Annotated in this window: 51 protein-coding genes and 2 pseudogenes (2 of these 53 running past the window's edge); 25 read left to right on the forward strand and 28 right to left on the reverse strand. The window is 62.4% G+C overall.

Translation table 11 applies throughout. The features are described 5' to 3' along the window. From VDQ28_RS06535 to VDQ28_RS06550, 4 genes and pseudogenes are all read right to left on the reverse strand, one after another. A pseudogene (locus VDQ28_RS06535) lies at positions 1–260 on the reverse strand (MupA/Atu3671 family FMN-dependent luciferase-like monooxygenase) (it extends 4,273 nt beyond the left edge of the window). A 1-nt stretch (position 261) separates the two neighbouring features. Continuing rightward, a complete protein-coding gene (locus VDQ28_RS06540) occupies positions 262–1,206 on the reverse strand; it encodes a glycosyltransferase family 2 protein (protein ID WP_323035164.1) in 945 nt (314 codons plus the stop codon). Then, a complete protein-coding gene (locus tag VDQ28_RS06545) occupies positions 1,203–7,547 on the reverse strand; it encodes a type I polyketide synthase (protein WP_323035165.1) in 6,345 nt (2,114 codons plus the stop codon). The genes VDQ28_RS06540 and VDQ28_RS06545 overlap by 4 nt, the downstream gene beginning before the upstream one ends. A gap of 90 nt (positions 7,548–7,637) precedes the next feature. Next, positions 7,638–9,155 carry a hypothetical protein gene (locus VDQ28_RS06550; RefSeq protein ID WP_323035166.1) on the reverse strand — a complete coding sequence of 506 codons (1,518 nt, stop codon included), beginning with the start codon at positions 9,153–9,155 and terminating at the stop codon, positions 7,638–7,640. 184 nt (positions 9,156–9,339) lie between these two features. On the opposite strand from VDQ28_RS06550, the gene VDQ28_RS06555 reads away from it, so the two are divergent. Then, positions 9,340–10,086 (forward strand): WecB/TagA/CpsF family glycosyltransferase, encoded by a 747-nt coding sequence (locus tag VDQ28_RS06555; protein ID WP_323035167.1) that lies wholly within the window; start codon positions 9,340–9,342, stop codon positions 10,084–10,086. Positions 10,087–10,090: 4 nt separating this feature from the next. Here the strand turns inward: VDQ28_RS06555 and VDQ28_RS06560 are convergent, their stop codons facing one another. Beyond that, positions 10,091–11,056: a glycosyltransferase gene (locus VDQ28_RS06560; RefSeq protein WP_323035168.1), complete on the reverse strand. Its 966-nt coding sequence runs from the start codon at positions 11,054–11,056 to the stop codon at positions 10,091–10,093. A 130-nt stretch (positions 11,057–11,186) separates the two neighbouring features. Here VDQ28_RS06560 and VDQ28_RS06565 point away from each other — a divergent pair, with 130 nt between their 5' ends. From VDQ28_RS06565 to VDQ28_RS06575, 3 genes are read left to right on the forward strand one after another with little or no spacing between them, the layout of a single operon-like run. Then, positions 11,187–12,356, forward strand: a complete 1,170-nt coding sequence (locus tag VDQ28_RS06565) for an acetyl-CoA acetyltransferase (protein WP_323035169.1) — start codon at positions 11,187–11,189, stop codon at positions 12,354–12,356. After that, positions 12,353–13,954: an acyl-CoA synthetase gene (locus VDQ28_RS06570; RefSeq protein ID WP_323035170.1), complete on the forward strand. Its 1,602-nt coding sequence runs from the start codon at positions 12,353–12,355 to the stop codon at positions 13,952–13,954. Before VDQ28_RS06565 ends, VDQ28_RS06570 begins: the two co-directional genes overlap by 4 nt. Continuing rightward, positions 13,951–14,775 (forward strand): hypothetical protein, encoded by an 825-nt coding sequence (locus VDQ28_RS06575; protein ID WP_323035171.1) that lies wholly within the window; start codon positions 13,951–13,953, stop codon positions 14,773–14,775. The genes VDQ28_RS06570 and VDQ28_RS06575 overlap by 4 nt, the downstream gene beginning before the upstream one ends. Before the next feature lie 21 nt (positions 14,776–14,796). On the opposite strand, the gene idi is transcribed toward VDQ28_RS06575, so the two are convergent. The 4 genes from idi to VDQ28_RS06595 form a co-directional block, all read right to left on the reverse strand. Beyond that, on the reverse strand, positions 14,797–15,318 hold the full coding sequence (idi, locus tag VDQ28_RS06580) for an isopentenyl-diphosphate Delta-isomerase (protein WP_323035172.1): 522 nt from the start codon (positions 15,316–15,318) through the stop codon (positions 14,797–14,799). Between the two features lie 54 nt (positions 15,319–15,372). Further along, entirely contained in the window at positions 15,373–16,674 is a 1,302-nt protein-coding gene (locus VDQ28_RS06585) for a GumC family protein (RefSeq protein WP_323035173.1), read from the reverse strand. 12 nt (positions 16,675–16,686) lie between these two features. Then, positions 16,687–17,574, reverse strand: coding sequence for a CpsD/CapB family tyrosine-protein kinase (locus VDQ28_RS06590; RefSeq protein ID WP_323035174.1), 888 nt, complete (start codon positions 17,572–17,574; stop codon positions 16,687–16,689). Positions 17,575–17,695: 121 nt separating this feature from the next. Continuing rightward, positions 17,696–19,042 (reverse strand): oligosaccharide flippase family protein, encoded by a 1,347-nt coding sequence (locus tag VDQ28_RS06595; protein WP_323035175.1) that lies wholly within the window; start codon positions 19,040–19,042, stop codon positions 17,696–17,698. Positions 19,043–19,262: 220 nt separating this feature from the next. Between VDQ28_RS06595 and VDQ28_RS06600 the strand changes: the two genes are divergently transcribed. Next, complete coding sequence (locus VDQ28_RS06600; protein WP_323035176.1) at positions 19,263–20,483, forward strand: glycosyltransferase; 1,221 nt, start codon at positions 19,263–19,265, stop codon at positions 20,481–20,483. On the opposite strand, the gene VDQ28_RS06605 is transcribed toward VDQ28_RS06600, so the two are convergent. Genes VDQ28_RS06605 through VDQ28_RS06615 form a run of 3 tightly spaced genes read right to left on the reverse strand, consistent with a single transcriptional unit; the run spans position 20,456 to position 23,915 of the window. After that, positions 20,456–21,280, reverse strand: coding sequence for a glycosyltransferase (locus tag VDQ28_RS06605; protein ID WP_323035177.1), 825 nt, complete (start codon positions 21,278–21,280; stop codon positions 20,456–20,458). The two genes, VDQ28_RS06600 and VDQ28_RS06605, sit on opposite strands and share 28 nt — an antisense overlap. Beyond that, positions 21,277–22,959, reverse strand: a complete 1,683-nt coding sequence (locus VDQ28_RS06610) for a hypothetical protein (protein ID WP_323035178.1) — start codon at positions 22,957–22,959, stop codon at positions 21,277–21,279. The genes VDQ28_RS06605 and VDQ28_RS06610 overlap by 4 nt, the downstream gene beginning before the upstream one ends. Then, positions 22,956–23,915 (reverse strand): hypothetical protein, encoded by a 960-nt coding sequence (locus tag VDQ28_RS06615; RefSeq protein ID WP_323035179.1) that lies wholly within the window; start codon positions 23,913–23,915, stop codon positions 22,956–22,958. The genes VDQ28_RS06610 and VDQ28_RS06615 overlap by 4 nt, the downstream gene beginning before the upstream one ends. Positions 23,916–24,018: 103 nt before the next feature. Here VDQ28_RS06615 and VDQ28_RS06620 point away from each other — a divergent pair, with 103 nt between their 5' ends. Then, positions 24,019–25,197: a glycosyltransferase gene (locus VDQ28_RS06620; RefSeq protein ID WP_323035180.1), complete on the forward strand. Its 1,179-nt coding sequence runs from the start codon at positions 24,019–24,021 to the stop codon at positions 25,195–25,197. Here the strand turns inward: VDQ28_RS06620 and gph are convergent. From gph to VDQ28_RS06645, 5 genes are all read right to left on the reverse strand, one after another. Beyond that, entirely contained in the window at positions 25,194–25,844 is a 651-nt protein-coding gene (gph, locus tag VDQ28_RS06625; RefSeq protein WP_323035181.1) for a phosphoglycolate phosphatase, read from the reverse strand. The two genes, VDQ28_RS06620 and gph, sit on opposite strands and share 4 nt — an antisense overlap. Continuing rightward, positions 25,841–27,079: an MFS transporter gene (locus tag VDQ28_RS06630; RefSeq protein ID WP_323035182.1), complete on the reverse strand. Its 1,239-nt coding sequence runs from the start codon at positions 27,077–27,079 to the stop codon at positions 25,841–25,843. Before VDQ28_RS06630 ends, gph begins: the two co-directional genes overlap by 4 nt. Positions 27,080–27,162: 83 nt before the next feature. Beyond that, a complete protein-coding gene (locus VDQ28_RS06635) occupies positions 27,163–27,726 on the reverse strand; it encodes a peroxidase-related enzyme (RefSeq protein ID WP_323035183.1) in 564 nt (187 codons plus the stop codon). Further along, positions 27,723–28,439, reverse strand: coding sequence for a GNAT family N-acetyltransferase (locus VDQ28_RS06640; RefSeq protein ID WP_323035184.1), 717 nt, complete (start codon positions 28,437–28,439; stop codon positions 27,723–27,725). The genes VDQ28_RS06635 and VDQ28_RS06640 overlap by 4 nt, the downstream gene beginning before the upstream one ends. Then, positions 28,436–29,161, reverse strand: a complete 726-nt coding sequence (locus VDQ28_RS06645) for a competence/damage-inducible protein A (RefSeq protein ID WP_323035185.1) — start codon at positions 29,159–29,161, stop codon at positions 28,436–28,438. The genes VDQ28_RS06640 and VDQ28_RS06645 overlap by 4 nt, the downstream gene beginning before the upstream one ends. Positions 29,162–29,243: 82 nt before the next feature. Between VDQ28_RS06645 and sfsA the strand changes: the two genes are divergently transcribed. Together sfsA and map are read left to right on the forward strand one after the other, a co-directional pair. Further along, positions 29,244–29,969: a DNA/RNA nuclease SfsA gene (gene sfsA / locus VDQ28_RS06650; RefSeq protein ID WP_323035186.1), complete on the forward strand. Its 726-nt coding sequence runs from the start codon at positions 29,244–29,246 to the stop codon at positions 29,967–29,969. A gap of 20 nt (positions 29,970–29,989) precedes the next feature. After that, the gene (gene map, locus VDQ28_RS06655) at positions 29,990–30,799 is read left to right on the forward strand and encodes a type I methionyl aminopeptidase (protein WP_323035187.1); all 810 of its coding nucleotides are present in this window, start codon (positions 29,990–29,992) and stop codon (positions 30,797–30,799) included. Between the two features lie 74 nt (positions 30,800–30,873). On the opposite strand, the gene VDQ28_RS06660 is transcribed toward map, so the two are convergent. The 4 genes from VDQ28_RS06660 to VDQ28_RS06675 all read right to left on the reverse strand — a co-directional run bounded on the left by VDQ28_RS06660 (position 30,874) and on the right by VDQ28_RS06675 (position 33,340). Then, positions 30,874–31,185, reverse strand: a complete 312-nt coding sequence (locus tag VDQ28_RS06660) for an H-NS histone family protein (RefSeq protein ID WP_323035188.1) — start codon at positions 31,183–31,185, stop codon at positions 30,874–30,876. 143 nt (positions 31,186–31,328) lie between these two features. Further along, positions 31,329–31,781 carry a YaiI/YqxD family protein gene (locus VDQ28_RS06665; RefSeq protein WP_323035189.1) on the reverse strand — a complete coding sequence of 151 codons (453 nt, stop codon included), beginning with the start codon at positions 31,779–31,781 and terminating at the stop codon, positions 31,329–31,331. 27 nt (positions 31,782–31,808) lie between these two features. Then, on the reverse strand, positions 31,809–32,429 hold the full coding sequence (locus tag VDQ28_RS06670) for an SH3 domain-containing protein (protein ID WP_323035190.1): 621 nt from the start codon (positions 32,427–32,429) through the stop codon (positions 31,809–31,811). A gap of 89 nt (positions 32,430–32,518) precedes the next feature. Continuing rightward, the gene (locus tag VDQ28_RS06675; RefSeq protein WP_323035191.1) at positions 32,519–33,340 is read right to left on the reverse strand and encodes an ABC transporter permease; all 822 of its coding nucleotides are present in this window, start codon (positions 33,338–33,340) and stop codon (positions 32,519–32,521) included. Between the two features lie 108 nt (positions 33,341–33,448). On the opposite strand from VDQ28_RS06675, the gene cysQ reads away from it, so the two are divergent. From cysQ to VDQ28_RS06710, 7 genes and pseudogenes are all read left to right on the forward strand, one after another. Next, a complete protein-coding gene (cysQ, locus tag VDQ28_RS06680; RefSeq protein WP_323035192.1) occupies positions 33,449–34,246 on the forward strand; it encodes a 3'(2'),5'-bisphosphate nucleotidase CysQ in 798 nt (265 codons plus the stop codon). 154 nt (positions 34,247–34,400) lie between these two features. Beyond that, positions 34,401–35,294: a UTP--glucose-1-phosphate uridylyltransferase GalU gene (galU, locus tag VDQ28_RS06685; protein WP_323035193.1), complete on the forward strand. Its 894-nt coding sequence runs from the start codon at positions 34,401–34,403 to the stop codon at positions 35,292–35,294. A 115-nt stretch (positions 35,295–35,409) separates the two neighbouring features. Then, positions 35,410–36,432, forward strand: a complete 1,023-nt coding sequence (locus VDQ28_RS06690) for a glycosyltransferase family 2 protein (RefSeq protein ID WP_323035194.1) — start codon at positions 35,410–35,412, stop codon at positions 36,430–36,432. Continuing rightward, positions 36,429–37,043, forward strand: a complete 615-nt coding sequence (locus tag VDQ28_RS06695; protein ID WP_323035195.1) for a class I SAM-dependent methyltransferase — start codon at positions 36,429–36,431, stop codon at positions 37,041–37,043. The genes VDQ28_RS06690 and VDQ28_RS06695 overlap by 4 nt, the downstream gene beginning before the upstream one ends. A 129-nt stretch (positions 37,044–37,172) precedes the next feature. Further along, positions 37,173–38,152, forward strand: a pseudogene (locus tag VDQ28_RS06700) (glycosyltransferase family 2 protein). A gap of 20 nt (positions 38,153–38,172) precedes the next feature. Further along, complete coding sequence (locus tag VDQ28_RS06705; protein ID WP_323038078.1) at positions 38,173–39,846, forward strand: beta-1,6-N-acetylglucosaminyltransferase; 1,674 nt, start codon at positions 38,173–38,175, stop codon at positions 39,844–39,846. A 3-nt stretch (positions 39,847–39,849) separates the two neighbouring features. Further along, positions 39,850–41,253, forward strand: a complete 1,404-nt coding sequence (locus VDQ28_RS06710; protein ID WP_323035196.1) for a nodulation protein NodH — start codon at positions 39,850–39,852, stop codon at positions 41,251–41,253. A gap of 191 nt (positions 41,254–41,444) precedes the next feature. Here VDQ28_RS06710 and VDQ28_RS06715 read toward each other — a convergent pair whose 3' ends face one another. From VDQ28_RS06715 to VDQ28_RS06735, 5 genes are all read right to left on the reverse strand, one after another. Continuing rightward, on the reverse strand, positions 41,445–41,786 hold the full coding sequence (locus tag VDQ28_RS06715) for a DUF2853 family protein (RefSeq protein ID WP_323035197.1): 342 nt from the start codon (positions 41,784–41,786) through the stop codon (positions 41,445–41,447). 161 nt (positions 41,787–41,947) lie between these two features. After that, positions 41,948–43,126: a lytic murein transglycosylase gene (locus VDQ28_RS06720; RefSeq protein WP_323035198.1), complete on the reverse strand. Its 1,179-nt coding sequence runs from the start codon at positions 43,124–43,126 to the stop codon at positions 41,948–41,950. 187 nt (positions 43,127–43,313) lie between these two features. Next, positions 43,314–44,147, reverse strand: coding sequence for an S-formylglutathione hydrolase (fghA, locus tag VDQ28_RS06725; RefSeq protein ID WP_323035199.1), 834 nt, complete (start codon positions 44,145–44,147; stop codon positions 43,314–43,316). After that, positions 44,147–45,256, reverse strand: coding sequence for an S-(hydroxymethyl)glutathione dehydrogenase/class III alcohol dehydrogenase (locus VDQ28_RS06730; RefSeq protein WP_323035200.1), 1,110 nt, complete (start codon positions 45,254–45,256; stop codon positions 44,147–44,149). Before VDQ28_RS06730 ends, fghA begins: the two co-directional genes overlap by 1 nt. A 128-nt stretch (positions 45,257–45,384) precedes the next feature. Then, positions 45,385–46,863, reverse strand: a complete 1,479-nt coding sequence (locus VDQ28_RS06735) for a Hint domain-containing protein (RefSeq protein WP_323035201.1) — start codon at positions 46,861–46,863, stop codon at positions 45,385–45,387. 191 nt (positions 46,864–47,054) lie between these two features. Here VDQ28_RS06735 and VDQ28_RS06740 point away from each other — a divergent pair, with 191 nt between their 5' ends. From VDQ28_RS06740 to VDQ28_RS06760, 5 genes are all read left to right on the forward strand, one after another. Then, positions 47,055–47,990, forward strand: coding sequence for a histone deacetylase family protein (locus VDQ28_RS06740; protein WP_323035202.1), 936 nt, complete (start codon positions 47,055–47,057; stop codon positions 47,988–47,990). Then, entirely contained in the window at positions 47,987–48,223 is a 237-nt protein-coding gene (locus VDQ28_RS06745) for an exodeoxyribonuclease VII small subunit (RefSeq protein ID WP_323035203.1), read from the forward strand. The genes VDQ28_RS06740 and VDQ28_RS06745 overlap by 4 nt, the downstream gene beginning before the upstream one ends. Next, positions 48,220–49,080: a polyprenyl synthetase family protein gene (locus VDQ28_RS06750; protein WP_323035204.1), complete on the forward strand. Its 861-nt coding sequence runs from the start codon at positions 48,220–48,222 to the stop codon at positions 49,078–49,080. The genes VDQ28_RS06745 and VDQ28_RS06750 overlap by 4 nt, the downstream gene beginning before the upstream one ends. A gap of 40 nt (positions 49,081–49,120) precedes the next feature. Next, positions 49,121–51,052, forward strand: coding sequence for a 1-deoxy-D-xylulose-5-phosphate synthase (gene dxs / locus VDQ28_RS06755; RefSeq protein ID WP_323035205.1), 1,932 nt, complete (start codon positions 49,121–49,123; stop codon positions 51,050–51,052). Between the two features lie 79 nt (positions 51,053–51,131). After that, positions 51,132–51,518: a hypothetical protein gene (locus tag VDQ28_RS06760; protein WP_323035206.1), complete on the forward strand. Its 387-nt coding sequence runs from the start codon at positions 51,132–51,134 to the stop codon at positions 51,516–51,518. Positions 51,519–51,522: 4 nt separating this feature from the next. Here the strand turns inward: VDQ28_RS06760 and VDQ28_RS06765 are convergent, their stop codons facing one another. Continuing rightward, positions 51,523–52,401, reverse strand: a complete 879-nt coding sequence (locus tag VDQ28_RS06765; protein WP_323035207.1) for a LysR family transcriptional regulator — start codon at positions 52,399–52,401, stop codon at positions 51,523–51,525. Between the two features lie 95 nt (positions 52,402–52,496). Between VDQ28_RS06765 and VDQ28_RS06770 the strand changes: the two genes are divergently transcribed. Both VDQ28_RS06770 and VDQ28_RS06775 read left to right on the forward strand, forming a co-directional pair. After that, complete coding sequence (locus VDQ28_RS06770; protein WP_323035208.1) at positions 52,497–53,375, forward strand: NAD-dependent epimerase/dehydratase family protein; 879 nt, start codon at positions 52,497–52,499, stop codon at positions 53,373–53,375. A 57-nt stretch (positions 53,376–53,432) separates the two neighbouring features. Then, a complete protein-coding gene (locus tag VDQ28_RS06775; protein ID WP_323035209.1) occupies positions 53,433–53,615 on the forward strand; it encodes a hypothetical protein in 183 nt (60 codons plus the stop codon). Between the two features lie 2 nt (positions 53,616–53,617). Here the strand turns inward: VDQ28_RS06775 and zapE are convergent, their stop codons facing one another. After that, complete coding sequence (zapE, locus tag VDQ28_RS06780) at positions 53,618–54,706, reverse strand: cell division protein ZapE (protein ID WP_323035210.1); 1,089 nt, start codon at positions 54,704–54,706, stop codon at positions 53,618–53,620. Between the two features lie 112 nt (positions 54,707–54,818). Between zapE and sseA the strand changes: the two genes are divergently transcribed. The 3 genes in view from sseA to VDQ28_RS06795 are tightly spaced (at most 9 nt apart) and all read left to right on the forward strand, a layout consistent with a single transcriptional unit that may run on beyond the window. Continuing rightward, positions 54,819–55,670 carry a 3-mercaptopyruvate sulfurtransferase gene (gene sseA, locus VDQ28_RS06785; protein ID WP_323035211.1) on the forward strand — a complete coding sequence of 284 codons (852 nt, stop codon included), beginning with the start codon at positions 54,819–54,821 and terminating at the stop codon, positions 55,668–55,670. A gap of 1 nt (position 55,671) precedes the next feature. Further along, complete coding sequence (locus tag VDQ28_RS06790; RefSeq protein ID WP_323035212.1) at positions 55,672–56,238, forward strand: GNAT family N-acetyltransferase; 567 nt, start codon at positions 55,672–55,674, stop codon at positions 56,236–56,238. Between the two features lie 9 nt (positions 56,239–56,247). Further along, on the forward strand, positions 56,248–56,528 hold the 5' portion of the coding sequence (locus VDQ28_RS06795) for an amino acid aminotransferase (protein WP_323035213.1). Its footprint extends 898 nt past the window's final position; 281 of the gene's 1,179 nt are visible here — the first part of the coding sequence; its start codon is at positions 56,248–56,250; its stop codon lies off the right edge, out of view.

Raw genomic sequence — 56,528 nt, forward strand, 5'->3', positions numbered from 1 at the left:
TTGGTCGCGCGAGACAGCAGTGCATCCGGCAGGATTGTCAGGTTCGCGATCGACAAGAGCCAATCAAACGACCGCTCGATCCGGTCCTGCAACCCCTTGCCCGGCGCAACCACCCGGATCCCGGCGTTTTCCGCCCAGGCGATGACATCTGCATTCTGGCTGGCGACGGTTTGAATGATATGGCCGCGCCCCAACAGGACCTTTGCACACTGAATCAACAGCGATTCATTGCCAACCAAAACACATGAAAACGGGGTCATCTCAACTCTCCTGCGACAGACGCGTTCCCACACTGTGTCGCACGAGATCGCGGAGAAAATGTGGCGGCGTGTGGGGTTTCTTGCGTTGCAGCAACACCCGCACCCCGTAAACACCCAGGCCCGCGATATGCGCCAGCGTCGCGCCACAGGCGTAAATCCGACCGTGGTTCTTCTCGAAATAGTAGCGCCGCGAGGCAAACCAGTAGCTCGGGACGCGCTGCCATTCTTTCATGCCGGTGCTGACCGAGCCCAGGTGCATCACGCGGCTCTCGACCACGAAATCCGCGTGCCAGCCCGCCCGAGCGGCGCGGCGGAACAGGTCGGTTTCCTCGAAATACAAAAAGAACGTCTCGTCAAACAGGCCGATCTGATCCAGCACCGATTGCCGCATCAACACGCTGGCCCCGGCAAGCCACTCCACGCGCGCGGTTTCGGTCGGCAGATCCGGCGCGACAATCGCGTTTTTCAACAGTTTCGAAATCGGCCCGGTTTTCGCCGCGCCCTCGAATTCGCTGGCAATTGATGGAAAGCGGAACGCGGTCGAATGTGGCGCGCCGTCCTCGCCGTGAATGTAGCTTCCGGCAAAGGCGGTTTCCGGATGGGCCTCAAGATGATTGACCAATGCGCGAATGGCATCCGGGGCCGGGAACGCATCGGAATTCAGGATATAGACGAAATCGGGCTTCGAGCCATCTGGCAACCCGGCGCGAATGCCGACATTGTTGCCCGCACCATAGCCGCCGTTGCGCCCGGCTTGCAGCACCCGCACCCGTGGCCAACTCTGTGCCGCCTCGGAGATCGTCTCGAACGAACCATCCTGGCTGTCATTGTCGACAATCGTGATGGCACCCTCGATCCCTTCCATCGCGGTGCGTGCGAATTGCGCGGCGCGCAGGGTCATCTCGGCGGTGCGCCAGTTCAGGATGATACAGTTGACCGTGCTCATGCGTCGGCCTCCGAAATCAGGGTTTTCAGTTTCGCGGCCATAACCCGCACATTGGGCTCCAGCACCATGGAATCGTGATCACCCGGAACCTCATGCACCGTCAGGTGCGGCATCCAGGGCGACCACTCATTATCGTCGAAAACATATTCCTTGGCACGGCTCACCCAATGCCCGCCGGTCACTTTCCAGTGTTTATCCAGCGGCGGACGGAACAGGGCGACCGGCGCGTCATAGCGTTCAAGCATCACATACGGCAGTGACTCGCGAAATGCGCTCTCGATGGCCCGGTTCTGGAACCCGCTGCTGCATTCGCCATTGGCTTCGTCTGCCAGTCGCGCCAGCTCGTCTTTCCAATCGCGCCGCGCTTGCAACCACTCGACCACATAGCCCGGCCCTTTGCGGCGGAACTCGTGCAGCTTGATCATCGCCTTGTCAGCGCGGCTCAATTCTGGACGCAACGGCAGCGGCGTGTCCAGCAAGGTCAGCAGCGAAACCTCCTCGCCCGCCGCGCGCAACTGCTTGGCCATTTCCAGCGCGGTCAGGCCACCGCCCGAGAAGCCGCCCAGCAGATAAGGCCCTTGCGGCTGAATTTGCCGCACCTCGGTCAGATAATCGCGCGCCGCGTCATCGAGCCGCGCGTGTGGCACCGCATCACCCAACAGCCCGCGCGCCTGCAAACCATAGAATGGACGATCCTTGCCCAGCAGTTGCGCAAGGTGGCGCAGGTTCAGCACGTTGCCGAACATGCCCGCGACCAAGAAGAATGGCGTTTTCGGGCCACCTTCACCCTCGTGCATCGGCACCAGGAATTCATAGCGCCGCGTGGGTTTGGCCGGGGCCGGGGCGTTGCCGGTTTCCGTGATCCCCGCGATCTCGGCAACCCGCGCGGCGATCTTTTCCACGGTCGGGGCCTCGAACAGCACGGAAATGGGGAAATCGACGGCCCAGGTTTTCTTGACCCGCGCGAACAGGCGCACGGCAATCAGCGAATGCCCGCCGAGGTCAAAGAAACTGTCGCCGACGCCGACACCCTGAACGCCCAGCAATTCCTCCCACATCGCAACCAGCATCCGCTCGATGTCGTTGCGCGGCTCGACATAGTCGCTGTCCAGATCGGGGCGCTCGAATTTCTGGCCTTCCTCACTGTCGCGCCCAATCGGTTGCGCGGCTTCGGCAATCAATTCCGGCATGGTTAGAGACGAAATCACCACCTGACGCTGATCCACCGCCAGCGCGCGCAGGAACGCTGCGGCACCCTCGGCAGGGGTGATCCCCATCGCCAGATTGCGCGCCAAACGCTCTTCGCTGGGGTTCAGCGCATGGCTTTCGTCGCCCGATTGCGCGAACGCGACCTCGGATGGCAGCAGCGGGGCAGGGGCGCCAAAGCCGTCGTCCATCCGCTTGATCGTGAAGCGCGAGATTTCGGCGCAGACGTCGCCCTGAGGTGTGGCCAAAGTGATGTCGAAACTGGCGAAACCGGATTCGGTTGGGTTGATCCGCAGATGGCTGACGATTTCGGCGGGCAGGGCGCGATACACACGCACGCGCCCGTAAGACAGGGGCACCCAAAGCGCGCGGCCTTGATAGCCGGGGATCAGCTCCATCGCCCAGCCGGTTGCGATGTCGGTCAGGGCCGGGTGCAAGACATAACCCTCATCCAGATCGGCATGAAAAGAGGCGGGCAGCGACAGATGCGCAAGCCCCTCGTGCGCGCCGAACGCACGCCGGTTCAAAACCCGCCAGCGCGGACCGAAGGCCAGATGCGCCTCTTGGCTGGTTGGCATTCCGCCCGCATCCTCGGCAATATTGTCTTGGCACCGGGCGGAAATGGCGGCCACGTCCAGCGGTGCGGGGTGGGTCATGGCGCTCATCTCGACGCGCGCCTGCGCGTTCAGCGCAAAGCCCTTGCGACCGTGCAGCGTCACGGCCGAGCGCAGTTCAAACTCATAGCCCGCGTCGGTACGGGCCAGCGTGACGCGAATTTCTCGCGGTTGATCGACCTCCAAGGCGCGGAAAAACGTCAGATCGGCGATCTTGAACGGTTCCACCTCGCCTTGCCCATGCAGGGATTGCACCGCGATTTCCAGCATCCCGGTGCCCGGAACCAGCGCTTTGCCGTCCTTGGTGCGGTGCTCATCGAGCAGCCACATCTCGGGTGAATAAGTCGCCTTGAACTGCCGATTCATCCCGGCATCAAAGCCCGAGGTTTCCAGCAGCGGCACCGCCGTTGGCGTGTCGGGCAGCACCGGGCCAAGGCCCAGGCGCGCCGCCATCGCCTCGGCAGCCATGCCAACCTCGGCCCAAATGCCCCAGTTCAGCGACAGTACCTTTGTCTTGCCGTGACGCGCGCGCGCCCAAGCGTTCAGATATTCGTTTGCCGCGACATAATCGACCTGCCCGGCCGGAGCGGTCAACGTCGAGGTAGAGGAAAACACCACGATCTGCGCCACCGCACCATCCGGCAGCAAGGCATCGAGCACTCGCAACCCGTGAACCTTGGGGGCAAACACGCTTTCCACGCTGCCCACGGTTTTCGCCAACATCGGCGCGTCGTCAATCGCGCCCGCGGCATGGACAACCCCGTGAATCGTGCCGAACCTTGCCTGAATCGCGTCTAGGGCACCGCGCATCTCGTCGATGTTGCACACGTCCGCGGCGGTGACCATCACCTCGGCGCCCAGCGATTCCAGCCGTTCAACCGCCAGAATACGGCGTGCGATAGGGTCGGCGGGATTGTCGCGCAGGCTTGCCCAGGCACTGCGATCGGGCAGAGCGGTGCGGGCAATCAGGGCAATCCTTGCGCCAGAGGCGGTGATCAGCGCCTCGGCCACGGTTTGTCCGATACCGCCAAAACCTCCGGTAATCACCCAAGCCGCGCCTTGCGGCAGGTTCGGGGTTTCGGTCAGCGGTTGCGGGCGCAGACGCTGTTCATACCGCTTGCCGCCACGAATGGCAGCCACAGTATTTGCAGGTTCGGCAAACAACTCTTCCAGCAGCGCGGACGCCAGATCAGGGTTCCCGCCCCGTTTGCGGGTGCGCCCGTCAATATCCAGTGTTGACACCGTGACACCCGGCATTTCATGCGGCATGACCCGCGCCGGCCCGGCGATCATCGCCTTTTCCGGCCAGATCAGCGCTTCATCTTTGACCTTGGCTGCCCCGGCGGTGACCACGGTCATATGTATCGGGCCAGTCAGCCCCTCGGCAGCAATCGCCTGGCCGAGGAACATCAGCGAATAGAACCCCTGTTCCAGATGCGCCTGAAACGCGTTCGAGCCCGGGCGGAACCGCTCTTCACCGCTTGCCAGCCAGAAATGCGCGATCCGGGTGGGCACAGTGCCACGATGCACGAGGTCCTGGATCAAATGATCATACCCCTCGCGCCCACGTTCGGTCGGCAGGCTGTAAACGCTGTCTGTGCGGCGGCGGAACGTGTCGCCCGCCTGAACCTCGATCACCTTTTGCCCGGCGGCTCGCATCCGTGCAATGACAGGCGCGGCAATGCCGTCTTGATCGGTGAAGATCAGCCATGTTTCACGGGAAACAACGTCCAATTCGCTGTCGATATCAAACGCGATATCCGCCGAGCGCGGCACCCACGACAGGCGCGTGCCCATGTCGGCGACGTCTTCGATCCGCGCAGGGATCGCGCTGACGGTTTCTGCCGTGGCCGTCGCCGGAGCGATGAAGTATTCGCGCCGGTCAAAAGCATAGGTCGGCAGCGGCACCGTGTTGCGCCGCGCTTCTCCCCAGATTTGCGACCAGTCGAATGTACCGCCCAACGCCCAGATCCGCCCCAAGAGCCCCATGTGATAGAGGTCATCCGAGATTTCCTCATCCGGGTGGCGCAGAGCCGCCAAAACCTGCTGCGGCGGAACCGCGCCGTGCATCCGCGTCAACGACGAAAGCCCCTTGCCCGGCCCCACCTCCAACCAGATGCGATTGGGCTTTTCAGCAAGGTTAGAGACACAATCGGCAAACATCACCGTGCCGCGCAGGTGCTGAGTCCAGTAGTCAGGGCTGGTGGCTTGTTCAGCAGTCAGCGGCACGCCTGTGGTATTCGAGATTATCGGCAGGTTCGGCGCATGAAGAGGGATCGACGCCAGATAGGCGCGGAATCGGCCCAGAATAGGCTCTAACATACGCGAATGCGCGGCAATGTTGATGGCGATGCGCTGGGTTTCCACGCCATCCGCCAACAGCCGCGCTGCCAGATCATCCAGTCCGGCATCCGAGCCCGAGATCACCGTCAGCTCTTGCGCATTCACGCTGGCAAGGTCCAGATCGCCCAGGTATGGCCGCAACGCCTCAACCGACATCGGCACCGACAGCATCCCGCCCGCAGGCACCGTATCGAACAACGTACCGCGCAGATGCACGAGGCCGATGCAATCCTCAAAGCTCAGAACCCCGGCCAGACAGGCCGCCGTATTTTCACCCATCGAATGCCCGACCAGCGCGCTGGGCTGAATGCCCCAGGCCCTGAACATCTGCGCCAGCGCGTATTCGGTGATCATGATCAGCGGCAACTGCACCGAGGGCTTTTTCAGCGTCTCATTCGCGGCATCCTCGGCGCCGGGCTCGGGCAGCCAAAGCGCGCGCAGATCGTAGTCCAGACGCGGCTGCAAGATCTCCAACCCGCGATCCATCCATTCGGCAAACACCGGCTCGGTTTCATAGAGATCGCGCGCCATGCCCGCGTATTGCGCGCCGCCGCCGGGGAACAGGAACACCACATCGGGACATTCCAGCGCGGTATGGTTGAACACCCGCAAGGGGTTGTCGGCCTCCAACAATGCGGCGGCCTCCTCATGCGTTTCGGCCACAACGACGCGGCGCTTGTCAAAGGCGCGGCGGCCGTTATGTAGGGTCCAGGCCACGTCGGCCAAGTCTTGATCCGGCCTCGCGCGCAGATGGGTGGCCATGTTGCGGGCCTGCGCATCCAGAGCGGTCTTGTTGCGCGCCGACAGCGTGAGCATCTGGAACGGCCAGTCGCTTTCCTCGGACGCCGGGCGCTCTGGCGCTTCCTGCAAGATCGCATGCGCATTGGTGCCGCCGACGCCCAGCGAATTGACCGCCGAGCGCCTTGGGTGGCCGCGCCGCGCCCATGGCGTCAGAACCGCGTTCACGGCAAACGGCGAGGTCTCGAAATCTATCGTCGGATTCGGCACCTCGAACCCCAGCGAGGCCGGGATTTCCTTGTGATGCAGCGACAGCGCAACCTTGATCAGCGAGGCCACGCCCGCCGCCGAATCCAGATGCCCGATGTTGGTTTTCACCGAGCCGATACGGCAAAACCCCGTCGCGTCGGTGGTTTCGCGAAACGCCTCGGTCATCGCCGCCACCTCGATCGGGTCGCCCAGATAGGTGCCGGTGCCGTGGCATTCGACGTAGTCAATCGTCTCGGCCGGGGTGTCGGCGACGGCATGCGCCTCGGCGATGCAGCGTGCCTGACCCTCGACGGATGGGGCCAGATAGCCGGCCTTTTGCGCGCCATCGTTGTTGATCGCACTGCCTTTGATCACCGCCCAGATGTGGTCGCCGTCGCGCAGCGCATCGTCCAGCCGTTTCAACGCCACGCAACCCGCGCCCGAGCCGAACACAGTGCCCTGCGCGCGATGGTCGAAGGCATGGCACTCCCCGTCCGGGCTGAGAACCTCGTTTTCCTTGTAGAGATACCCGCGCCCCTGCGGCAACTCGACCGTCACGCCCCCGGCCAACGCCATGTCGCATTCGCCCGACAACAGCGCCTGCGTTGCGTAATGCACCGCGACCAAAGACGTGGAGCAAGCGGTTTGCACGTTCACCGACGGGCCGCGCAGGTCGAAGATATGCGAGACGCGGGTCGAGAGGAAATCCTTGTCGTTGCCGGTGTGGCGCAGCAGGAACATGCCCACATCGCGCACCAGATCGCGGTTCGAGCACAGGTTGAAATAGAAGTAGCTGCCCATGCCGCAGCCTGCATAAACGCCGATATTGCCGTCGAACCGTTCCGGCACCGTGCCCGCGTTTTCCATCGCCTCCCACGCCACCTCCAGGAATTGGCGGTGCTGCGGGTCCAGGATCGCGGCTTCCTTGGGCGAAAAACCAAAGAACTCGGCGTCGAAATCGGCAAAGCCGTCCAGCGGCGCGGCAAAGGGCACATATTTTGGGTCGCGCATCAACGCAGGGTCTTCGCCCGCTGCGATCAGTTCGTCGTCAGTCAGGCGGCGAATGGCCCGTAACCCGTTCCGCAGATTGTGCCAATAGGCCTCGATGGAATCGGCGCCAGGAAGATGCGCCGACATGCCAACAATGGCGATATCGGTTTCTGCGGTTTGGGTTTCGGCTTCGACGGACATGACGGACCTGTACTTCAAGAACACTTACGGGAAACAATCATCGTTTTGAGGCAAGAATTACGCACAAATCTGGCACAAAGGTGGCGGTGCTCAAAGAACCGTGCGGCGCTGCGGTTTTTGTGGTGACTCACGGCGCTCGGGTGTTTGCATATGCCCCAAAGCAACGCCCGAATGAGAGTGCTGCAACCGAGCCAGCCGTGCGGCGCGCGTTGTTGCGCCCAGCGCTTCGGCATAGCCCAGCAGCGAGCCGGCCATCAACCATGTGAACGGGATCAGCGTGGCATTGGGCAGCATATCGACCATATTCACCGCCAGAATCAAGGTCAGCGTCGAGACCGCAACCGGGATCGGCGGCGCCTCGGGTTTGCGCGCGTGCCACCACAGCCCGAAGATCGGCAACGCCATCAGTCCGAACATGCCGATAAACCCAAGCCAGCCATAGTGCCCCAGGGTGATGACCCATTGTCCATCGACAATCGACTGCGATTCGCCAGTCGCCGGGTCATAGACCATGAACCGCCCCCAGCCGCCCCAACCAAACAGTGGCTTTTCCGAAACATGGTCCAGAATGCGGTCCTCGTTGGTGAACCGATAGTCCAGCGATTGCGCGCGCTCAGGGTTAAAGGACTCGATGTTTTCCACCAGTTGCGTGGTTGGTATCAAGCCAGAGCCGCGCAGCATCGGATAGGTCAGCACCAGTGCGGCCATCACCGCCGCCATTGCCAGATGCATCCGCGGCTTCAGCAGCAAGACGACGGGCACGAAAACCAGCGTAAAGAACAGCGCGCCCATGGATTTACAGATCACCACCAGCCCGAACATGCCGCCAAGGATCAGCATCCGCTTGCCGCTTTCGTGGCGCGTGGCATCGCGCAGAAAGGCGGCGGCGGCCATCGCGCACATGAAGGCGAAAAACGCGACCCACAACCCGTGCGGCATGAAGACAAAAGGCCGGAACCCGCCGTTGCGCATTGCCTGGGCGAAGTCATGCTGAAAGAAGCCGTAAATGCGCGTATGCAATTGCGGGCTGAAGCGGACCTCCCACAGCATCGGCAGCGCATAGAGCGCGCCGGCAATGATCAGCGCAAACAGCACCTCGCGGATCGCCTCCTCCGAACGCAGCACGACCCGCGCCAGGAAAAACGGCAGCATCAGGAACACCTGTTGCGCCAAGGCCGAGACGGAATCGTAAATGCGCAGGCCGGGCAGCCCCCATAATTCCAGCGCGTTGGGGTCTACCAGTGTCAGGGTGCCGAACCGGTCGATGCCAAACCGGATCGTTTCCAGATTGGTCAGGACCGTGATCGCCGGGCTGACGATGAACATCACCAGCAGCGCCTTGCCCAGCAGGCCCTTGGGAAACAGGTCCGGAAACTTTCCCCAGACGCCGAGGCAAATGGCGAAGGCGGTCAGGTTGGGAATCGTCTCTTTGTTCAGCGCAGGCACAATCGGCAAATCAATCGCGCTGATTTGCGGCAGGACCATATACGCGCCCAAGATTGACCAGATCAGCGCGCGCTCCAGCGGTAGCTTCTTGAACAGGATGGCAGCCACCAGCGGCCAGCTCAGCAACGCGAGCAGCGCAAAGATATTGCCAACCTGAATCATGCCATTGCACCGAACGGGCGTGCGTTTCGTGCCGTCATTGCGTCCTTGCCCTTGCCTTGTGGTCGATGTCCCTCTGGCGGGGTATTTGTTCGACTTTGGCCCCACTAATAACGTATTTTTCAGATAGTGTCTGTATCGACACAGCGATCATCGCGGGCAATTGCGTTCAGAGTATGAGGTTTTCATGGAGTTTTCCTTTCCTCCCCATCAGATCACGGTGAACATGCCGAACGCAGCGGTGCTTTTGGCCGAGGTCCGCGCCCGCATGCGCGAGCGGCAGGGGTTTGCCTTGGCGACCATCAACCTCGATCACCTCGTGAAACTGGCGCGCGACCCGTTCTTTCGCGACGTTTACGCCGCGCAGGATCTGGTGTGCGCCGATGGCAACCCGATCGTCTGGCTGTCAAAGCTGGCGAACAAGCCTGTATCCTTGGTGCCCGGTTCCGACATGGTGTTGCCACTGGCCCATCAGGCCGCGCGCAACGGTGTGCCGATTGCCTTGATGGGCTCGACGGATGACGCACTGGCCGCCGCCGCCGAGTCGCTCAAAGCGCAGGTTCAGGGGCTCGAGATTGCCGCCTGTATCGCGCCGCCAATGGGGTTTGACCCCAAAGGCCCTGATGCCGTGCGCATCCTCGAACACCTCTCGGATTCCGGCGCCGGGTTGACCTTCATCGCGCTGGGTGCCCCGAAACAAGAGATTTTCGCAGCCTTCGGGCGTGATCTGGTGCCGCATATGGGCTTCGCCTCGATTGGTGCGGGGCTTGATTTTCTGGCGGGTCGGCAAACCCGCGCGCCCTATTGGGTGCGCAAGATCCAGATGGAATGGGCGTGGCGTATGCTGTCGAATCCGCGCCGCTTGGTCAAACGCTATGCCGAATGTGCGGCGATTCTGCCGGGTGAGGCGATGCGCGCGCTCAAACAACGTTGATCGGCTATTTATACTCGATCAACCGTTTTTCGCCCTTGCCCAACTGCCTTGAATAGAACCGGATCGCGCCCACGGCCTCGGGGAATTTCCCCAAGGTGTTGAACAGCGCCGCCTGCCAGCCCATGCGGCCGCTCAGACGCATCACCTGCACCGGATAAAGCAGCATCAGGGCCAGCGCCGCCGGGTGAAATAGTGACCCCACCAGCGCGACAATCGGAATCCCCAGACCCCAGATCCAGATGCGCTGCACCTCGCGGTCCCAATGCGGGTCTTGCGGCGTGGAAAATCGCGCCGCCCCCTCGGCAAAGGCATGGCCCGCGCGTTCGGTGCGTTTCCACCATTGGCCGAACCGGGTGATCTCGGCGTCGTGCCAGGTCATTTCGGCATCAATACGCCAGATCGTCCAGCCCCGCGCCCGCAACCGCAAGCACAGCTCCGGCTCTTCGCCGGCAATCAGATCCTCGCGGAATCCCCTGACCGCGGCAATCGCTTGATAGCGCATCAAGGCATCCCCGCCGCAGGATTTGGCCGCGCCCAGTGGCGTATTCCATTCGGCGTCAATCAAGGTGTTATAGACACTGGCTTCGGGGTGGCGCTCACGCCGCCGCCCGCAGACCACCGCGGCGCGCAGATTGTCATGCAGGAACTGCGTCGCGCGCGCCATCCACCCATCCCGCAGGGTGCAATCGCCGTCGATGAACTGCACATAGGTCGGCGGGTCCCGCGACAGCGCCGCCAGACCCGCGTTGCGCGCCCGCGCGGCGGTGAACGGCACCGACAGATCCAGCGAAACAACCGTCGCCCCCGCTGCGCGCGCCGCCTCGACGCTGCCGTCGCTCGACCCTGAATCGACATAGATCACGCGCCGCACCGCACCGTTGAGCGACTCGAGACAGGCGATCAGGCGCGCGCCTTCGTTCCTGCCGATCGCCACGGCGTCGATTGTCGGTGCTGGTGCCGCTTTTTTCATATGAACCCCGTCGGCACAGAAATAGAGCAGAGCGCCCTTTCGTGTCCAGCACCCACAGAAATCGCACGGCCCCTCTGGGCAAGCGCTGCGCAATGTGTTGCATTCCTGCCAAGCCACAGGAGGAATCCCCATGCCCAGCGCGCAAATCGTCGGTTGGAGCCACTCGAAATTCGGCAAATCCGAGCACTCCGACACCGAACACCTGATCGCCGAAATCCTCGCCCCGGCGCTGGAGCACGCGGGCGTCAGTGCCGAGGACGTCGACGGCATCTTTGTCGGCGTGTTCAACAACGGCTTCTCGCGGCAGGACTTTCAAGCAGCCCTCGTCGCGCTTGCCGATGAACGCCTGCGCCACACCCCGGCGATCCGCTTCGAGAATGCCTGCGCCACCGGGTCTGCGGCCTTGTACGGCGCGATGGATTTCATCGAATCCGGGCGCGGCAAGATTGCGCTTGTCGTCGGCGCGGAAAAGATGACCGCGACACCCACGGCGCAGGTTGGCGATATCCTGCTGGGTGCCTCCTATGTCGCCGAGGAAGCCGATGTGCCCGCCGGTTTCGCCGGTCTGTTCGGCCAGATCGCCGGCGGCTACTTTCAGAAATACGGCGACCAGTCCGACGCGCTGGCGATGATTGCCGCCAAGAACCACGCCAACGGCATGAACAACCCCTACGCCCATATGCGCAAGGATTTCGGCTTCGACTTCTGCAACACTCCGTCCGAGAAGAACCCCCATGTCGCTGGCCCCCTGCGTCGCACCGATTGCTCGTTGGTCTCCGATGGCGCGGCAATTCTGATCCTCGCCGATGCCGAAACCGCCGCGACGCTGAACCGCGCGATTGCCTTCCGCGCCCGCGTGCAGAGGAACGACTTTCTGCCTCTCTCGCGCCGCGATGTGCTCAATTTCACCGGCGCACGCATGGCTTGGGCCGGGGCGCTGAAAAACGCAGGGCTGACGCTGGATGATCTCAGCTTTGTCGAAACGCATGACTGCTTCACCGTCGCCGAGATGCTGGAATACGAGGCGATGGGGCTGGCCGAAAAGGGTCAGGGCCACCGCGTGATCCGCGACGGCGTGACCACGATGCAAGGCAAGCTGCCGGTAAACCCCTCGGGCGGGCTGAAATCCAAGGGCCACCCGATTGGCGCAACCGGCGTCTCGCAACACGTCATGGCCGCCATGCAGATCGCCGGCGAGGCGGGCGACATGCAGGTCAAAGATGCGCGCCTTGGCGGCGTGTTCAACATGGGCGGGGCGGCTGTCGCCAATTATTGCTCGATCCTGGAGCGCGTAAAATGAGAGTGGACCTGTCGCAGGGGCTCACCCCCGTCTCGACCCGGGTGATGAACCTTTCGCATTTCCTGACCGACATCGCCCGCCGCCACCCTGACGCCCCCGGTTTCATCTGGGGCGACCAGCACTGGACCTGGGCGCAGATGGAGGCCCGCGCCGCCGCCTTTGCCGAGGTGTTGCTGGACAAATACCACGTCGAAAAAGGCGACCGCATCCTCGTGCAATCAGCCAACAACAACCAGATGTTCGAGGCCATGTTCGGCTGCTGGCGCGCGGGATGCGTCTGGGTCCCCGCCAACTTCCGCCAGACGCCCGAGGAGGTGGCCTTCCTCGCGAAATCCAGTCAGGCAACCGGGCTGCTGGTCGGCGCGGAATTCCCCGACCACGCCGCAGCCTGCGCCAAATACCTCGAGTTCACCATCTCGATCGGCAAAAGCGAGTTCGCGCCGGATTATGACAAGCTGGTTGGCGAGTATCTCGGCGACCGTCGCCCCGCCGCCGATGTCGAGCGCGACGATCCCTGCTGGTTCTTCTTCACCTCCGGCACCACCGGCCGCCCCAAGGCCGCCGTTCTGACCCACGGCCAGATGGGCTTTGTCGTCACCAACCACCTGTGCGACCTGATGCCCGGCACCGGCCCCGATTGGGGCAGCAACGACGCCTCGCTGGTCGTCGCCCCTCTCAGCCACGGCGCGGGCATCCACCAACTGACTCAAGTCGCGCATGGTGTGCCCTCGATCTTGCCGGCCAGCCCCGGCTTCGACCCGGCCGAGGTCTGGTCGCTGGTCGAAAAACATCGCGTCACCAACATGTTCACCGTGCCCACCATCGTCAAACTGCTGACCGAGCACCCTGCGGTGGACCAGCACGACCACTCCAGTCTGCGCTATGTCATCTACGCCGGCGCGCCGATGTACCGCGCCGATCAGATCACCGCGCTGGACAAACTCGGGCCAAAGCTGGTGCAATATTTCGGGCTGGGCGAGGTGACCGGCAACATCACCATCCTGCCGCCCACGCATCACACGACCGGCGATGACATGCGGCTGGGCACCTGCGGCTTTGCCCGCACCGGCATGCATGTGCAGATCCAGAGCCCTGAGGGTATCGAATGCGCCCCCTTGGAAACCGGCGAAATCTGCGTCACCGGCCCCGCGGTGTTCGCGGGCTATTTCAACAATGCCGATGCCAATGAAAAATCGTTCCGCAACGGCTGGTTCCGCACCGGCGACCTTGGCCACATGGATGAAAACGGCTTCGTCTACCTGACCGGCCGCGCCTCGGACATGTATATCTCCGGCGGCTCCAACATCTACCCGCGTGAGATTGAGGAGAAAATCCTTCTGCACCCGGCGATTTCCGAGGTTGCCGTGCTGGGTGTGCCCAACCGCAAATGGGGCGAGGTCGGCGTGGCGGTCTGCGTTGCCAACACCCCAATCGAGGCCGCCGATCTGCTGGCGTGGCTGGCCGACAAAGTGGCGCGCTACAAACTGCCCCGGCATGTGATTTTCTGGGAGGACATGCCGAAATCGGCTTACGGCAAGATCACCAAGAACCTGATCCGTGCGGAACTGGCGGCGCGCGATCAATTACCGCCCGAATGATCACGCCCATCACCCACCCCGGCCCTGCGCCCAGCAAGCGCTGGGCCGTAGCGACCTGTGCAGCAATGCCCATCGACATCATCCTGCCGGTCGCGGAAACCCTCGCGCAATCGGTGGCGCTGGGCTTGGCGGGCTTTGACGGTGGCTGGCTGGTGATCGAAAATGCAGACCTCGCCAACCTCGATTTCGTGATCCCCGGCGAGGATACAACCGGCACGCACGCCGCGTGGTATGCCGGGCCGTATCGGATGGGGGCAGGGCGCATCGACCACCTCGGGCTGCATGCTGGCCGCAAGGACGGCGCAGCATGGCTGCACGGCCACGGCACCTTCTCCGCCCGCGATTGGCTAGGGCCAGCCATGGGCCATATCCTGCCGCTGGAAAGCCGCCTGTCGAAACCGATCCGCGCAAAAGGCTGGGGGCTAAAAGGCGCAAGGCTCGATGTCGCTCATGACCCAGAAACCAACTTCCCGCTGTTCCAGCCGGTCACCACCGGCACCAAAACCGGCGCCGCCCTGATAACCCTGCGCCCCAATCAAGACATGACCACAGCCATCGCCACCGCCGCGTCCGAGGCAGGCATTCGCAACGGCCGTCTCTATGGCCTCGGCTCCCTCACCTGTCCGCAGCTTCAAGGCCAGCCGCAAATCGACAGCCACGCCACTGAAATCCTGCTGACCGAGGGTCGCTTGACCAAGGGCACGGCCGAGATCGAGGTTGAAATCGTCACGCTCAACGGAACCCTGCACAAAGGCTGGCTGGAACCGGGTGCCAACGGCGTCTGCGTCACGGCGGAACTGCTGGTTATCGCGGACCTCTAGACATCATCTTGCCAAAAATACTCAAAAACCGGGCAACACCTGATCCGCGTGCTCGCGCAGATAAATTTGTAACCACGGTGTAAACTCACCAGGGCGCTCGGCCAGAGCGATCTGCAAGGTCGCGGCGTCGATCCAGGCCGTGTCCATCACCTCGTCGGGGTTTGGCGTCACCTCGGGCGGTATCGCGCACTCGGCAAGAAACAGATCCACCACCTCATGTTCGATCATGCCGCCGCCGACCTCGGCGCGATATTCCACTTGCCCGCGCGGCTGCAATTTCACGCCCGAGATGCCCAATTCCTCGGACAGCCGCCGCCGCGCACAGGCTTCGGGGTTTTCGCCCCACAAAGGGTGCGTGCAACAGGTATTCGCCCAGAGGCCGGGTGTGTGATATTTGCCCAAGGCACGACGTTGAATCAACAGCCGTCCACCGGCCACGACAAAGATGGAAACCGCCGGATGCCGCAGCCCTTGCTGATGCACCTCCAGCTTGTCCATCGGCTGCAAGTGGCCATCGACCCATGCGGGAATATCTTGTTGCATAACGCGCTGCCCTCTCCCCGCTTCTATGCCGCAAGACGCGACCGGGTGAAAGGGTTAGAAAATGCCGAGCAGTTTCGCGACGGTTGCAATGCCGGCTATCAGAACAACCAGACCTGCCGCCCAGATCATCTTGCGGCGACGGCGCTCAACGGCGGGCATCGCGTAGGGGATGCTCATCACCGGGCGCAATTGCAGATCGCGTTCGACACGCTGCGCGGTACGCATCACCGGTTTCAGCCATTCCATCGCATAAGCAAGCATGAGACCCAACATCAACCCGCCGATCACCCCCATCAGCGCCACTTTCTTGCGGCTGCGCGAGATGGGATAGTCGGGCACCAAGGCGCGCTCCAGCAGTTCAAAGCGTTCGGCCTGTTGGTCCACCTCGATACGCGCGCCCAGTTCCGCCTCGCGACGACGATCCGCGGCCGAGGTCAGTTGCGCCTGAAATTGCTCCATTCGCCGGTTCATCGCGATAAGCTGTTGTTCCACGACGGGTGCGGCCTCCAGCACGGCTTGGATCTCTGCCATCCGGGTTGAAAGGACGTCGGATTGATGGGTGAGCTGGGCGATTTCATCCGTCAGCTGCGCGACGCGCCGCTGGGTAACCGCGCGCGTTGACCCGGTGTCCTGCCCGGCCAATTCATTGCGCCGAATAGAAACCTCCTGCTCCAGAGCCAGCAGGCTGTCGGCCATTCGGCCTTGCTCGGCGCGGCGAATGGCGATGGCGGCGGGCAAATATCCTTCGTTTTCGCTGCTATACGTCGCGATCTCGATCTCGAGTGCGGCAATCTCGGTTTCCAGCCGCTCTTCGGCGGCGCGGAAGAAATCAACCGTCTGCTGTGCTTCGTTCTGTCGGTCGCTTTCGCTTTCCCGGATCAGAGAATCCGCCAGAAAGTTGGCGATGGCGGCGGCTTTGACCGGGTCGCTGTTGGAGGCCGAGACGATCAACGCCGACAACGAGCCATCGCGGGTAAAGCCCTGCTGCGCGGCGGCAATGGCAGAAATGCTCATCGATTCGCGCATCAGGCCGACTTGCTCGACCGTGCTCAGCGGGACGCCCTCGAACAGATCAAACCGGTCGGCCAGATCCAGCAGCGCCTCACGCGACATCAGCCGTTGTTCGATGATCTGCGCGCGCCGGGTCACATCGGGGGTTGTCGCGGACCCGCCTTCGTCGCCGACAGCAATCACCGGGTTGATCACCTGGATGACGGCGCTTGCGGAATAAACGCGCTCGGTCTGCATGGCCATGATCAGGCCCGCCACGACCCCCATTGCCGTGATCAGCGCAATCACTTGCCACCGTCGGCCCAGCCAGCTGAGCAACTCGTGCAGGTTTTGTATCGGTCCCATCCGCGCGCCCCCTTAGAAACGCCGACGCGACGCAGGGCGCGTGTCGCGGTCTTCGGATTTGTTCAGGGCGATGCCGATCACCGGGACTTGCCCCTCCAACAGACGCTCGCATTCGATGATTTCGGCGCCGGTGTTCGCTTTGCCGTCCGAGATCAGCAGCACCGCGTCAAGTTGTGGCAACAAGGCCTGCGACACAGTGTCATTCAGCAGCGGCGGCATGTCGAACACCACCACATCGGGCGCCAGCAGGTCATACATGGCGCGCAGGGCCAGGATCGCATCGGGCGCCAGCAGCAATTCGGCGCCATAGGGGATCACGGTGTCATTCATCGCCACCGCCAAGCCATTGCCGATGCGCAACAAATGGGTTTCCGGGTCGGTCTGACCCGTCAAGACTGCCTCAAGCGGGCCGGGTGCTGCAGTATCGAAAATCTCGGCAAGGCCGGGGGCCTGAAGGTCGGCATCAATCAGCAACACCCGCAGGTTTTCAAGCCGCGCGACACTGGCGGCCAATCCGGCGGCAAAAAAGCTGCGCCCTGCGCCGCGTTTGGGTGAGGTAATGCCGATGCGCCGCCAGTCATTGCTTTTCAGCACGCGCATCAATTGTGTGCGAAATTGATCAAACGCTGCCCCGGCAACCGCGCCGCGATCAATCGCCGGCACCAGACCAGAGCGCGCAATCAACGCCTCGGCGGTCAGATCGGTGGTTGGCAAACGGTCCCAGGCATCGGCAACCGCAAGGCCACGCGGCCCCCGCGATGGAGCGGTGCGCTCGGCCTGTTGCACGCGCCCTTGCAGCATCGGCGCATGGCCGATCGGGCGAGTCGGCGGCTCCGGCATTTTATCCGGATCGCTGCTGCGCCAGCCCAGGCGTTGCTCGAGAATGCGCGTGTTTACCATAACTCACCTCTGGCCGCCGTTCTGGTGGCCTACCCTACATATCTAGACAGTGATCGCGGAAAAGCCTGTCACAAATAGGGCAGAACAGTGAAAATTGCCCCTTGTCCGGGGTGTCTGCCCGTTACCGCGCGAAAATCTGCACCAAAGCCTCGCCATGCAACCACAGCACCAAAACCAGCAACCCGGCCGCGACAGAGGCCATGACCGCATCATGCAGCGGATCCCAGGCACCGTGTTTGCGCGCCAGGCGCAGTTGCAATGGATAGCTGAGCAGCGCTGTCGAGGCCATTGCAATTGGCGCACCGGGAATCCCCAATGCGGGCACCAGCATAACCAGCAGCGTCACCAGAATCGCCGCGCGTGATGCATTCAAGGCAAAGAACCCGCGTGAATCGCCCGAGGCGAGCGCCACTTGGTCATAAGTCAGGCCCAGCATTTGTGGCAGCAGCGCCATGCTGACGATTGTCGTCACCGCGCCGGATGCCGCGTAACGCGCATCATACAGCAGATCGACAATGAAAATCCCGCCCAAGGCCAAGGGGGCAACGCCCGCAATCAGGAACGCCGACAGCATGAAGCGGATGCGCCGCAAGCGGGCGAAATTCTCGGCGGATTCCTTCGGTGGGCTGGCGCGATAAATCGGGATCATCAGGCGCTGCACCAGCAATTGCCCCAGCATCAACGGAAAGCCCGCCAGGAAAAAGCCGATGTTATACAGGCCAAGCTGCTCCATCGTCAGATAATGGCCAAGAATCAGTTTGTCGCTTTGCAGCACCACGAAACCGGCGACCGTGCTGAAAAAGATCCAGCGGCCATAGCGCACCAATTCGCCCGCACAGTCACGGTCCAGATGCAGCCGATTCGAAATGCCGGGCAGCATGACCCAGGCCAGCAGCGCCCGCGCCAAGGCGCCAACCAGATTGCCCGCCACCAGCGCCCAGATCGACCCGGTCAACCAGGCCAGCGTCAGCATCGCGATCACGCTGAACACCTGCGCTGACATCTCCATCAACGTGACCCGGCCCAGCGCCATATGCCGCGAGGCGGTTTCGGCGCGCGTCGGCTCGATCGCCAGGAACAGGATGCTGAGCGCGGCGACCGGGATCAGGTGGAACAGCTGCGGCTCGTCATAGAACCATGCCATCGGCCAGGCCAGCGCACAGGCCATGACAAACAAGCCAATCGCGCGGATGATGTTCAGGGTCCAGGCGGTGTTCAGGAACGCCGGATCATCGCCGCGTTTGCTGCTTTGAATGGCGGGCTGAATGCCCAGATCCGACAGCATCGTCAGGCCGATCAACAGCACCGTGACCAGCGCCATCGTGCCGAACGCCTCAGGGAACAGCAGCCGTGCCAGGATCAGGTTCGAGCCAAAGCGCAAGATTTGTTGCGTACCGAATCCGACGATTGTAAAGGCCGACGACCGCATGACACGCCGCATCATTCCGCCCGAGTCTGGTGTTCTCATGATCGCTGCGTCTGCCACACTGAAACTCTTTTCCTACTGCCCTCACGAATCAGGGTCATTCGCAAGGAAGATTAACGTTGTTCCGGTTTTGCCAACGTAATAAGGCATATCTATGACGCCACTTCTGGTTGTATTTCTGCCCCGTCAAAGCCGCCCGCATTTCACGAATTCGCCAAAATTGCACCCTAGCAAAGGGTTTGAACAGTAGACAGGTGCCTGTGTGAAAGTCGGCTATATCCTTAATACCTACCCCGCGCCCTCGCACAGTTTCATTCGCCGCGAGGTGCGGGCACTTGAGCGGGCGGGCACGCAAGTCAAGCGTTTTGCCATGCGTCCGTTTGACGGCGATCTGGTCGATCCCGGTGATCGAGACGAGGCCGCCGTGACGGAATATGTCCTCGCCAAGGGCGTCATCGCGATGATCTGGGCGGTGTTTCTGGCGGGGCTGCGCGCGCCGCTGCGGATACACCGGGCTTTTGCGCTGGCGCTGCGCGTCGGTTGGCGCTCCGAGGCCGGGCTGATCAAGCATCTGATCTATTTCCTTGAGGCCGCCTATGTCTCGCGCCGGGTGATCGAGGAAAACGTGGACCGAGTGCACGCGCATTTCGGCACCAATGCGGCCTGTGTGGCGATGTTGGTGGGTGAAATGACGGGCCGCCCGTTCAGCTTTACGGTGCACGGCCCCGAAGAATTCGACAAACCCCAGGCTATCGCGCTGCCGACCAAGATCAGGCGCGCGGATTTTGTCGTGGCGATCAGCGCCTATGGTCGCAGCCAGTTGTGCCGTTTGGTCGAGTATCGCCATTGGTCGCGCATCAAGGTGGTGCACTGCGGCATCGAATCCAAGCATTACACCGAATCCCGCCCCATGCCGACCACACGCCCCGTCACCTTGGTCAATATCGGTCGTTTTGCGGAACAAAAGGGCCAGTTGTTGCTGATCGAGGCGATGGCCGAGGTTGCGCGCCGTGGTGTGGATATCAAGCTGGTCCTGATCGGCGACGGCGAGTTGCGCCCTGCGATGGAGCGCGCGATTTCTCATGCGGGTCTGGGCCGTCAGATCGAACTGACCGGCTGGCTGGATGAAGACGCCGTGCGCCGCGAGATTGCCGCTGCACACGCGCTGGTCTTGCCGTCCTTTGCCGAGGGGTTGCCGATGGTGATCATGGAGGCGATGGCCTCGGCCCGCCCGGTGATCGCCACCTGGATCGCCGGCGTGCCGGAGCTGATGCAAGACGGCAAAACCGGGTGGCTGGTGCCCGCGGGCGACGTGCCCTCATTGGTCGATGCGATGATCGCGCTTGCGACCGCGCCCGAGGACAAGCTGCGCCGCATGGGCACCACCGGCCGCGCCCGCGTCTTGCTGCGCCACAATGTCGATGTCGAGGCCGCGAAACTGGCCGGGCATTTCGCTCAACGGCCGCGCACCCAGCCGGATTGACCGCCCCATCCGGCGCGCACCGCCACCGTCACGGCGGCATAGGTCACAAAGGCTACCGGATCGCGCAACAACCGCCCCAGCAGCCAGCGTTTGCCGGGGCGCGCCTTGCCCTCATGCGCCATCAGATCGGGGTGTAACGCGGTCATCTGCACCACACCCTGATCCTGACGCCGCCGCACCCGCACCAATTGGCGAAACCCCTCGACCATTGGCCAACGATAGGTTCCCGGCACCTTGATGCGTTCTTCCGGCGTGAATTGCACCCGCACAAACGTATCGTCCGAGATGATCGCCGGAAACTGCCCCCAACGCGCGCGCCCCGCCGCATTGACGGCATAGAGCCCGAACCCCGGCACGCCCTGCGCCACAAACGGCAGCCTCACCCAAAACCTTGCATAAGCGCGGGTGATCCAGGAGCGCGCGGTGACAATCGGCGTGCCAGAGGCATAGCGCGCCTCCGTCACCGCCAAGGCCCGCGCCACCTCGGCCAGAACCGTCGGCGACACCAGCACATCGGCATCCAGATAGACTCGGGCGGCATGAACCGCCGCCGCATCGCCCGCATCCATCGCGCCATGCTTGCCCAATGCGGGCAGGTCGAGCACATCCAACCGCCAGCCGTTGTGCGCAAACCTGTCGGCAAAGGCCAACGCCCGCGGCACCGTCTCATCCGTGCAGCCATTCGCCGCGACGATCACCTGCGCGCCCTGCGGCCCGGTCGCGGCCAGCACCGCCGCCAGACAAGCGCCGATATAGGCCGCCTCGTTGCAGGCGGGGACAATGATCGACAGGCTCATCGCGCGGTGGCCTCCATCAGCGCATCCCAGCGTGGGTTCTGATCGTCCAGATGCCGCAGCGCCCCCCAAGACCCCCAGACCGACGGCTTGCCGACATCCATATAGGCCATGAACGGCGCCGGGGTCAGCGTATGCCACCCGGTGATCAACGCGCGATACAGATCGCCCATCTGCGGCGCATAATTCAGCGCGGTGAAGAAATCGACCAGCACCTGATCGCCGTGGTTCTCGGGCCGCACCACCACATGCGTGCCGCCCTCATACATCACCAGCGCCAGATCATAGGATCGCGCAACGGCGGCATGATGGGTCAGGGTGCGGTCGATCAAATCGCGGACCGAGTTCTCGGCATTGCCCGTCACGCTGCCATCAAGCAAGTCGCGCGCCGCCAGATCAATCGCCGCATCAAACCGATGTTCGACCAGATACGCATCGCGCGCCGCACCGGTCAGGCCCTGTTCATCGGCCTGCGCCTCGGCGGCTGCCAGACTGGTCGCCAGCCACTCTTGCAGCACCTCCTGTTTGCCCTCGGAATGCAACTCGCCCGAGAAATACCCGGTTACCGCCAAAACATCGAACACCTCATGCGGCGGGCGGTTCGCGGGATCCTCGGCCACATAATCCGGCGCTTCCAGCATATCCGCTTCCAGCCCCAGCCAGCCGGTGAACAGACCCAGCACCCGCACCCGGCGTTCAGGCTCGTCCTCGTAAACCGTGTCGATCACCCGCATGACCTCGGCGGCGCGCACGGCGGCGTATTGCACCCAGCCCCATTCGCGATCCCAACGACCCCGCGCGGCTTGCTCGGCCCAATCGGCCTGTGCAAAGGTCCAGTTCCAGATCTCGTTCGAGAACTCGAACCACGCGCGCAGCTCGGGGTTCAGGGCGTCATGCACCATCAAGGCGTGCTGGAACACATAGTCGTCATCGGCCAGATGGGGCAGGGTGAACCACGGCTCGGCCCCGGTTTCATTGGCCAGCCGGATCAGGATTTCCAACGGAACCCCGCGCCGCGCCCAGGAATAATCCGCGACCCGCGCGCGCTGATCCCAATGGCTGACCTCGGAATTGTTGGTCAGGGTCCAATCCATGAAGCGCAATTGTTCCACGTCAGCGATCCGCGCCAGCCAGTCAGGGTTGAACACTTCGCCCGCGACAAACCGGTTCAGGTGGCGTTCATGCACGATCGACAGATTGCGCACCGAGCCGCGGTTGAACTCGATGATCACCGCGCCATTGCCCGGCTCGAATTGAAACGTGGCGCTGTTGTCGCCAAACCGCACATTGCGCGCCGCCCCGGTAAAGCCCAGATAGGCAGACCCCTCCCAGCGCGCGTGCCAGACCCCCGCAGTCGAGGTCATCCCGGCCGGCAGATCCACAAGCACCGAGGTCGAAACCCGGCGCGCATTGCGGGGCACGCCGGTTGGCCAGCCGTTTTCATCCAGAGCGCCCAGATCCTCCAGCGCCGCCTCATCCAGCCCGCCCCATTGGTTCGGCAAATGCCCGATCCAGCGCGTCGCCGTGTGCATCACGTCGATGAACGGCAATTCGGTGGACCAGCCGACAACTTCGGCCAGGTTCAATCCCAGCGCGCGGCGCCCCTCACGCGGGGCCACGTCGATTTGTGCGCTGGCCAAGGAGGGCAGCAGCAGCGCCAGGATCAACAGGACAAGTCTCATTCCAATGCCTCCGGGGCCAACCCAGTGTTGGGCGTTGCGCGGACAACCGCATCCACGATCCGCTGCATCATCGCGGCGGCAAAGGGGTCAATCGGGTCGGCTTGCGTCCCATCCGCCCGGTGTAGCGCAAAGGGCAGCCCAACCACAGAGCGATGATAGAGTGTCGCAAAATGGACCAGCGCAATCAGATAATTGCCCTGATCATTCAGATGGATCGTATCAAGCGTGCCGTCGGGGTTGATGCGAAACAGATCCTCGGGCCGGGTCAGGCCGGGCGCTGTCTCGCCGTTCTGCATCCTCCGCGTGAGTTCTGCCAGAACCTGCGTTGACGGGATGATATGCAGCGGGCCCAGCGCAGGGTTCGCCCAAACACTGGCCAGCAACTGTCGCTCCCACAGTTCGGCCGGGTCGTTTTCAAGCCGGGCCAGCCAACCATCAGGGTGCTCCAGATCATGCCAGGTCTTGTACAGATACACCCGCACATCAGGCCGCGCCGCGCGCGCCGCCTCGACCCAAAGCGGCAGATAGCGCGGGCTGTCATGCCAGCGGATCGCGTCGCGCAACTCGACCATTTCGGTCAGGACGATCACGTCATAGTCGCCGCTGTCGATGGCCTCATGCGCCGGGCGGAAATGGGCGTGATCATTCTCGGCCTCGAACCCGCCGATCTCGATACGCTCATCCCAATGCGCCCTGAGCGACGTGCCCCAGCCCAACTGGCTTTCATAGCGATGGTCCGGCAGCCCGGCCGCCTGCGCCAGTTGCGCCAGCATCGCCGGCATGTCGCGGCCGACCAGACTGTGCCCGAGGTGGAACACCCGCAACCCTTGGGTTGGCGCGCTCAAAGTCGGTGCATTCGGCGTGTTCGAGGCGACGGATTGCGCCAACAGCGCCGCCAGTGCCAGACCGCTGGCGGCCGCTATCAGCGCAGTTTTCCGCAGAATTGACGTCCACATCGCGGCCAAACCCCCATAAAGTCCGATTTTGGATGGACTTTTGCCGACATTCCACCCTTTTCTCAGGCGACACACCGCTGTCGAACCGCGAACGGACCCACACATGCCATCCCTTCTGATGCTCTCGCCCGCCCCGATTATCGAAACCATGGGCGGCGATGTGGTCCTTGATGTCAAGTTTGTCGAGGGCATGAAGCTGCATTGCCAATTGTGGCCGGGTCAGGTGCGCTGTGTCTTGTGGCGTGGCGAGTATACCATTGATGACCCGATGCGCTATTCCGTCGCGCAGCTTGGGTTTGAATTGATCGTGCTGGATCGCGGCACGCCCGTGCCTGCTATGCTGCTTGATGAATCGTCGCTGGTCTATTGCTCGGCAGATGATCTGCGCCATCTGAACCTGCCCAAAGCCATGCGCGGGCGGTTTGGCAAACTGGTCTATACGGTCGAACAGGCACTGACAGGCCGCTTGGCGGCGGGTTTTGCACGGCATGCCAAAGTGCGGCAGCGCATCGGCTCGGCGGTGTATAACCTGCGCAATGAATGGCAGTTGCGGCGCGCGTTGGCCGGGGCGGACGGGCTGCATTTCAACGGTTACCCCGCGAAACAGGCCTATGGGCGCCTGACCGAACGCACGTTGCACTATCTTGATAACCGCATCCGCACCCCGATGCTGGCCCGCCCGGCCGAGCAAGAAACCCGCGCCGCGTATCTGCGCTCTGGCGCACCGCTCAGGCTGGCGTGGTTCGGCATGATGACGCCGGAATCCCGGGTGCTCGATTTCCTGCCGGTCGCGCATCTTCTGGCGGCGCGTGGGATGAACTTTACATTTGATCTGTTTGGCACGGGTCCGGATGAGGCGCGGTTGCGCGATGGTATCGCCGCGCTGGGCCTGTCGGATCACCTGCGACTGCACGAGCCCCAGGGCTTCGATGCGCGCCTCGTTCCCCGGTTGCGCCAGGACGCCGATATCTTTCTGTCGGCGCGTCGCCTGCCGACCCCGTTGAGCGCCTATGTCGAGGCGCTGGGCTGCGGATTGCCGATTCTGGGCACCAAGAACGCCATGCTGCGCCGCTTGGTTTCAGACTCGCATGCCGGCTGGCTGGTCCGCAAGGGCCGCGCGGGCAACATGGTGCGGGCCATCGAGCGGCTGGATCAGGACCGCGAACAGATCATCGCCGCCTCGGCCAAGGCGGTGGACTTTGCCCGCGCAAACAGTTTCGAGACGGTTTTCGCGCGTCGCATGAACGATCTGCGCGACATCGCTCACGCGGAAAACCCTTAACGGATCAGCGCCGCCGCGATGCCGGGCAGTTCGGCCCAGTCGCTGAACCGCATGTCATGCGGGATCGTGGCAACCGGGGTCTTGCGGTAGCCTTCGGTGTACAGGGCAAAGGGCACGCCCGCGCGCTGCGCCGTTTCGGCGTCCACCTCGCTGTCGCCGACGTAGACCACCGGACCAGCGGGCATGGCCTCGATCACCGCGCGCAGCGGGGCCGGGTCTGGCTTGTGAACCGGCAGGCTGTCGCCACCAATCACCACCTCGAACATCTCTGACCAGCCGAAATGCGCCAGAACGGTGTGCGTTGGCCGCAAGGGCTTGTTGGTGCAAAGGCCCAATCGCCAACCAGACCCGCCCAGCTTTGCCAGGGCCGCCTCAACGCCGGGATAAATCCGCGTCAGGGCGTGCGCGATCTCATATTGCGCGGAAAACGCCGCGCGCATCCGGGCCACGCGCGCCGGGTCGGGCCGATCGACCACCGCTGCCTCCAGCCGTTCGACAAAGACACCGGCACCCTTGCCAATAAAGCTGCGCGCTTGTTCGGGCGAGACGCCGGGCAACCCCTCGGCGGCCAGCGCCGCGTTGCCCGCCGCGTGAATATCGGGTGCGCTGTCGATCAGCGTGCCGTCGAGGTCAAAGATGATGTTCATGTCGGTACCAGGTTCAATTGTCGTTCACGGATCGGCAGATGCACCACGGCTGAAAACGCGCCAACGCCGATGCCGACCCACCAGACCAGATTGTAATTGCCGTAAATATCGTAAAGCCGCCCGCCCAGCCAGACGCCCATGAAGCTGCCGACCTGATGGCTCAGAAACACCAGGCCATAAAGCGTGCCCATATAGCGCAGCCCGTAGATATGCGCGACAAGCCCCGAGGTCAGCGGCACGGTCGCCAGCCACAACGACCCCATCAGCATGGAAAAGATCAGCACCGAAGCCGGGGTCATGGGCATCACGATGAACCCGGCGGCCACGATGGTGCGCGCGACATAGATCCCCGCCAGCAGATATTTCTTGCGCCAGCGTTTCCCGGCCCAGGCGGCGGTCAGCGTGCCGATGATATTCGCCAGACCGATCACCCCGATGGCCACCGCGCCCAGCGCCGACGTCGTGGTGACGCCCAGCGCTGCAAGGTAGCCGTCGGGCGAGATCGCGCCGCACATCTCGGTGACCATCGCCGGGAAATGCGCGGTGATGAACCCCAGTTGATAGCCGCAAGAAAAGAACCCCGCCGCGATCAGCGTAAACGACGGGTCACGAAAGGCCTGTGTCAGCGCCTTGCCCATGGATTGCTCCAACTCGGCGCGGGAGGCGACATTGGGCGAGCGCAGCAGGGGCAGGAACAACAAAGTGGACAGGATCATCGCGGCAAAGATCACGAAGACCGTTTGCCACGGGAAATAGCCCAGCAGGATCTCGGCCAGCGGTGGGCCGAACACCTGCCCCAAAGACCCCGCCGCCGTGGCGATTCCCAGGGTCAGGCTGCGGTGCTCATCCGACGCGGCGCGGCCCACCACCGCCAGAATGACGCCAAACCCGGTGCCGGCAATGCCAAACCCCACAAGGATCTCCAGCATCTGATGCGCGCCGGGTGTCACCGCAAAGGATGACAGCAGCAAGCCCGCCGCATAAGCCAGCGCGCCCAGAATGATCGCCCGGCGGTCGCCGAATTTCTCGGCCAGCGCGCCAAAGAGCGGCTGCCCGATGCCCCAAGCCAGGTTCTGAATGGCAATCGCCAAGGAAAATTCAGCGCGCAGCCAGCCGAATTCCTCGGCAATCGGGATCTGAAACACGCCAAACGCGGCACGGATCGCGAATCCGACCATCAGGATCAGACAGCCGCCAATCAGGACCGGCGTGAACAAGGGGGCTTTTGTGGTCATGGCTCTGGTCGTTTCGGAGCAAGGAGAACCGCCGCGCGGAAACCCCACGCGGCGGCGAACTGGTCAAACAGTTGGCAAACCCGTCAGCGCGCCTGTGCGTGGTACTCAGGGTTCGGCTGCATCCCGATGGCTGAGGCCACGCGATTCGACATGCTGTAAAACCCGACCAGTGCGGCGATATCGAATATATCGCGGTCGGTAAAACCCGCGTCGCGCAGTGCCTGACGGTCGGACTCGACCACTTCGGAGCTGGTCTTGGTGACTTTTTCGGCAAAGGTCAGCATGGCGGTCTGGCGGGCGTCCAAATCGGCGGCACGCCAGTTCATCACCATCGCCTCGCCCAGCGCCGGATTGCCCGAAAGCGACCGCACCGCCGCACCATGCGCCACCTGACAATACCAGCAGCGGTTGATCGATGACACGACAACCGCGACCATCTCACGCTCCAGTTTGCTCAGGCCCGAGGGCGCCAGCATCAGGTCATTATACATCGCGGTAAACGCGTTCAGCTTGGCAATATCAAACGTATACGCCTGCACCACATTCGGCACGAGGCCCAGCTTTTCCTGACACAGGTCCAGATATTTCTGCGTCGCCTCGGGGATGTCCTTGGCGGGAGGCAAATTCAGCGCGGTAATCTGGGTCATGGGGAACTCTTTTTCTGACGATAATGATACGCCTCAACTTCAGTCATCCCAAGCTGGCTGTAAAGCCCGCGTGCGTTGAAATTCGCCTTGGTCACCGCCAGCGCATAGGTCTTGGCGCCGTTCTGCATCGCCCAATGCGCAATGCCGCGCACCATATAGCGTGCAACGCCCAGACGCCGGAAATCCTCTTCGACCTGCAAGGCGTGCAAAACTGCGATCCCGTCATGGATCGCGACAAATCCGGCCCCCGCAACCCGGTTCTGAAAGCGCGCGATAAAGCCGTTCTTGGGCTCGCAGGCGCGCTCCATCACCGCGACGCGTTCCGGGCCGACGCCGCCGTCCAGCCACACCTGCCGCTGCATCGCCAAAGGGGGCCAGGCCGCCAGCAAGGATACCGGGCGCGGGGCCTCGGCGATCAGGGTGATCGGCGCGCTATAGACCAGCGTCGGATCAACCACGTCATACCCGCGCGCCGCCAACACCGCGTCAAAATCCGATTGCGAATCGCGCAGTTGAAACAAGGGCGCCGCGCCCAGTTCCGTTTCAACCGCGTCCAGAGCGTCGTCGGAATGGGCCCCCTCCAAGACCGCCGCGCTCACCCGCTTGCCGCCGCCGCCACCGACGCGCAGCCGAAACGGCCCGACGCGGCGGCTGGACAACGGCGGCCAGGTTGCTTCAAGGGCGGCGAAAAGCTGATCCGAGGTCGCGCTCATGTCGGTTTCGCCAGTTTCGCCAGTTCCACCATTGCCGCGCCGATCCGCCCGCCATCCGTACCCCGCACCACCAGTTGCGTGCCGAATGCGCCTTGGCGCTGATAGGGATACGAGCCAAAACTCAGATCCGGGAATTGCGCCGCCAACACCTTGAGCGGCGTGGCAATCTCGCCCTCACCCCGGTTCACATCAATCATCTGGCTGAGCAAGGCATCGCCGCCGGTCAGTGTCGGCAGCACGCTGGCCACCATCGCCTGAAAGATCGCCGGAACCCCGGCCAGCACATGCACATTGCCAATCGTGAACCCGGGTGCTGCCGAGATCGGGTTGTCGATCAGCGTCGCCCCCTCGGGCACCCGCGCCATGCGCAGGCGTGCTTCGTTCAGCTCCAGCCCGGTGCGCTTGTAATGCGCTTCCAGAATTGCGCGGGCATCGTCACGCACATCAATCGCCGCGCCAAAGGCCACAGCCATCGCATCGGCGGTGATGTCGTCATGCGTCGGGCCAATCCCGCCCGAGGTGAACACATGATCCACCGATTTGCTCAAGGCGCGCACCGCGGCAACGATGGCGTCTTGCTCATCCGGGACAACCCGAACTTCGCGCAGACGAATCCCGCGTCCGGTCAATTCGCCGGCCAGATGGTACATATTGGCATCGCGGGTGCGGCCGGTCAGGATCTCGTCTCCGATCACAAGCATGGCGGCGGTAGGATTTGACATTTGAACCTCGTTACGTCTTTGGCAAACCCTAGCGCAGCGCGCGGGCGTTTCCAATTGCGCCGTTGCGCGTTACTCATCACAGATGCAGTTTTCCCGCCCCCTGATCCGCGCCCGCCTGATCCGCCGCTACAAACGCTTTCTGGCCGATATGGAGCTGGACGGCGCGGTGATCACCGCCCATTGCGCCAATCCCGGCTCGATGCTGGGCATGGCAGAGCCGGGCATGACCTGCTGGATCGAGGGCAACGATGACCCCAAACGCAAGTTGCGCTGGTCGTGGAAACTGGTCGAAACCGGCAGCGGCTTGGCGGTCGTCGACACCGCCATCGCCAACCGGGTCGTTGCCGAGGCCCTGCGCGCCGATACCGTTCCGGGTGTTGTGGCGGGCGCTTTTCGGGCCGAGGTCAAGATGGGCACCAACAGTCGCGTAGATTTCAAGCTGGGCGACACCACGCTGCTCGAGGTCAAAAGCGTCACCTTGAGGCGCAATGGTTGGGCCGAATTCCCCGACAGCGTCACTGCGCGCGGTATGAAACATTTGACCGATCTGACCGAGGCTGCACGCGCCGGCCAGCCCGCTGCGATGCTCTATCTGTTGGCGCGCGACGATGTGGCGCGCATTCGAATCGCCGCCGATATCGACCCGGCCTATGCGCAGGCCTTTGATACGGCGCGCGCGGCCGGGGTGCGCATGTTGGGGCTTGGAACACAAATCAGCCCCTTGGGCGTGGTTGCAGCGGGCGCGGTGGCCATTGACCAAAGCCCGCAGTCTGGTCAAAACCGCGCAACACCCCTATTTAGAGCCTGAACAGCAAAAGGGCATACCCCGTGTACGACAAGAACGGCCGCGTCACCCGCGAAGGGATCCGCCTTCACGACCCTGAAGATTTCGCCGGTATGCACAAGGCCGGGCGCGTTGCGGCGCAGATCCTCGACGATATCATCCCGCATGTGTTTCCCGGCCAATCAACCGGCGAGATTGACCGCCTGATTACCGAAATGGTCGAGGCTCATGGCGCGAAATCGGCAACGATCGGCTATCGCGGCTACCAGCACGCCAGTTGCATCAGCGTGAACCATGTGGTGTGCCACGGCATTCCCGGCGCGAAAACGCTGAAAAACGGCGATATCCTGAATATCGACGTGACGGTGATCATCGACGGCTGGTTTGGGGATACCTCGCGCATGTATGTCGCCGGTGATCTCAGCCGCAAATCCGAGCGTCTGATCCAGGTCACGCATGACGCGTTGATGTTGGGCATCGAGGCGGTCAAGCCGGGCAATACCTTTGGCGACATCGGCTATGCGATCCAGACCTATGTCGAGGCGCAGCGCATGTCTGTTGTGCGCGATTTTTGCGGGCATGGGCTGGGGCGGGTGTTTCACTCTCCGCCGAATGTACTGCATTACGGGCGGCAAGGGCGCGAGGCGACGTTGGAAGAGGGCATGTTCTTTACCATCGAGCCGATGGTCAATCTGGGTCGCCCGGAAACCAAAGTGTTGTCCGATGATTGGACGGCGGTGACGCGCGATAAATCCTTGAGCGCGCAATTCGAACATTCCATCGGCGTCACAGCGCAGGGTTGCGAAATCTTTACATTATCGCCCGCGAATAGATATCATCCGACCTGGGGTTGATTGGTCTCGGTTTGAAACTTTGGAATATGCAAAAGGCGGCCAATTGGCCGCCTTATACTATTATGTAAGAAATGTTATATTGCCAGATCTTCGAGGCTTTTGCCCTCCGCCATCGCCGAGACCACCCAAAGCGGCCGACGTCCGCGGCCCGTCCAGGTTTGTGATGGGTTTGCGGGGTTGGCATATTTAGGGGCGGCAGGGCGGCGTGTCCGCTTGCCAGAAATACCAGCAAGATCAGCGGGTGTCAGGCCACGCTCACGCGCGAAGGCTTCGACCTCGGCCAAAGCGGCGCGGCGTTCACGGTCTTTGAAATCAGTGACAGCGGCATCGACATCTTTTTGCAACTGCTTCAACTCTTTAAGGGACAGCGTGGCCAGATCGACCATATCTGTTTCTCCATGGATAATTCTATCATCTTGCGTTAATTCGCACGATCCAAAAACAAATGCAATTGCAAAATGCATATACCGCTATAGTTGCAGGAAATGAAATGACACCATCGGCGGTTATTTGCGCATTTCAAAAGGTTTTAACGACGCAATCCTGCGACAACCAATCGCTCCAGGGTTTGCGAGAACTGCGCCTTGTCGCGGGCGCCAAACGCCCGCCCGGACCCGGCCCGAAAGGGATCGGCCGCGCGCAAATCCGCCGCCAGATCCCGCATCGCCAGAGCATTGCCAATTCCGGCGGATGTCAATTCGCTACCATCATGCTTCAAAACCCGCGCGCCCGCCTCGACACAGCGCGCCGCCAGCGGAATATCACCCGTCACCACCACATCACCAATGCCGCAATGATCGGCGATCCATTTGTCGGCTTCATCGGCGCCCTGATCGACATAAACCATCGACACCAACGGATGATCCACCGGACGAATGCCACCATTCGACACCATATGCAGCGCGATTTTGTGGCGCATTGCGACGGCCAGGGCCTCGTTGCGCACAGGGCAGGCGTCGGCGTCGATGAAAATGGCGGTCATGGGGGCCTCTTGTGTCGGATGCCCGGCTTAATGCCCCAACATGCAGCAGCCCGACAACCCTTCGGGCTGATCGTGCCAATAAAGCTGCACCTCCAGCCCATACAGGCGGTCGCTCATCCCGTCCGAGCATACGCCTTGCCGGATCACCGCAAAGCCCTGGCGCGCGCCATTGAACGACATCGCCATTGTGGCAGGGTGGCGGGTAAAACTCATATGCGGCGCGTTGGTGCGCAGCTCGAACCCGCCGGTGGCAAGATCTTCGAATTCGGCGCGATTGCTTGGCAGGAACAGGTTCAGGTTCCAGAAAGGTTCGGTGCCAAGGCAGGTCAGATGCTGTTGCCCCTGTTGCCAGCTATCGGGGCGTTCCTGGCGCAGAAAGCGGATCGCCGACCAGCCGACACCCTCCTCGGTGCGCACCAGCCCCCAGCGGCGATCTTCGGAAAGGCCGATCACCTCGATTCCGGTCTGGCGCGGCGAGAACGTGCCGACGATGGGTGCCCGGGCCGAGGGTTCCTGGCGGATGTTCAGCACATCGTTGTTTGCGACTCCTGTGACGCTGAACAGCGCCGGAAAATCCTGAGCGCGGGTGGAGGTTGCGGCGGCAAAGGTAAGGAACATGGCGGCGAGAGCCACGAGAACACGCGTCATGGGAAAACCTCCTGATAAAAACGTCAGTAAAGGAGAAAATCACCACCAAATCAACGCTGGTGCCCAAGGCAAACACATCTGTGATGCGCTCAGTGCTTTGCTGCCCAACTGAGCGAGGCGCGGCGGCGGGTGTAAAATTCGCCCATCAAGCCAATCAGCAAGCACGCGAACGAAATCGCGACCGGGTAGATCACATTGGAATAATGCGGGTTATAGTTGAGAAACGTGAAGCCGCGCGCCTGATCAATCGTGTGAAACAGCGGATTCCAGGTGAAATAGGGCAGCATGAACCCCGGCAAGGAATTGGCGACAAACATCTTGCCCGAGGCGAACATATTGGTGCGCGCATAAATCTGCGAGGCCAGCCCGATGAATTGCGGCGCCCAGGGTTTTGCGGCCAGAAAGATCATGCCAATCGCCACGCCGGAAAACCAGGACAGCAAGACCATGAACAGCGCGCCCAAGGCATCGTGAATCACCAACGGCTCCCATGCGGCGTGATAGATGAACAGCACCACCAGCATGGACAGAACCTGAATATACAGCTCGCCCAAGGCCGATGCGCCCACCGCCACGATGGTATTCATCGGCGCGTGTTTCATCATCGCCGAGGTGGGCCCCTCAGACCCGACAACCGCCGACATCGCCTTGACGTGACACATATACAGGAACACGCCGGTCATCAGATACAGCATGAAATCGCCGCGAATACCGCCCGAGGAAAAGCCGATAAACGCGTACATGGCATAGAACACGGCCACCAACAGCATGGTCTGCGCGATGTTCATCAACAGGCCCAGAACCGCGTTGCCGTGCCCCTTGCGCACCGAGCGGATCGACGAATGATAGATCAGCTCCAGCAGGGTAAAGGCCGAGGCGAACCAGTTTTCATCGCTGCGGTTGCTGAGCATCAAGGGTTTCCTGGCAATTCGGGCGGGCAAAGGGTTGCACACAGTCGGCGGACAACGATAGGGCCAATTGAACAACCAATCAACTCGGCTGCTGTATGAGGAAATACAATGACCCAAGAGTTTTACCAACGTATTGAGACAGCCTTTCGCGCAATCGCCCTGCAAGCCGGCGATGTGATCATGGAGGTCTACGCCCGCCCCGATTTCGAGGCCCGCAGCAAAGCCGACGACAGCCCGGTCACCGAAGCCGATGAGGCTGCGGATGAATTGATCCGCGCCGAGCTTGCCAAGATGTTCCCCGATGTGGCGGTTGTCACCGAGGAACTGTCCGAGAGCCACGCGATCAAGGCCGACCGGTTCATCATCGTCGACCCGCTGGACGGCACCAAGGAATTCGTCAAACGGCGCGGCGATTTTACGGTGAATATCGCGCTGGTGGAAAATGGCGTGCCGGTGCGCGGCGTGGTCTACGCTCCGGCCAAGGATCGGCTGTTCTACACCCGCGCCGATGGCAGCAGCGTCGAGGAGGCCGCGCCCTTTGGCGACACCGCCGGGCCACTGTCCGCCCTGCACGTCTCCACGCCTGACAATGATGCGCTGCTGGTGGTTGCGTCCAAGTCGCATCGTGACGCGGCAACCGATGACTACATCAACCGCTTCAAGGTCAAAGACGCGAAAAGCGCGGGGTCGTCGCTCAAGTTCTGTCTGGTGGCAACGGGCGAGGCTGATTTCTATCCGCGCCTTGGCCGCACGATGGAATGGGACACCGCCGCGGGCCACGCCGTTGTCGCGGGCGCGGGTGGACAGGTCTTGCGATTCGACGATCATACGCCGCTGACCTACGGCAAACCGGGCTACGAGAACCCGTTTTTCCTTGTTTTGGCGCCCGGTGTAACCCTGGGTTGAGTCGTTAACCATCGACACCGGAGACAGGTTGTATTTCCGCGAAAAGAGCACAAAACACCCTGTTTCCGGCCACAAACGCGCCCCGTTTACCCATCATTAACCAACTTGTCGGCGGGAGATGCCCGTCAGAGAAAAGCACAAGTGGGATATTCCGATGAAGACCAAAGTTACCAAAGCCGTGTTCCCCGTCGCTGGTTTGGGCACCCGTTTTCTGCCTGCAACGAAATCAATTCCAAAAGAAATCCTGACGCTGGTTGACCGTCCGTTGATCCAGTATGCGATCGACGAAGCACGCGACGCCGGTATCACTGAATTCATCTTTGTCACCTCGCGCGGCAAAAGCGCGCTTGAGGATTACTTTGACCGTGCGCCCGAGCTGGAAGCCTCGCTGCGCGCCAAGAACAAGACCGATCTGCTGGATATCTATGACAAGACCTGCATGGACTCGGGCGCCATCGCCTATGTGCGCCAGAATCAGGCGCTGGGCCTTGGTCACGCGGTCTGGTGCGCGCGCAATCTGATTGGTGATGAGCCCTTTGCCGTGCTGCTGCCCGATGACGTGATTGCCGCGGAAAAGCCCTGCCTTGCGCAGATGGTCGACGCCTATGCCGAGACCGGCGGCAATATGGTCGCCGCGATGGAGGTGCCCGCCGACAAGATCTCCAGCTATGGCGTGCTGGATGTCAATGCCTCGATCTCGCCGACGCTGAAGGTCAAAGGCATGGTCGAAAAGCCGGCTCCGGGCACCGCGCCCTCGAACCTGGCCGCGATTGGCCGCTATATCCTGTCGCCGCAGATCCTCAAGAACCTTGATGGTCAAGGCACGGGCGCGGGCGGCGAGATTCAGCTGACCGACGCGATTGCCAAGGAAATCGAACAGTCGAACAACGTCTATGGCTACCGGTTCCAGGGCCAGCGGTTCGATTGCGGCACCAAGGCCGGGTTCTTGCAGGCCACCGTTGCCTTTGGTCTGGCCCGCCCCGAGCTGCGCGATGAGTTGGAAGACTACATCTATGACATGATGGCGATGCGTCAGGCGGCTGAATAAGCCCGGATGGATCGGAAAAGAGACAAAAGGGGGGGCTTGCAGCCCCCTCTTCGCCTTTGGCGAATTCACCCCCGCGAGTATTTCAGGCAAGATGAATTCGAGAAGGGGAGACTCGATGTCCAGACTGCGCAAGTTTTGGGGGGCGGTTCAGTGGCGGCGGCGACGTCAGGTCCGGATCCTGCGCGCGTGGCGCAAGCGCCGCGAGATCGTGTCGCTGGTGGATCGCACCGAGTCGATCCGGCCCGGCGCGATCTTGTTGTTTTGCACTTTGCGCAACGAATCCCTGCGTCTGCCGCAATTTCTGGCGCATTATCGCGCGCTGGGCGTGTCACAGTTCCTGATCGTCGATAACGACTCTACCGATGGCAGCCGCGCCTATCTGGGTGATCAGCCGGATGTCTCGCTGTGGCACACGACCGCCAGCTACCGCGACTCGCGGTTCGGGATGGACTGGTTGCAAGGGTTGCTGATGAAATACGGTCACGGGCATTGGTGCGTGACCGTGGATGTCGATGAGCTGCTGATCTATCCGCATCACGAGGCGCGCCCGTTGAAGGCGCTGACCGATCATCTGGAGAGCGAAGGCGAGGCGACCTTTGGCGCGCTGATGCTGGATCTTTATGCCAAAGGGCCGATTGATACGGTGCGCTATTCGCCCGGCCAGCATCCGGCCGAGGTGCTGAACTGGTACGATGCGGGCAATTACACCATCACCCGCAAACCGGGCCTTGGCGCGTTGTGGATCCAGGGCGGCCCGCGGTCGCGGCAGTTTTTTGCGGATCGTCCGGAACGCGGCCCGACGCTGACCAAGGTGCCGCTGGTGAAATGGCACTGGCGCTATCTGTATCTGAACTCGACGCATACGCTTTTGCCCCGGCATTTGAACGCGATTTACGACACCGATGGCGGCGAAAAACTGTCTGGCGTCTTGTTGCACACCAAATTCCTGCCCGAGATCACCGGAAAATCGCGTGAGGAAAAGCAGCGCCGCCAGCATTTTGGCGATCCGGCGGTGTTTGACGCCTATTACGACGCGGTGATTGCCGCGCCTGACTTGTGGACGCCCGCTTCGACCCCATATCGCGGGTGGCAGCAACTTGAGGCCGAAGGGCTGATGTCACGCGGAGGCTGGGGATGACCGACAAGCAAGATCATTGGAATGCCGTCTACGGCGCGCGCACCGAATCCGCGCTGACCTGGTTCGAGGAGTCGCCCGCCGTCTCGCGTGAGATGATGGTGCAGGCGGGGATTACGCCCGGCGCGCGTGTGCTGGATGCCGGGGGCGGGGCGTCGCGGTTGGTGGATACCTTGCTGGACGACGGCTTTACGGACCTCACGGTGCTCGATCTCTCGGCCGAGGCGCTGAAGGTCTCGCAGGATCGCCTGGGTGCGCGCGCGAAAGCCGTGCAGTGGATCGCCGCCGATATCACCGACTGGCAACCCGAAGGCCCCTATGATCTGTGGCATGACCGCGCTGTGTTTCATTTCCTGACCGAGGCAGCGGATCGCGCCGCCTATATCCGCACGCTGACGCAGGCGCTCAGGCCTGGTGGCGTGGCGATCATCGGCACCTTTGCGCTGGATGGGCCGGAAAAATGCAGCAACCTGCCGGTGATCCGCTATTGCGCTGACGGTCTGGCGCAAGAACTGGGCGCGGGATTTGCGCGTATCACCTGCCGCGCCCATACGCATCAAACGCCGATGCAGCGCACGCAATCCTTTACCTTTTGCACCTTTCGGCGGCGCTGACCCCCGGTTTGCGCCGCAAAGTTGTTTTTCGTTTTGATCCTGTTCACCAACGCGTTAGACGAGGCAAAACACGGGCAGAACAAGGGTGGGTTGCGGTTGGGGGTTGTGTCATCATACCGCCTGCGCTGGATGCGAAAACGCTGGTTGTGGCGGGCGCGCCTCAAGGCGCGGGCGTTGACGCCCGTGCAGGACCGCACCAAATCGCTGACGCCGCGCAGCTTGCTGTTGTTCGCCACCCTGCGCAACGAACGCGCCCGCTTGCCATATTTCCTGAAATATTATCGCGATCTGGGGATCGAGCAATTCCTGATCGTTGACAACGGCTCGAATGACGGCTCGCGCGACTATCTGGCTGCGCAGCCCGATGTGTCGGTCTGGACCACGAATGCCAGCTACAAAGACGCGCGGTTCGGCATGGATTGGCTCAATGCCCTGCTGCGCAAACATGCGCATGGGCGCTGGGCGCTGGTGGTCGATGTCGATGAGTTCTTCCTTTATCCGTTTTGCGACACCCGGCCTTTGCGCGCGCTGACCGATTGGCTCGATGATGCCGGGTTGCGCAGCTTTGGCACGCTGTTGCTGGATATGTATCCGCGTGGCCCGGTCAGCGATCACCCCTGTATCGAGGGGCAAAACCCGTTCGAGGTTGCCAACTGGTTTGACAGCGCAAATTATTCCATCACGCGCAACGGCCAATACCGGAACCTGTGGGTTCAGGGTGGCCCGCGTGCGCGCGCGCGTTTTTCACCAAGACGCCACGCGCCGCACCGGCGCTCAACAAGGTGCCGTTGGTGAAATGGGATCGCGGTTATGCCTATGTCAGCTCGACGCATATGCTGCTGCCACGCGGGTTGAACCTGACCTATGATACGCTGGGCGGTGAAAAGGCCTCGGGCTGTTTGCTGCATGCGAAATTCCTCTCGACGATGGTCGACAAAGCCACCGAAGAGCTGGATCGAGGCCAGCATTACGCCGGGGGCCGCGAATATCGGGCCTATGCCGAGGGTCTGGAGGATCACACCGATCTGTGGAACAAATGGTCGGAGCGGTTCATCAACTGGCGGCAGTTGGAGATCATGGGCCTGATGTCGAAAGGAAACTGGGCGTGAGCGGGCAACTGGGGTTTGTCATGCTGGTGCACACCGCGCTGGACCGTGCCGCACAGGTCGCGCGTTTTGTTGCCGCGTCGGGCAATCCGCTGGTCATTCATGTCGATGCCTGCGTCGGTGCCGATCAGCACGGCAAGCTGGTGCAGGCCGTCGCCGATTTGCCCAACGTGCGGTTCAGCCGCCGCCGGCATTGCGAATGGGGCACCTGGTCGCTGGTCGGTGCCTTGCAGACCGCTGCCGAGCAATTGCTGAATGCGTTTCCGGACGTGCAACACGTCTACGCCATGTCGGGCGCCTGCCTGCCGTTGAGACCGATCGCCGAGCTTGAAGCCTGGCTCAAGCGTCATCCTGACGCCGACTTCATCGAATCCGTCAACGTCGGCGATGTGAATTGGACCAAGGGCGGGCTGTCCGAAGAGCGTTTCACCCTTTATTTCCCCATCGGCTTCAAGCGCAACAAATGGGTGTTCGACCGCCTTGTCGATGCGCAACGTCTGCTGCGCATCAAGCGCGAGATCCCCGACGGGCTGACGCCGCATATCGGCTCGCAATGGTGGTGCCTGACGCGCGAAACCCTCAGCGGCATTCTGCGCGATCCGATGCGCGCGCATTATGAGGGGTATTTCAAACGCGTCTGGATTCCGGATGAAAGCTATTTCCAAACCCTCGTGCGCCTCCATGCCCGCAAGATCGAAAGCCGCTCACCAACCTTGGGGAAATTCGATCACCAAGGCCGCCCGCATGTGTTCTACGACGACCATCTGCAACTGCTGCGGCGTTCGGATTGTTTCATGGCACGCAAGGTTTGGCCCGGTGCCGACCGTCTGTATACCCATTTTCTGACGCCACGCGACGCGCCGCAATCCAACGCCGAACCCCAACCCAGCCGCATCGACCGCCATTTTGCCCGCGCCACGCTGCAACGCATTCGCGGGCGTGCGGGCCTGTATATGGCCAGCCGTTTTCCGGGGAAAAACCGCGAAAACGGCAAGACCGCCGAGCCCTATTCGGTGTTCCAGGGCTTCACCGAGGTGTTTCAGGATTTCGAAGGCTGGCTCTCGACCGTTGCCCATTGCCGGGTGCATGGGCATCTGTTCGCGCCGGGCAAGGCCGAATTTGCGGGACGCGAGAAGATCTTTACCGGCGGTCTCAGCGACAGCGCCAGCCTGCGCGACTATAACCCGCGCGCCTTTCTGACCAATCTTCTGTGGTCCACGCGCGGCGAGCGGCAGTGCTTTCAGTTCGGCCCCGCCGACACGCAGGGTTGGAATTTCGACCTGCTGACCTTCATGGCCTCTGATTCCAATGCGCAGATTTCGGTGATTTCCGGCGCTTGGGCGGTGCCCTTGTTCCGCTCCGGCGGCGATTTTGCGCAACTGCGGCGTGAGGCCGCGCGCTTGCAACGCATCGAGACGCAGATGCTGGACCGGCTGCAAACGCCCGAGGTGCGCGCCCGGATCCGTATCTGGACCATGGCCGAATTCCTTGAAAACCCCGCCGAGCCGCTGCACACCTTGTTCGACGAAATCGCCCCGCATTCTCAGGCGCGCTTGATGCGCATTCCGGATCTGGTCGATCTCTCAGGCTTCGGCACCTTCCTGCAAGAGCTGCGCAATCAGGGGATGCAGCCCTTGCTGATGGGTGATTTCCCGTTGAACCCGATCAGCCCCGACCCCTCGCACCGGATGAAATAACCCATGGCTTTCGAGTATTTCGTGATCCTCGCAGAAATGCGTACCGGGTCCAACCTGTTGGAATCCAACCTCAATGCCATCGACGGCATTGACTGCCACGGCGAGTTGTTCAACCCGGTGTTCATCAACACCGCGGGCACCGACACCTACCACGGCGTCAGTTTGGCGCAGCGCGACGCCGACCCTTGGCTCTTGCTGAACACTCTGCGCGCGGGCGGCAAGCGGCGCATGGGATTTCGGCTGTTCCACAATCACGACCCGCGCATCTGGCAACACGCGCTTGGCGATCCCGCTTGTGCCAAGATCATCCTGACGCGCAATCCTCTGGAATCCTACGTCTCGCGCAAGATCGCGGCGGCGACGAACCAATGGCGGCTGGGCAATGTCAAACACCGCAAACAGACGCAGATCGCCTTTGACGCCACCGAGTTCGAGACCCTCCTGACCCGCCTGCAACAGACGCAACTGGAGATTCAGCACAGCCTGCAAACCACCGGGCAAACCGCATTTTATATCGGCTATGACGATGTCAACGATCTGGACGTGTTGAACGGCCTGGCGCGCTGGCTCGGTGTCGGCGCGCGGCTGACGGACCTGCCGCGCACCTACAAAAAGCAGAACCCCGAACCGCTGGAGCAGAAACTCAGCAACCCGCAAGATCTCGCGCCCGGGCTTGCGCGCATCGACCGTTTCGACCTGGGCCGCACACCCAATTTCGAAATCCGTCGTGGCCCGATGCTGGATGTTTGCGTCGCCGGGGCGAAGACGCCGCTGCTGTTTCAACCCCTGCGCGGCGCTCCGGAAAGCAGCGTGATCCGCTGGCTTGCCGCGCTCGATGGCGTGCCCGAACACGATCTGCCGCGCGACTTCGATCACGGGCGGCTGGCACAATGGCGCAGCGCCAACCCCGGCTTTCGCAGTTTCGCGGTGCTGCGCCATCCGTTGAAACGCGCGCATTCCGTGTTCTGCTCCAAGGTCTTGACCGGCCAATTTGCCGAGGTCCGCGAGCATATGGCGCGGCTGTTTGGCGTCAATCTGCCCGACGATCCCGCGACCCTGCCCGCCGACCAGCACCGCGACGCGTTCAAAGCCTATCTGCGCTTCACTGCTGCCAGCCTGTCGGGTCAAACCGGGTTGCAGCCTTGGCCGATGTGGGCCACGCAGGCCGCGATCCTTGATGGGTTTGCACAGGTCGCAATGCCCGACGCCATTCTGCGCGAGGACACGTTGGCACATGATCTGGCGTGGTTGGCGCGCCGCGTTGGTCATCTGAATCCGCCAGCCTACACGCCCGAGGAACCCGCAAGCGCCATTACCCTGGATCAGATTGTGGATGAGGAGATCATCGGCCTGGCCAAAGACGCCTATCGCCGGGATTACGCGCAATTCGGCTTTGCCGAAACCTGACGCGGGGCGTCAAAACAGTATGGGGGCTCCGATTGCCCGGAACCCCCCTTCTCCCACATGCCCTTCGCACCACATGTGAAGTCTCGGTCTGTCCGGGGCCATCCTAGCCCGCAAGAACACCCTGCCATCAGCGCGCCGGTCATGCAAACAAAGAGCGCGCAGCATTTTGTTCAAATGCCACGCATTGACCCTCAGGCGTAAACCGATTCCTTGCCGAAATGCTTGGTCAACATATAGTAAACCACGGCGCGATATTTGTTGCGCTCGGATTTGCCATAGGTGTTGATCACGGCGGCAATGGCCTCGTCCAGCGCGGGTCCGTCCGTCAGGCCCAGCTTCTTGATCAGGAAGTTCTTTTTCACGGTCTCGATCTCGCCGGGCTGGCTACCCGCCACGGTCGAGGCATCTGCGTCGTAAATCGACGGCCCGCAGCCGATCGTGACCTTGGTCAACAGCGCCATATCGGGCTGCATCCCGCATTTGTTCTTCAGATCGTCCGCGTATTTCGCGATCAGCTCATCCCGACGTCCCATGCATTCTACTCCCTGTGCAAATGGTAAAAACTTGACAGGGGCGAGAATAGGAACGCATCACCCCCACCTGCAAGCGCAAACCTTCGGTCAGGGCCGGTAAACGCGCATTAAGCCGCGTTGCAAGGAAAACACCCGCGCCAGAGCGACCCCGACCGCCAAAATCACAACCGATTGAGCAGCGCCGGCGTTGGCCACCCATCCGCGGGCATTCCCAGTTGCTGTTGCACGTCCTGCACCGCGGCCCGCGTCCCCGCGCCCAGAATGCCGTCGATCCCACCCACATCAAACCCGCGCGCCTGCAACGCCTGCTGCAAACGGCGCATTTGGTTCTGGTCCAGGCCGGTCTCGGCATTGCCCGTGGTATAGACCGGCGCACCTTCGATTCGCGTGGCGAAATAGGCGGCGGTGGCAACATAGGTAAAGCTCTGGTTCCAATCGAACAACACGCGGAAATTGTCAAAGATCATGAAGGCCGGGCCCCGGTGGCCTTCCGGCAGGATCACCGAGGCGCTCAGATTCCCCGAGGGCAGGCTCCCATGCCGCGGCCGCACGCCCAGACGCTCCCAGTCCGACACCGACATCTGCGTGCGCAGCCCGGTACGCGACAGGTCCAGCCCCGCCGGAATCGCAACCTCATGCATCCAGGGCTGGTTCGGACGCCAGCCATGATGCCGCAGCAACGCCGCGCCCGACAGAACCGCATCCGGCATCGAGCGTTGCAGGTTGACATGCCCGTCGCCGTCGCCATCCACCCCAAGGTTCAGGATATCGCGCGGCAACATCTGCACCATGCCGATCTCACCGGCCCAGGCGCCGGTGGTGGTCGCCGGGTCCAGCTCGCCACGGTGATACAACTCGGCAAACGCCAGGATCTGCGGCCGAAAGATCTCGGGGCGGCGGCAGTCATGCGCCAGAGTGGCCAGCGCGTTGGCGGTATTCACGTCGCCCTGAAACGCGCCGAAATCCGTCTCGAACGCCAGAAACGCCAGCATGATCCCCGGCGAGACGCCATAATTGCGCTCGGCGGCCTGAAACAGGCTGGCGCGCTCTTGGCGCAACTGCCGGGCGCGGTTCAGACGGCTCTGGCTGATCAGGCGCTGCGAAAAATCCACGAACGGCCGCTGAAAGAACCCCTGCGCCCGATCACTGCGCAGAACGTTTTGATCCTGGCGCAACTGGCTGAAAAACCGGTCGGCCGTGCTGGCGGGCACACCGTTGCTGATCGCCTCCGAGCGCAGACCGGCAATAAACGAGGACCAACTGCCACCACATCCGCTCTGGGCCGTGGCAGGGACGGCCAGCAACGTGGCAAAGGCGGCGGCGATAACCGTGAGACGCATCAAGGAACTCCTGTTCAAATTTGCCAAACCCTAGCAACTCCAAAGCGCTGGGCCAAGCCCGCACAATGCGCCACAACACGCCACTAACTTTGGCCTGCACCGCGCCCAGCCCCCGTCTTTGTTCTTCAAATATCCTCTGGGGGTGAGCGCGGCACGCGCGAGGGGGGCGAAGCGCCCCCTCTCTTTGTCACGATTTCAAATACGTTGCATGCCAGTCCAGTTGCGCGCCCATGAAACTGGAGATGAAGTAATACGAATGATCGTACCCCTCATGCAGCGCCAGCTCCAACGGCTGCCCGGCTGCGGCACAGGCTGCTTGCAGGCGTTCGGGCATCAGTTGCTCCTCAAGGAACCCATCGGCGGCCCCCTGATCGACCTTCAAGGCCGGAACCCGCGCGCCCGCCTCGATCAACCGGCAGGCGTCATATTCCGCCCAAGCCGCCCGATCTTCACCCAGATAGCCGCCCAGCGCCTTTTGGCCCCAGGGGCACTCGGTCGGTGCGACAATCGGCGCAAAGGCCGAGACCGAGCGATAGGTGCCCGGATTGCGCAGCGCCAGGGTCAGCGCGCCATGCCCGCCCATCGAATGCCCCATGATCGCCTGCCGGGTCATATCGGCCGGGAACTGCGCGGCAATCAGCGACGGCAATTCGCGCTCATAGTAGCTGCGCATCTGGTAATGCTTGGCAAACGGTTCCTGCGTCGCATCGACATAGAACCCGGCACCCAGCCCGAAATCATAGGCCTTGTCCGGATCATCCGCCACGCCTTCGCCGCGCGGCGAGGTATCGGGCGCGACAAAGATGAACCCGTGCCGCGCGCAAGCCTCGCGGAACTCACCTTTTTCGGTGACGTTCGACCAGTTGCAGGTCAGGCCCGACAGATACCAGACCACGGGTTTCGGGCCGTCGCCATCCGGCAAGAACACCGAAAACCGCATCGGGGTGCCGGTGGCCGTGCTGTCATGGTCCCAGACTTCTTGCCAGCCGCCGTGGCTGCGCCAACGATCAATAGGTATCATCAGAAGATCACCACGCCACGGACCGACTTGCCTGCATGCATCAGGTCAAAGCCCTTGTTGATATCCTCGAGGCTGAACGTATGCGTGATCAGCGGGTCAATCTCGATTTTTCCGTTCATGTACCAATCCACCATTTTCGGCACATCCGTGCGCCCCCGCGCCCCGCCAAAGGCCGAGCCCTGCCAGACGCGCCCGGTCACCAGTTGGAAGGGCCGCGTGCTGATTTCCTTGCCAGCTTCCGCCACGCCGATCACCGTCGAGACACCCCAGCCGCGATGACAAGCCTCAAGCGCCTGACGCATGACGGTGGTGTTGCCGGTGCAGTCAAACGTGTAATCCGCGCCGCCGTCGGTCAAGGCAATCAGATGCGCGACGATATCGCCCTCGATCTCCAGCGGATTGACGAAATGGGTCATGCCGAACATCTTGCCCCAGGCCGCCTTGTCGTTGTTGATGTCAACGCCGATGATCTTGTCGGCCCCGACCATCCGCGCCGCTTGCAGCACGTTCAAGCCAATGCCGCCCAGACCGAACACCACGACATTCGCGCCCGGCTCGACCTTGGTGGAATAGACCACCGCGCCGACGCCGGTGGTGACGCCGCAGCCGATGTAACACGCCTTGTCAAACGGCGCGTCCTTGCGGATTTTCGCCACCGCGATTTCTGGCATCACAACGAAATTCGAGAAGGTCGAACAGCCCATGTAGTGATAGATTGTCTCGCCCTTGTAGCTGAAGCGCGAGGTGCCATCGGGCATCACTCCCTTGCCCTGCGTCGCGCGGATCGCGGTGCACAGGTTGGTCTTGCCCGACAGACAGCTTTTGCACTGACGGCATTCCGGGGTGTACAGCGGGATCACATGATCGTCGGGCTTGACGCTGGTCACACCCGGGCCGACCTCGCGCACGATACCCGCGCCTTCGTGACCCAGCACCGACGGGAAGATCCCCTCACTGTCGAGCCCGTCCAGCGTATAGGCATCCGTGTGGCAAATGCCGGTCGCCATGATCTCGACCAGAACCTCTCCGGGCTTTGGGCCCTGCAGATCCAGCTCAACGATTTCCAGCGGTTTCTTGGCCTCAAAGGCGACGGCGGCGCGTGTTTTCATGGGTGTTTCCCTTGGGTTTGTGTTTGGCCCAACCCTAGCCCCGGCACGTCCGTGCATGCAAGGGGCGTTGCCCCCTTGGCCTACGGCCAATTCCCCCAGAGTATTTTTGGCAAGATGATGTCGGGGGGTTAGATGGTGTGTTGTGGTGCCCGAAGGCTGCTCAGGACGCGGGCGGCAAACAGGGCACCGGTTTCGGCGGCGTTCAGCACCGGGCGGCTGGACGCAAAGGCGCGCTGACCGGCTTCAGATGTCAGCATCGGGAATAGGCGTTGCAATTCCGCGCGGGTTGTGGCGTCCAATGCGCCCAGAACCACGTCTGAGGGTTGAAAGCTCTCGGTCCAGGCACCCTCGGCGCGAATAATCTGATGTGCGTCGCACATTACATGAGTATAGCTGATGCCAGCCGATGGGAGGCGGGTGACGCCGGCCAACCCCAGCAAATCCTCGGCGGTGACCAACACCTCGCGTTCGCCAAACATGAGATCGGTGTTCAGACCTGACACCAGCATCCGATGGCGCGGCGAGACGATCAGATCGCGCCGCGGCAAGCCACCGCCCATTGCACCTTTGACAATGCGAATGGGGGCGGCGCGTGGGCAGGCGGCGATCTCAGCCGCGCTCAGATCCCGCCGTCCGGTCCAGATCAACGGTTGATAGCCATGATCGCGGGTCAGAACCCTGTCGCCGGGGGTCAGATCCTCGACCGGGATCGGCCCGTGGTCGGTGTCGATCAGCGTGCCGGCGGCGAAGCAGATGATTTCTTCGATGGTGTCGAAGGTCAGCCGGTTGCCGTCCGGGAAATCGACATAGCCAGACTTGGAGGTCGCACCGTGGCTGCCGGTGCCATGGGTCTCGTGGGTGATTGTCACCACGGGCGCGGCTTCGCCCGATTCCGGATCCGGCAGGATCAAGACATCGTAGCCGCCCCAGCCCGACAAATGGCCCGACGTTGAGGTGAGAACCTCGGCAACATCGTCGGTATAGCTCAGATTGACTTCTTCGACTTCGCTGAAGGTGATAGACCCATCGCCCTGGGTGATGATCCCCTTTTCATCACCTGTATACAGCAGCGACATGCTTTCGCTCCAGCCGCCGTAAATAACATCGCCGCGAACTTCACCGGTTTCGCCACCGATAAAAACACTGTCACCGATCTCGTCGCCGACATAAATCGTATCGTTGCCCGAGCCGCCAAAAAAGGTGTCATTGCCGGAATCCAGATAGATATGATCATCCCCGAAATCCGGTTCCGGCGCGTCTGATGGTGAGTTACCACCGAGGTCGCCATCGGGACTGTCGCCAAAGATCAGATTGTCGCCGTCGCCACCGCTGAACACATCGTGCCCCGCGCCACCGATCAGGATGTCGTCGCCTTGTTCGCCCGATATATAGTCATCGCCGGTGCCACCCCAAATCGTGTCATCGCCACCGCCGGCGTGCACGTTGTCATCACCAGAACCGGCATCGACGACCGACCCGCCGGGCGCAAAGCGGTCGCCATCGGCATCAATGTAGCCGCTATAAATCGTATCATCACCATCCGTCCCGTCGACAACACCGGGGCCGGTGGGGGGCGGGATAAAGGGGATGTCATCTCTGGGTGGCATGGGAACGCTCCTGTGGACTGGTAAACAACCGGGCTCTTGCACTGCAGAATGATTGCGACTCACATGCAAGATGCATGTTTGTGCAGATCCTGACAACCTCGGCGGCCAAGCCGCGCCACCTCGTGGGAAATATATGGCCGCAGATCAGGGCGGTGCTTGAAGGGGGGCGTGTGCCCGGATAGCCTGACGCCATGAGCACAGCATTTTTCACCGACCCCGCCTGTTTGACCCATGTCACACCCCCCGGCCACCCGGAGCAAGTAGCCCGGTTGCGTGCGATTCTGGCGGCCCTTGAGGCCCCTGAATTCGCCGCGCTTGATCGCCGCCCCAGCAGCGCCGCCGATGTCAGCGAGATCTTGCGCTGTCACCCGCAAAGCTATGTGGATCGCATCCGCGCCGCGATTCCGGCGCAGGGCTCGCATCAACTGGACGCCGACACCCATGTCTCGCCCGGTAGCTGGAATGCCGCGACCGGCGGTTTGGGCGCGGTTTTGGCCGCGTTAGACACGGTGATTGCCGGTGAGGCCGCGAACGCCTTTGCCGCCATTCGCCCGCCCGGCCATCACGCCGAAACCGCCACGCCGATGGGGTTCTGCCTGTTTGGCACGGTCGCCATCGCTGCCAAACGTGCGCTTGATCACCATGGGCTGAACCGCGTTGCAGTGCTGGATTTCGACGTGCACCACGGCAACGGCACGCAAGATCTGCTGTGGGATGAGCCGCGTGCGCTGTTCGTCTCCAGCCACCAGTTCCCCCTCTGGCCCGGCACGGGGCGCGCCGATGAGGTGGGGGCGCACGGCAACATCCTCAACCTGCCGCTGCCCCCCGAAACCGCAGGCCCCGGTTTCCGCAAAGCGTGGGAGGAGACCGCCTTCCCGCGTCTTGAGGCGTTCAGGCCAGACCTCATCCTGATTTCCGCCGGGTTTGACGCCCACGCCGCCGACCCGCTGGCGCAACTCAACCTGCTCGAGGAGGATTTCATCTGGATCACCAACCGCATTTGCGACATTGCCGACAAACACGCCGGTGGCCGGGTGGTCTCGGCCCTCGAAGGCGGGTATGATTTGGCGGCGTTGGCCTCCAGCACGGCGGCGCATGTCAAAACCTTGATGGAGCGGGGCGCATGAAACCAGTCGCTGAAATGTCGTTTGAAGAGGCCCTGCGCGAGTTGGAACAGGTCGTCAGCCAGCTTGAAACCGGCAATGTCGAGCTGGAGAAATCCATCGACATCTATGAACGCGGCGCCGAGTTGAAAAAGCGTTGCGAGGCCAAGCTGGCGCAGGCGCAGGCGCGGATCGAGCAGATCACGCTGGCCGAAAACGGCACGCCCAACGGCACCGCGCCCTTCGACGCCAAATGAGCTTTCCGCAGGCCCTGAATTCTGCCGCGCTGTCGGTCTCCGAGCGGTTGAGCGCAGCACTGATGGGTTTGCCCGCCAGCCGGGTGCGCGAGGCGATGGGCCATGCGGTCTACGGCGGCAAGGGGTTGCGCGGCTTCATGGTGCTGCAATCTGCCGCCCTGCACGGCATTGCGCGCGACCATGCGCTGAATGCCGCCGCCGCGATCGAGGCCTTGCACGCCTATTCCCTGATCCACGATGACCTGCCGGCGATGGACAACGACGATCTGCGCCGGGGCCGCCCCACCGTGCACATCGCCTATGATGAGGCCACGGCGATTCTGGCCGGTGACGCGCTGCACTCTCTCGCGTTTGAGCTCTGCGCCCAGCCCGGCCAGCCCAAGGCCGCCGCGCTGGTTCTGGGTCTGGCACAGGCGGGCGGTGCGGCGGGCATGGTGCTGGGGCAGGCGCTGGATATCGCCGCCGAAACCGCCGCGACTCCGCTGACGCTGGCGCAGATCACGCATCTTCAGGCTGGCAAGACCGGCGCGCTCTTTGCCTGGGCCTGTACCGCTGGCCCGGTGATGGCCGGGGCGGACCCAGCGCCGCTTCACGCCTATTCACAGGCGCTGGGACTTGCCTTTCAGATTGCCGACGACATTCTGGATACCGAGGGCGACGCGCAAACCGCCGGAAAACGTCTGCAAAAGGATGCGGATGCGGGCAAAGCGACGTTTGTTTCGCTGCTTGGGCTGGAACCCGCTCGTCAACGCGCCAAATCGCTCATTGATCAAGCCTGCGATGCCCTCGCACCCTATGGTGACAAGGCGCAATCCTTGCACGAGGCGGCGCGGTTCGTTATCAGCCGCGACAAGTGATGCGAGAAGTTGCCCGAGACAAGTTGACTGGAAGTAAACCATGAGTGCCGACCGCCCAGCGACCCCGCTACTTGACCGCGTCCAAACTCCGGCCGATCTGAAACGCTTCAGCGACGCGCAACTGCGCCAGGTTGCCGATGAGTTGCGCGCAGAGACAATCAGCGCCGTGTCGGAAACCGGCGGGCATCTGGGCGCGGGTCTGGGCGTGGTCGAGCTGACCGTCGCCATTCACGCGATCTTCGACACACCGCGCGACCGGCTGATCTGGGATGTCTCGCATCAGTGTTATCCGCATAAAATCCTGACCGGGCGGCGTGACCGTATCCGCACCCTGCGTCAGAAAGACGGCCTCAGTGGTTTCACCAAGCGCACAGAGTCGCCCTATGATCCCTTCGGTGCGGCGCATTCCTCGACCTCGATTTCCGCCGCCCTCGGCTTCAAGGTCGCGCGCGATCTTGGCGGTTCGCCGGACCCGGCGCTGGGCGACGCAATCGCGGTGATCGGCGATGGCTCCATGTCGGCGGGCATGGCGTTCGAGGCGATGAACAACGCGGGCCATCTGGGCAAGCGGCTGTTCGTGATCCTCAACGACAACGAAATGTCGATCGCGCCACCCACCGGCGCGCTGTCCTCCTACCTCTCGCGCCTCTATGCCGAGAAACCGCTGCAAGACCTCAAGGCCGCCGCCAAAGGCGCGCTGTCGCTGCTGCCCTCGCCACTGCAGGATGCCGCACACCGCGCCAAGGACATGCTCAAACACGCGACCGTCGGCGGCACGATGTTCGAGGAACTGGGCTTTCACTATGTCGGCCCCGTCGATGGCCATGATATGGAGGCCTTGCTGGCCGTCCTGCGCGCCCTCCATGCCCGCGCCACCGGACCGACGTTGATCCATGTGATCACCAAGAAGGGCAAAGGCTATCGCCCCGCCGAAATGGCCGCCGACAAGGGCCATGCCACGGCGAAATTCAATGTGCTGACCGGCAAGCAGACCAAGGCCCCCTCGAACGCGCCCAGCTACACCAAGGTTTTCGCCGAAGCACTGATCAAGGCCGGTGAGGCCGATGACAAGATCGTCGCCGTCACCGCCGCCATGCCCGATGGCACCGGGCTGAACCTGTTTGCCGAACGTTTCCCCAAGCGCTGCTTTGACGTTGGCATCGCCGAGCAACATGGCGTCACCTTCTGCGGCGCGCTGGCGGCGGGCGGGTTGAAACCGTTCTGCACCATGTATTCGACCTTCCTGCAACGCGGTTACGATCAGGTCGTGCATGACGTGGCATTGCAGGGCCTGCCGGTGCGCTTTGCCATTGATCGTGCCGGGTTGGTCGGGGCCGATGGTGCCACGCACGCCGGGTCCTTTGACATTGCCTTCATGGCCAATCTTCCCGGCATGGTGGTCATGGCCGCTGCGGATGAGGCCGAACTGGTGCACATGGTCGCCACCGCCGCCGCCCATGACAGCGGGCCGATCGCCTTCCGCTTTCCACGCGGCGAGGGGGTCGGCGTTGACATGCCCGAACGCGGCATCCCGCTGGAAATCGGCAAGGGCCGCTTGATCCAGCAGGGCGCGCGCGTGGCGATCCTGTCCTTTGGCACCCGTCTGCAAGAGGTGATGAAAGCTGCCGAGGCGTTGACCGCGCGCGGCATCACCCCCACCGTGGCCGACGCCCGCTTCGCCAAACCCCTCGACCGCGATCTGATCCTGCAACTCGCGCAGGATCACGAGGCGCTGATCACCATCGAGGAGGGTGCGGTCGGCGGCTTCGGCTCCCATGTCGCGCAGCTTTTGTCCGACGAGGGCGTGTTCGACCACGGCCTTAAATTCCGCGCGATGGTCCTGCCTGACAGTTTCATCGACCACGCCAACCCCGCCGACATGTACGCCGCCGCTGGCCTGAACGCCGCAGATATCGAGGCCAAGGTGCTGACCGTGCTGGGCCTCGGGCAGGTCGGGGCGAAACGGGCTTGAAAAGCGAAACCCCGCGCGGACCTTTCGGCTGTCGCGGGGTTCCAGATGGTTGTCCCCGGAACCCGAACAGGAGGCCCGCATGAAACGCCTGTCGATAGTTGCCGTGATCGCGGTGCTGGCGGCTTCGCCCGCGCTGACCGACGGCGCAATAACCCTGCCCGACATTCCGTCGATGACGCGCGACGAGACCGCTGATTTGCTCAGCGCGCTGGTCGTCGCCAGCGTGGCGGCGCAAAACTGCGAGGGGTTCGCGATCAGCGAGGCCGAGCAGGCGTTGCTCTCGGACTCGGCCGGGATTTTGGCGGCCCGGTTTGAACTGGACCCGCCGCAATACAATGCCCTGTTCTTGCATCCGGCCTATAGCACCATGACCCAGGAGGGCGCGTGTGAGCAGGAAGGCCCGCGCATTTCGCCGCTGATTGAACAATTGATCGGCTGGGGCGGTTCGGTCACGCCGGGCGAATAACCGGTCATCTCAGCGCCTGCGCCAGAAAATCCCATACGCGCCGAATGCGGGGGTTGGTGTGCAGGGCTTGCGGCGCGGCCAGCCACAGCGGCAAGGACGGCAGGTCAAGCTCGGGCATCACGCGGGCCACCAAGGGGTCTTGGTCACCGATCTGGCGCTGCATGCCACTGATGCCGCACCCGGCGCGCACCAACTCCCAATGCACCGTTTGATCGTCGCAGCGGATGCCAAAGAAGTCGCGCGTTGCCGGAAAACCCATCGCGCGCATCATGTGCAGAATACGCTCGTCGCGGTCGTAACCCACAAAGCTATGGTGTTTCAGGTCGTCGATTGTGCGGGGCGTGCCGTGCCGCGCCAGATAGCCATGCGCCGCATAGAGGCCGATCGGCAGGTCGGTGACGTGGCGCGCGATGATGTCCAATTGTTCCGGCCGATACATGCGCAGCGCGATATCAGCCTCACGGAACAGCAGGTTTTCCGAGGTGTCCGAGGGCGCAAGCTCGATCTGGATTTCGGGTTCGGCCTGTCTGAGTCGGGCGAGGATCGCGGGCAGCATATGGTGCGAGACGATGCGCGAGGCGGTGATGCGCACCGTGCCGCGCAACTCCATCTGCCGCCCCTCGGCAAGTTGACTGAACCGCGCCGCATTTGCCGCCATCGCGCGGGCGGTGTCCACCAAAGGCAGCGCGGCCTCGGTCAGCTCCAGCCCGCGCGGGACACGTCGAAACAGGTTCAGACGCAACTGGGCCTCAAGTTGCTTGATGTGGCGGCCAAGTGTCGGCTGGCTTTGCCCAATCGCGCGCGCCGCTGCCGACAGTGAGCCGGTCTCTGCAACGGCAAGGAATGACCGCAGAAGGGTCCAATCGTGAGAGGGGTTTGTCATTCAATAATGAATATCAGAGAAAGAGTTTCGGGCAATATCCATTCGCATTCCTTTGGGTCAAACAGGGGGCATCACCCTGAACAAAGGTTTCAACCATGACCCAAACAGCCCTCATCCTTGGCGCGTCCGGCAAGATTGGCCGCCATTTCTCCAAAGCGTTTCGCGATGCCGGGTGGCTGACACGCGCCTATATCCGTGGCAGCGACATGAACGCCGCCGCGCAGGGCTGCGACGTGATCGTCAACGGCCTGAACCCGCCCGCTTATCACGACTGGGAAACCCTACTGCCGGCGATCACACGGCAGGTGATCGGTGCCGCCAAAACCTCGGGCGCGACGGTGTTGTTTCCCGGCAATGTCTATGTCTACGGCGCGCAACCCGGACCTTGGTCCGAGGCGACGCCACACAAGCCATGCAGCCGCAAAGGGGCGATTCGCGCGCAGATCGAGGCGCAATACAAAGCCGCCGAGGTGCAGACCATCATCCTGCGCGCGGGCGACTTTCTGGAGGCTGAAATCGGCGATTCGCATGTCGATATGGTTTATCTGCGCGCCTTTTCCAAAGGTGTGGTGACGGCCTTTGGCGACCCCGATGTCGAGCGCGCTCATGCCTGGCTGCCGGATATGGCGCGCGCGGCGGTCATGTTGGCCCAGATGCGCGCCGATCTGCCGCGTTTCACCGATATCCCCTTTCCGGGGCTGACGTTTTCCACGGCGCAACTGGCCGATGGGCTGGCGCGGCAATCCGGGCGCAAGCTGACCGTCAAGCCCTTCCCGTGGTGGCTGTTCAGCGTGACGGCTCCGGTCTGGGAACTGGCGCGCGAGATGAAGGAAATGCGCTATCTTTTCAACACGCCGCACCGCCTGTCGGGCGCGCGGTTGGCGCAGCTTCTGCCTGATTTCCAACCCACACCGTTTGAGCAGGTTCTGGCCGAGATCGTGTCGCAGCGCTTGGAAATCAAAGCCGCCGCGTGACTTTTGGTGCTCCACAGCTTACCTTTGGGTTGTGGAGACCAACCCTCGGAGGTTCCAATGGGCAAACATCCCCTTGATCACGGGCGCGCACCCTCGACCGCGCGGCTTGACAGATTCGTTGATGTAGAGCGGGCAACCCGGCCCAGCAACGCGGCAAAAACCTTGCAGCAACGCCCTCGCAAGACCGAGGCCTCACGGCTGGAGCGGTTCGCAAAAATCGAGCGCGGCGCCGAGGAATAGCGCTAAGGCACCGGGTCGCTGCCCCAATCCGCGCTCTGCATCTCGCGCAGACGGCTTGCGGTGCGCTCGAATTCAAACGAGCCTGTGCCCTCGGAATACAGGCGCTCGGGCTGGTCGGCTGCGCTGGCGATCAGCCGCACCTTGCCCTCATACAGCGCATCAATCAGGGTCACGAAGCGCTTGGCTTCGTTGTAATTGCTTGAGGACAAGCGCGGAATATCCTCGAGGATCAGCAGCCGGATCGCGCCCGCCAAGGCCAGATAATCCGCCGGTCCAAGCGGTCTGCCGCACAGATCCCAGAACCCGGCGCGGGCGACGCCGTTGTGATGCCGGGGCACCTCGACCTTGCGGCTTTGCACGGTCAGAACCAAGGGCGCACCGGGATCGCCGCCTGTCAATTCCGCCCACAGCGCATCAATCGCCTGTCGTGCGGCGCTGTCTGCCGGGTGAAAATACACCTGCGCGCCCGTCAGGCGATGCTGGCGGTAATCCACCGCTGATTCGAGGTGAATGACCTCCATTTTCTCGCGCAGCAGAGCAATGAAGGGCAGAAACAGCGCCCGGTTCAGCCCGTCTTTATACAGGTCCTCAGGCGGGCGATTCGATGTGGTGACAATCATCACCCCGGCATCCATCAGCATCTGAAACAACCGCCCGACGATCATCGCGTCGGTAATGTCATTGATCTGCATTTCATCGAATGCCAGCAAACGCAGGTCGGCGGCGACCTTGGCGGCGACCGGGGCCAGCGCGTCATCAACGCCGGTCTTGCGGGCCTCGTGCATGCCGGCGTGGATTTCCTGCATGAAGGCATGAAAATGAACGCGGCGCTTGGCAGGTTGGTCCGTGTTCGCCGCGAACAGGTCCATCAACATGGATTTGCCGCGCCCGACCCCACCCCACAGATACAGACCCTTTGGCGCGTCGGCAGATTTCTTGAACAGCCCGCCCAGAAGCCCGCGTTTTTGCGGCTGCTCCAGCGCCTCACGTCGGGATTGCAGCGCCGGAAGCACGGCACGCTGCATCGCATCGGCGCGGTAATCACCTGCCGCCACACGGGAATCATAAATCTCGGTCAGGGTCTGTTGCATGGGCATTCTTTAGCGTGCTCCACCGGGATGGGAAAGCCAGTGCCTTTGCCGGGGTTGCCACATCTCGGACGGGCAGGTAACGATTTCAAAAGGCAAGTTGAGGACCGAGCGCATGGCGAGTGACGACCCCCGGACACTGGTTTCCACCGAATGGCTGGCAGCCCACCTGAATGACCCGGATCTGCGGATTCTGGATGCGTCGTGGCACATGCCCGATTCTGACCGCGATTCGCACACCGAATACACCGAAGGGCATATTCCCGGCGCTCGATTCTTCGACATCGACGAGATTTCGGACCAGCGCTCGGCCCTGCCGCATATGGCGCCGCCGGTGGAGAAATTCATCAGCCGTATGCGCGCGATGGGTATCGGCGACGGGCATCAGGTGGTTGTTTATGACAGCCTTGGCATGTTCTCGGCCCCGCGCGTCTGGTGGACCTTCAAGCTGATGGGCAAGCTGGATATCGCGGTGCTGGATGGCGGCTTGCCAAAGTGGAAGGCCGAGGGCCGCGCGTTGGAGGATCTGCCGCCGATGGTGCGCGATCGCCACATGACCGTGCAGCGTCAGGCGCATTTGATCAAGGACGTGAGCCAGGTTGCCTCGGCCTCGAAGCTGGGTGACTGGCAAATCCTGGATGCGCGGTCGGCCGAACGGTTCCGCGGCGAGGTCGAAGAGCCGCGCCCGGGTCTTCGCTCGGGGCATATTCCCGGCTCGCTGAACCTGAATTACCGCGACGTGCTGAACCCAGATGCGACGATGAAGGACGAAGCCGCCCTGCGCGAGGCGTTTGAAAAGGCTGGCGTCGATCTGTCAAAGCCCGTGATCACCACCTGCGGCTCGGGCGTGACGGCCTGCATTCTCAGCCTCGCACTCGAGCGATTGGGGCATCACAAACACGCCGTGTACGATGGATCGTGGACCGAATGGGGCATGTACCCGGATCTCAAAGTCGAGAAGGGCTGACATGCACGCCTATAAAGCCGGTGACACCGTTGAGTACCGGGTGACGTGGTTGGAAATGACCAAGCGCCCAACCTATGGCTGGCCCAGCCTGCCGGTGGGTCGTGAGGCAATCCTGGTGCGCGCCGATTCCCCGCCGTGGTGGTATTTTCTGTCGCTCTACGATGCAGTTGGCCGTGATTATGCCTGGACCGACAAGCACAAGATCCCGCGCGACGAGTTGAACGCCTGGATTCAGGATCCGGATGTCTCGCTCTATACGATGATCGGCAAGGGATGGCCCCAAGGGTTCTTCATGCTGGATTGGCGCGAGGACGAAATCTGCAAGCTTGCCTATTTCGGCCTGGTCCCCGAGGCCGTCGGGCGGGGCTTGGGCACCTGGTTGCTGAAGTCCGCGGTGATGACGGCCTGGGACCGAGAGTCCACCAAGAAACTGACCGTCGATACCTGCACGCTCGATCACCCGCGGGCGTTGATCCAATATCAGAAGATGGGCTTTTCGCCCGTCCGCACCGAGGTCCATTCGCGTGTTTTGGCGAGTGATCAGGTGTTTCATCAACCGCTTATCTGAGGACGCATCATGTTCAACCGCCTCGCCACGCCGAAAATGGACCCGATCATGCTGGTCTCGCAGCTTTACCGCGAGGATGCGCGCGACACAAAGACCGATCTGGGCGTCGGAGTTTACAAGGATGACACAGGCATCACGCCGGTCATGCGTGCGGTGAAGCGCGCCGAGCAAAAGCTGGTCGATACGCAGGACACCAAGGTCTACACGGCGCTGATTGGCGACCCCTCGTTCCATGACGCGATGGCCGATCTGTTGCTGGCGGGCACCGTCGCGAAAGAGCATATCGCGGC

The organism is Pararhodobacter sp., from assembly GCF_034676545.1.
GTDB lineage: Bacteria > Pseudomonadota > Alphaproteobacteria > Rhodobacterales > Rhodobacteraceae > Pararhodobacter.

What these genes read in the sequence shown, in the direction of transcription:
- VDQ28_RS06750 (WP_323035204.1), top strand. Translation starts at nt 48,220, where the DNA reads ATGAGCTTTCCGCAGGCCCTGAATTCTGCCGCGCTGTCGGTCTCCGAG.
- VDQ28_RS06645 (WP_323035185.1), bottom strand. Translation starts at nt 29,161, where the DNA reads ATGTCAAATCCTACCGCCGCCATGCTTGTGATCGGAGACGAGATCCTG.
- VDQ28_RS06670 (WP_323035190.1), bottom strand. Translation starts at nt 32,429, where the DNA reads ATGACGCGTGTTCTCGTGGCTCTCGCCGCCATGTTCCTTACCTTTGCC.
- idi (WP_323035172.1), bottom strand. Translation starts at nt 15,318, where the DNA reads ATGCAACAAGATATTCCCGCATGGGTCGATGGCCACTTGCAGCCGATG.
- VDQ28_RS06640 (WP_323035184.1), bottom strand. Translation starts at nt 28,439, where the DNA reads ATGAGCGCGACCTCGGATCAGCTTTTCGCCGCCCTTGAAGCAACCTGG.
- dxs (WP_323035205.1), top strand. Translation starts at nt 49,121, where the DNA reads ATGAGTGCCGACCGCCCAGCGACCCCGCTACTTGACCGCGTCCAAACT.
- cysQ (WP_323035192.1), top strand. Translation starts at nt 33,449, where the DNA reads ATGACCCAAGAGTTTTACCAACGTATTGAGACAGCCTTTCGCGCAATC.
- VDQ28_RS06730 (WP_323035200.1), bottom strand. Translation starts at nt 45,256, where the DNA reads ATGAAAACACGCGCCGCCGTCGCCTTTGAGGCCAAGAAACCGCTGGAA.
- VDQ28_RS06545 (WP_323035165.1), bottom strand. Translation starts at nt 7,547, where the DNA reads ATGTCCGTCGAAGCCGAAACCCAAACCGCAGAAACCGATATCGCCATT.
- VDQ28_RS06610 (WP_323035178.1), bottom strand. Translation starts at nt 22,959, where the DNA reads ATGAGACTTGTCCTGTTGATCCTGGCGCTGCTGCTGCCCTCCTTGGCC.
- VDQ28_RS06710 (WP_323035196.1), top strand. Translation starts at nt 39,850, where the DNA reads ATGGCTTTCGAGTATTTCGTGATCCTCGCAGAAATGCGTACCGGGTCC.
- galU (WP_323035193.1), top strand. Translation starts at nt 34,401, where the DNA reads ATGAAGACCAAAGTTACCAAAGCCGTGTTCCCCGTCGCTGGTTTGGGC.
- VDQ28_RS06560 (WP_323035168.1), bottom strand. Translation starts at nt 11,056, where the DNA reads ATGAAAAAAGCGGCACCAGCACCGACAATCGACGCCGTGGCGATCGGC.
- VDQ28_RS06635 (WP_323035183.1), bottom strand. Translation starts at nt 27,726, where the DNA reads ATGACCCAGATTACCGCGCTGAATTTGCCTCCCGCCAAGGACATCCCC.
- VDQ28_RS06720 (WP_323035198.1), bottom strand. Translation starts at nt 43,126, where the DNA reads ATGCGTCTCACGGTTATCGCCGCCGCCTTTGCCACGTTGCTGGCCGTC.
- sseA (WP_323035211.1), top strand. Translation starts at nt 54,819, where the DNA reads ATGGCGAGTGACGACCCCCGGACACTGGTTTCCACCGAATGGCTGGCA.
- VDQ28_RS06775 (WP_323035209.1), top strand. Translation starts at nt 53,433, where the DNA reads ATGGGCAAACATCCCCTTGATCACGGGCGCGCACCCTCGACCGCGCGG.
- VDQ28_RS06695 (WP_323035195.1), top strand. Translation starts at nt 36,429, where the DNA reads ATGACCGACAAGCAAGATCATTGGAATGCCGTCTACGGCGCGCGCACC.
- VDQ28_RS06760 (WP_323035206.1), top strand. Translation starts at nt 51,132, where the DNA reads ATGAAACGCCTGTCGATAGTTGCCGTGATCGCGGTGCTGGCGGCTTCG.
- fghA (WP_323035199.1), bottom strand. Translation starts at nt 44,147, where the DNA reads ATGATACCTATTGATCGTTGGCGCAGCCACGGCGGCTGGCAAGAAGTC.
- VDQ28_RS06715 (WP_323035197.1), bottom strand. Translation starts at nt 41,786, where the DNA reads ATGGGACGTCGGGATGAGCTGATCGCGAAATACGCGGACGATCTGAAG.
- VDQ28_RS06575 (WP_323035171.1), top strand. Translation starts at nt 13,951, where the DNA reads ATGATCACGCCCATCACCCACCCCGGCCCTGCGCCCAGCAAGCGCTGG.
- VDQ28_RS06565 (WP_323035169.1), top strand. Translation starts at nt 11,187, where the DNA reads ATGCCCAGCGCGCAAATCGTCGGTTGGAGCCACTCGAAATTCGGCAAA.
- VDQ28_RS06675 (WP_323035191.1), bottom strand. Translation starts at nt 33,340, where the DNA reads ATGCTCAGCAACCGCAGCGATGAAAACTGGTTCGCCTCGGCCTTTACC.
- VDQ28_RS06790 (WP_323035212.1), top strand. Translation starts at nt 55,672, where the DNA reads ATGCACGCCTATAAAGCCGGTGACACCGTTGAGTACCGGGTGACGTGG.
- VDQ28_RS06570 (WP_323035170.1), top strand. Translation starts at nt 12,353, where the DNA reads ATGAGAGTGGACCTGTCGCAGGGGCTCACCCCCGTCTCGACCCGGGTG.
- VDQ28_RS06765 (WP_323035207.1), bottom strand. Translation starts at nt 52,401, where the DNA reads ATGACAAACCCCTCTCACGATTGGACCCTTCTGCGGTCATTCCTTGCC.
- VDQ28_RS06615 (WP_323035179.1), bottom strand. Translation starts at nt 23,915, where the DNA reads ATGTGGACGTCAATTCTGCGGAAAACTGCGCTGATAGCGGCCGCCAGC.
- VDQ28_RS06585 (WP_323035173.1), bottom strand. Translation starts at nt 16,674, where the DNA reads ATGGGACCGATACAAAACCTGCACGAGTTGCTCAGCTGGCTGGGCCGA.
- VDQ28_RS06740 (WP_323035202.1), top strand. Translation starts at nt 47,055, where the DNA reads ATGAGCACAGCATTTTTCACCGACCCCGCCTGTTTGACCCATGTCACA.
- VDQ28_RS06735 (WP_323035201.1), bottom strand. Translation starts at nt 46,863, where the DNA reads ATGCCACCCAGAGATGACATCCCCTTTATCCCGCCCCCCACCGGCCCC.
- sfsA (WP_323035186.1), top strand. Translation starts at nt 29,244, where the DNA reads ATGCAGTTTTCCCGCCCCCTGATCCGCGCCCGCCTGATCCGCCGCTAC.
- VDQ28_RS06605 (WP_323035177.1), bottom strand. Translation starts at nt 21,280, where the DNA reads ATGAGCCTGTCGATCATTGTCCCCGCCTGCAACGAGGCGGCCTATATC.
- VDQ28_RS06630 (WP_323035182.1), bottom strand. Translation starts at nt 27,079, where the DNA reads ATGACCACAAAAGCCCCCTTGTTCACGCCGGTCCTGATTGGCGGCTGT.
- VDQ28_RS06595 (WP_323035175.1), bottom strand. Translation starts at nt 19,042, where the DNA reads ATGAGAACACCAGACTCGGGCGGAATGATGCGGCGTGTCATGCGGTCG.
- VDQ28_RS06705 (WP_323038078.1), top strand. Translation starts at nt 38,173, where the DNA reads ATGCTGGTGCACACCGCGCTGGACCGTGCCGCACAGGTCGCGCGTTTT.
- zapE (WP_323035210.1), bottom strand. Translation starts at nt 54,706, where the DNA reads ATGCAACAGACCCTGACCGAGATTTATGATTCCCGTGTGGCGGCAGGT.
- VDQ28_RS06555 (WP_323035167.1), top strand. Translation starts at nt 9,340, where the DNA reads ATGGAGTTTTCCTTTCCTCCCCATCAGATCACGGTGAACATGCCGAAC.
- VDQ28_RS06540 (WP_323035164.1), bottom strand. Translation starts at nt 1,206, where the DNA reads ATGAGCACGGTCAACTGTATCATCCTGAACTGGCGCACCGCCGAGATG.
- VDQ28_RS06745 (WP_323035203.1), top strand. Translation starts at nt 47,987, where the DNA reads ATGAAACCAGTCGCTGAAATGTCGTTTGAAGAGGCCCTGCGCGAGTTG.
- gph (WP_323035181.1), bottom strand. Translation starts at nt 25,844, where the DNA reads ATGAACATCATCTTTGACCTCGACGGCACGCTGATCGACAGCGCACCC.
- VDQ28_RS06690 (WP_323035194.1), top strand. Translation starts at nt 35,410, where the DNA reads ATGTCCAGACTGCGCAAGTTTTGGGGGGCGGTTCAGTGGCGGCGGCGA.
- VDQ28_RS06620 (WP_323035180.1), top strand. Translation starts at nt 24,019, where the DNA reads ATGCCATCCCTTCTGATGCTCTCGCCCGCCCCGATTATCGAAACCATG.
- VDQ28_RS06770 (WP_323035208.1), top strand. Translation starts at nt 52,497, where the DNA reads ATGACCCAAACAGCCCTCATCCTTGGCGCGTCCGGCAAGATTGGCCGC.
- VDQ28_RS06660 (WP_323035188.1), bottom strand. Translation starts at nt 31,185, where the DNA reads ATGGTCGATCTGGCCACGCTGTCCCTTAAAGAGTTGAAGCAGTTGCAA.
- VDQ28_RS06590 (WP_323035174.1), bottom strand. Translation starts at nt 17,574, where the DNA reads ATGGTAAACACGCGCATTCTCGAGCAACGCCTGGGCTGGCGCAGCAGC.
- VDQ28_RS06550 (WP_323035166.1), bottom strand. Translation starts at nt 9,155, where the DNA reads ATGATTCAGGTTGGCAATATCTTTGCGCTGCTCGCGTTGCTGAGCTGG.
- VDQ28_RS06665 (WP_323035189.1), bottom strand. Translation starts at nt 31,781, where the DNA reads ATGACCGCCATTTTCATCGACGCCGACGCCTGCCCTGTGCGCAACGAG.